This is a genomic window from Synechococcus sp. H55.7 (assembly GCF_047462395.1).
Taxonomy (GTDB): domain Bacteria; phylum Cyanobacteriota; class Cyanobacteriia; order Thermostichales; family Thermostichaceae; genus Thermostichus.
Genome location: NZ_JANSJD010000015.1, coordinates 1 through 55,324, shown reverse-complemented (window position 1 = coordinate 55,324; position 55,324 = coordinate 1). Strand labels below are relative to the sequence as shown.

The window sequence follows — 55,324 nt, the reverse complement described above, 5'->3', positions numbered from 1 at the left end:
GGGATCATCCTCTACCAGATGGCGTCCGGCCAGATGCCTCTCCAGCCCACCACGGAATCTTTCCCGGGCTGGTACCAGGCCCACCACAAGCAGCGCCCCCTGCCTCTGGAAGAGCTGGGACTGCCCGCTGGCCTCTCCGACCTCATCCTCAGTTGTTTGGCCAAAGATCCAGCCGCCCGTCCGCCCACGGTGGCCAATGTGTTGGCAGAGCTGGAGCGCATCCAAGCCGGGATCCAAAGTTCCGCCCCTGTTGCCTTTCCATCGCCAGGGATCCGTGGCGCCTCGCTTCGGGATCCTGCTCCTTTAGCCACAGCCGGCACGCTGCGTCTCAGGCCCGTGACAGGGGCCACTGCGGCGGAAAACAGGGGACCCCTGCGCCTGATCCCCTTCTTGGCGGGCGGGCTGCTGGGCTGGGCCCTCGTGAGTTGGGGGTCGGGGCGGTTTCTGCAGCGCCCTGCGCCTCCGGTGATCTCCGGCTCTCGCCCCTCGCCAGCTCCCACGGAGTTAGAGGATGAGCGCCCCGGAGCGGGTGCGCAGCCCGATACGGCCCCTGAACCTCTTGCTCTGGAGCGGGTCAACGGCGGTGCTGCCCAGGACGCCGGCAAGAGGGAGCGGGATCCGGCGCCGGAGCTAGAGCCCTACGCCAGCAGCGAGCCGGTGTTGCGCGCCTTCCCTCTCCAGACTTCCCGCGAGGTGGTGCGGGCCGCCCTGGGATCCCCCAGCCAGCAGGGGCGGGGCGCCTGGCCCAACACCGTGTACGACCTGTACCGCTTGGGCGGCATGAACTTGAGCCTCACCTACGACGAATCCAGCCTGGCGCTGCAACAAATCGAGGCCACCATCGCCGACGACGTGCCCGCCCCGCAGGCGGAAGGGCTGCTGGAAGACATGCTGCAGGCCCCCTTGCCCCCCCAGTTGCAGCGAGAACTGCAGGCGGTGCGGGAAAACCGTTCTGAGCGCGTCCAGTTCCGCTCCGGCTCTTGGTCTGGCCTCGTCGAGCGCACCCCCCAGGGCCACCTCTACCTGGCCGTTTGGGATCCCCCGCCCAGCCCTTCACCTTCCCCGCCCACCGTCCCCGTTGCCCAGCCCCGTCCGGCCCCTCGCTCCAGACCAGCCGCTGCCGGCCCTCGTCCCGGCCAGACCATGCAGGAGCTGCTGCGCCGTACGCGCGAACTGCGGGGAGATTGAGCCATGTCTGCTTCCGAAGACAAAAAGTCGCTGTTGAACACCGTTGTCCACTTCTTCAAAACCCTGGCAATGGGGCGGCCTTTCCCTGCTGGGCCCACTGCCCTCCTCAAGCCCCCCGACCCTCCCCCGCCCAAGCGCCCGGTGCGCCTGCGGATTACTTGGCCGGGAGAAGCTCCCCAGGTGTTTGTCCTGCAGGGATCCGACATTCTGGGTCGCAGCCAGACAGTGGCCACCATCCGCATCCCCGCCCCTGCGGTGAGCCATCTGCACGCCTGCGTTCGCCCGCGTCCGGGTTGGCGTCTGCCCGGCCTGGGGTGGCGGATCCCGTTGCCCCCGATTCTCTACTGGCTGGGGTGGAACGCCGGTCGCTACCAACTGGAAGATCAAGACTCCACCAACGGCGTCTTTCGCCTCAAGCCCTTTGGCGGCGCCGAGCGGGTGCGGCGGGTGATCCTGCGCCATGGCCAGCGACTCAGCCTTGGCCCGCCCCGGGATCCGGAGAGCGTGTTTATTCAAGTGTTGGATCCACCGCCGCCGCAGGTGTACGGGGTGCGCGGCTGCCTGATCCTGATGGCGCTCTTGGGGCTGGGGGCGAGGATTTGGATCGGCCACGAGTGGAGCAAGTTCTCAGTAGAACCGCCGCTCGCCGCCGATCGCAACCCCCTCATCGTCCTGGCCGGGGATCGGCAAACCGAACTGCGCCGCCACCAGGGGGATACCTACCGGGAGCTGCCCAACCTGGAGGCCTTCGGCCCGATTCTGCCCAAGGTGGTGGTGGCCGCCGAAGATCACCGCTTCTACTCCCACTTCGGGGTCGATCTGCTGGGCATTGGCCGCGCCTTTTGGGTCAACCTGCGCTCCGGGGAAGTGCAGCAGGGGGGCAGCTCCATCAGCCAGCAACTGGCCCGCACCGTGTTGCGCGACTACACCGGCTCAGGCAACACCTTTGGCCGCAAGCTGCGGGAGGCTGTTGCCGCCCTCAAGCTGGAGCGGCGCTACAGCAAAGACGAAATCCTCACCCTCTACCTCAACAACGTCTACCTGGGCAACGGCATCTACGGCTTTGAGACCGCCGCCCAGTTCTACTTCGGGATCCCCAGCCGCCAGCTCAGCCTTTCCGAAGCCGCCACCCTGGCCGCCATCCTGCCTGCTCCCAATGCCTTTAACCCCATCGCCAACTACGATGCCGCCGTGCGGGGCCGGGATCGGGTGTTGGATCGCCTCAGCGAGCTCCAAGTCTTCCCAGAAGAGGAGATTCGGCGGGCCCGGCGCAGCCGCCTCACCCTCAACCCCAATCTGCGCTCCCAGACCTCGACGGTTGCCCCTTACTTCTACAGCACCGTCTTCCAGGAGCTGCGGCAGCTTCTGGGCCAAGACCTCTCGGCAGAGGGCAACTTCATCATCGAGACCACACTGCATTTGCCCTACCAGCGGCTGGCGGAGCAGGCCCTGGCCCAAACGGTGCGCGAGGCGGGCTCCCGCCTGGGCTTCAGTCAGGGTGCCCTAGTCAGCCTCGACAGCCGCAACGGCGAGATCTTAGCTCTCGTGGGCGGGATCGACTACAACGCCAGCCCCTTCAACCGGGCTACCCAAGCCCAACGGCAGCCGGGATCCACCTTCAAAGTCTTCACCTACGCCGCCGCCCTCAGCCAGGGGATCCCGCTTTCGCAGGTGCTCTCCTGTGAGCCGCTTACTTGGGGCAACCTCACCTTTCAGGGCTGCCGCTCGGGAAGTGCCCCCATGGACTTGGCCCGCGGCTTGATCCTCTCCGAAAACGTAATCGCCCTGCGGTTGGCCCAACAGGTGGGGCTGGAGCAGGTGGTGGCCATGGCGCGGCAAATGGGGATCCAATCCCCCTTGCAGCCCTATCCTTCCCTGGTACTCGGCACGATGGAGGTGAACCTGCTGGAGCTGACCGCGGCCTTTGCTCCTTTGGCCAATCGCGGCCTTTGGTCCAGGCCCCACACCATCCGCCGCATCCTGGATAGCAGCGATTGCGCCAACCCCGACGACTTTCGCACCTGCCGCGAGATCTACCCAGGCCGCGAGGATCCCCGCTCGCAGCGGCTGGTTTTGTCGGCAAGCGTCGCCCAGCAGATGACCGCCGTATTGCAAGGCGTGATCCGCTCCGGCACCGGCACTGCCGCTCGCCTTGGGATCGGAGAAGCGGGCAAAACCGGCACCACCACCGCCAACAAGGATCTGCTCTTTATCGGCTACACACCCAACCCGCCTCTGGTAACCGGCATTTGGCTGGGCAATGATGACTCCAGCCCAACGCGAGGGAGTAGCGGCATCGCCGCTCAAACTTGGGGAAGTTACATGAGGCAAGTCATTCAATAGCTCGCCAAAGCCAATCAGACAACTCCACATCCCGACAACTCGACAAATAGACGCTTTGCCTCCCTCACCCCCAGCCCTCACCCCCGGCCCCTCTCCCAGAGGGAGAGGGGAGTTAGAGCGGCGCGTCCGCGACAGCGTTGCGGAGCGATAACGACGTAGAGAAACGTTTCATTGCTATTTGAAATGGCTATAAGCTGGAAAAGGCTGTAACCTAAGCCGATTAAGTCTTCGGGCTGTTGTCAGAACTGTCTCTGAAGTCCGAGTAACAGAAACGGGGAAGATCAGCAGGATTTGCGGAGAATGGTCGCGATCTGGATTAGGGCTTCTTGAAACACCTCTCGCTCTGGCTGACCTTGCTTGAGCTGGTATTCCAGTTGCAAAAGTTGCTGCATTGCCTTCAGCAGAGCTGCGCTTTCCAGGGATCCCACCTCTTTCTGTAAAAAGTAAACTCGGTTGGGGTTGGCGATCTCTGCTTTTTGGGCGATGACTTTGGGATCCCGTTCTCCCTCCTCCAGCAGCAGCCGTACCCACAGCCAGGTGCGGAATTGGCCCACCAACACTGCCAGGATCTTCAGGGCCGGCTCGTTGTGATCCAGCAGATGGGCCAGGATGGGCAGGGCCTGATCCAAGTTGCCCTGGCGCAGGGCGGCCGCCAGTTGAAAGCTGTTGTAGGCGCTGGCGGGAACCAAGGCCTCGATTTGCTCAGGGGAGATGGGATCCTCTTGAGCGGCTGTAAACAGAGCCAGCTTTTCCAATTCCATCGCCAAGCGGCGGGAGTCGTTGCCCACCGCCTCGGCCAACTTCTGGGCTGCCGCCGGGCTGAGCTTGAGATGCCGTTGCCGGGCTTCGCTGTATACCTGTCTAAGAATGCCCTCTTCATCCCAGGGAGGCAGTTGGGGAAACTCGCGGACGATGGCCACTTTCTTGAGGATTTTGGTGGATTTGAGGCGTCCGTCCGGCTTGCTGCTGCTGGTTAACAGCAAATGTGTCGTGGGGGGCAACTGGGCCAGGGTGCGCTCCACTGCTTCCCACAGCTCTTCCGGGCAATGTTGGGTGAGTGTCGTCTCCTCCAGCCAAACCAGGCGGGCGTTGGATCCCAGGGGCGGCGTCATGGCCTGGCTGAGGCCGACAAGCGTCGATTCCGGTGGCAGGCGATCGTAATTAAAAGCAGCCCAATCGGGATCCAGCACTTGATCCCGCAACTGCTGCACCGCCTGCATCAGCCGATAGGTGTCATCTCCCCAGTAAAGGTAGACGGGCATAATACCCTAGCCCCCTCATCAACGCTCTGGCTGGATCCCTGGCCAACCTGTTTGATTGAGGCGGCTGCAGATCCCAGCAAGTTGCTCAGCCTCCGCAGAGCCGCCACTGCAACTGGTCTCCAGCCCTTTTCCGTGGTTTCTCTAGGCGTTATTTTACGTAAATCAACGCGCATGCTCCCGCCCTTTGTCCGGGATCCCCCAGAAAAAACCGGGCCAGGTTCAAGCCTCTTCCCTCTCTCTGAAAAAAGGTGCCAGCTTTGCATGATCTTTGATTTGGCCCTAGCTTGGCAAATTCTGTGTTCCCACTGAAGAAAGATCATCAATCTTCTCCTAGATTGAGCTTAGGGATAGGCATCGGGAGGGGGTTGCGAACGATGGACACCATTGGCGAACTGGAGTTCAAGGTACAGGTTCTGGCTCGCTGCCTGGGATCTGCTTTGGGTTTAGGCCGTCCTACCCGTGTTCAGATTCATTATTGCGATCCTCAAACCTTGAATGCAGACAAATCGGGATCGGTGATTTCTCCTTTCGATTCCCCAAGAAGTTAAGGGATCTCAGTTTCGCCCGTTGGCCTCGGTTGCCTAAGTGATGTTTCGAGCTTGGTCTCGACAAGGCTATCAAAATCTCTGGATACCTCTCGGCCAAAAAGAGACGGGTGGGCAGTTTAATGGGGGGATAATTCCCCCCAAATTTGTTTCGTCTTGGGCTGCCTCTAAAACAACCAGTCCTGAAGCCAAGCCCAGGAAGAAAAGATTAGCCTTCTAGAAAGGGGATCCCTCTTGCCTTCCCGCCCTTGCTCCTGTCCGCTGGGGATATAAACTCGGAAGATGAGCTGAAGCCTAGGGTGTTGGAAGGAGTCATGCAACGAGCAACGCAAGCATGGCGCGGCCTGCTGCTGCGGGATTTCTCTATCGAGTCCTGGTGGCAGGGCAGCCTTTTGAGCCGAGTGTCGGGATCCCTGCGGCAGTGGGGCAAAAGCAGCCGGCTCGTCCAAACCTTGGATTGGATCGGTTTGGGCCTGGTGCTGCTCTACTGGTTTTTTTCGGCCCAAAGCTCCACCGGCATCCTAGGTCTGATTTTGCTGGCTATGGCGGCGCTTGTGGTCTTGGGCTGGCTGGTGGAAACCCCGAATTGGCTGCCCGTCCATCTGCCCCTAGGCCTGTTTTGGGGCATAGCCACCCTGGCCACAATCCTGTCGCCGGTTCCCTATGCAGCGCGGGACGGCTGGCTGAAGTTGACGCTCTACCTGGCCGGCTATCTGCTGCTGCAGCGTCTGCTTCGCCAACTGCAGTTCCGGGATTGGATCGTCGGATCCCTGCTCTTGGTCAGCTTGGGGATGGGGGTCTATGGCCTGCGGCAATACTTTTACGGGGCTGCCGAGCTAGCCACCTGGGTGGATCCGGAATCGGGCTTGGCAGGCCTGACGCGGGTGTACAGCTTTCTGCGCAACCCCAATTTGTATGGGGGCTACCTGGTTCCGCTCCTCCCTCTGGGGCTGGCTGCCACTTGCATCTGGCCGGGCTGGGGGATCAAGCTCTTGGTTGGGTTTACAACTGCCGTCAACTTCATCTGCCTGATGCTGACCTACAGCCGCGGCGCCTGGATTGGCGGCCTAGCAGCGCTGGGAATGATGGCGGTGCTGCTGGCGCAATGGCAAACCCCCCACTTGCCAGCCCGTTGGCGACGTTGGACGCTGCCGGCTCTGTTGGGAGGGGGGGCAGCCACGTTGTTGCTTGCGATCGTAACAGTACGCCCCCTGCGGCTGCGGGCTCAGAGCCTCTTTTGGGGACGGCTGGACACCAGCAACAATTTTCGCCTCAACGTCTGGGCCGCCGCGCTGGACATGATCCGCGACTTTCCCATCTTGGGGATCGGCCCCGGCAATGTCGCCTTCAACCGCGTCTATCCCCTCTACCAGCGGGGCAACTTCAGCGCCCTTGGGGCCTACTCGGTGCCGCTGCAACTCGCCGTGGAGACAGGCTTCATCGGATCCCTAGCTTTTGCCTGGTTTTTGCTGGTGCTCTGGGATCACGGCTGGAGAGGCTGGAACACTTTGCTCAGCTCCCGGGATCCCGAGGGCCTGTGGGTGGCAGCAGGCTTAGCGGCTTGCACCGGCATGATGGCCCACGGCCTAGTGGATACCATCTGGTACCGTCCCCAGGTACAAATGCTGTGGTGGCTGGCGGTGGCCCTCGTCACAGCCAGTCTGGGTTCTCCTCGATCCTCAACGGCCGCTGAAAGACCCAGCTCGTGAGATGCCGGCGCAGACTTCTTAGAGTGGCCCGGGCTTGGCCTTCTGGTCTTGACGAGAGCAAATCTAGAGTGGTAGGCATTCTCAGTAGAGGAACGAAAATGTATCTAGATTTACAATTTGCAGGTTTTAGTAGTGTTAGAAATTAGCGGAATTGCTGGGGATATGGGAGGCCAATGAAAAAGATCGAAGCTGTAATTCGGCCCTTCAAGCTAGATGAGGTGAAAATTGCCCTGGTCAACGCCGGCATCGTCGGCATGACGGTGAGCGAAGTGCGGGGTTTTGGTCGACAAAAGGGACAGACCGAGCGCTATCGGGGATCCGAGTACACGGTAGAGTTCCTGCAAAAACTGAAGGTGGAGATCGTGGTCGAAGATGACCTGGTGGATACGGTGGTCGAGAAGCTGATCGCGGCGGCTCGCACCGGCGAAATCGGGGACGGCAAGATTTTCATCAGCCCTGTCGAGAAAACCATTCGCATCCGCACCGGCGAACTCAACCAGGACGCCCTGTAGAGAAGGTGAAGGTCTTGGAGCCTGGGTAGCTCGACCCGAGTCCCAGGCTGGCTTGCAGTGGGCAAATGAGGGATTTTTGCCCTATCTACTAGTGCGTTGTGAAAAGTACCGTCACTTTAGGTAAGTCGAAAAGCATGTCTACAACGATGATCCAAAAGCATAAGAACCCGCTACCTCAGCGGCTTGGGCGACTGGCCAAGTGGAGTCTAACTGCTGCTCTGACGATTTCGCTGGTTTTCCTATTGGGCCAGGGGAGTGCCTTCGCCCAGGACGCGGAAGTCGTACAGGAACATGCTGACATTGTCTGGACGCTGGTGGGGGCAGCCTTGGTGTTCTTCATGCAGGCGGGGTTCGCCATGGTGGAGACGGGCTTTACCCGCGCCAAAAATGCCGCCAACATCATGATGAAAAACCTGATGGACTTTTGCATGGGCTGTTGCGCCTTTTGGTTCATCGGGTTTGGCCTGATGTTTGGAGAAAATACTGGCTTCTTTGGCAGGAGCTGGTTTGCTTTCAGTTGGCAGCAAGCCCACGAAGCAGGGGATTGGCCCTTCACCTTCTTTGTCTTCCAGATGGTGTTTGCCGCCACCGCTGCCACCATTGTTTCCGGGGCCATGGCGGAGCGCACCAAGTTCGTGGCCTACCTCATCTACTCTGTCGTCATCTCTGGGCTGATCTACCCCATCTCGGGGGGCTGGGCCTGGAATGGTCTCTTCGGCGACTACAACGGTGGCACTAGCGGCTGGCTGGAAAATCTGGGCTTCATCGACTTTGCCGGTTCGGGCGTAGTGCATTTGGTGGGGGGCGCTTCCGCCTTGGCCGGGGCCATGGTGCTTGGCCCTCGCATCGGCAAGTACGGCCCCAACGGCGAGCCGCGGGCGATTCCCGGCCACAACCTGCCCCTAGGGATGCTGGGAGTGTTTATCCTCACCTTGGGTTGGATTGGGTTCAACGCTGGCTCGACCACAGCCGCCAGCCCCGATATCGGCTGGATTGCCATGAACACGCTGCTAGCCGCTTCGGCAGGGGCCATTGGGGCGATGATCACCTGCTGGGCGCATTTTGGCAAGCCGGATATGACCTTTGCCGCCAACGGGGTGCTGGCCGGCTTGGTAGGGATCACCGCTCCTTGCAACACTGTCCACCCTCTGGGAGCTTTGATCATCGGTTCGGTGGCCGGGATCCTGGTGGTCATCTCGGCGGTGATTCTGGATACGGTGCTGAAGATTGACGACCCGGTGGGCGCCGTTTCGGTACACGGCACCTGCGGTATTTGGGGGGTGTTGGCAGCAGGGATCCCTTGGTTTGCCCACGCCGATTCAGGGGTGACCTGGGCGCAATTTGGGGTACAAGTTGTGGGCGCTCTAGCCTATTTCTTCTGGCCTTTCCTCACCTGCTTGATCCTGTTTTTGATCCTCAAGGCAACCGTTGGCCTGCGCACCAGTGCCGAAGAGGAGCTGGCCGGCTTGGATGTGGGCGAGCATGGTAACGTGGCCTACCCGGATTTTGTGATTGCTTCCGCCGAGTTGGACCAACCTTGAGGCGGCACCCCGGCTCTGAGGGGGATCCAGCGGCACCAATCGCCACTGTCAACGATGAGGAGGGCCAAGCCTGGCCCTCCCTGGCTGTAAACTGGGATGCGGTTGGATGCACTTTTGGATCCCATGCACCTGTTGATCCCGGCGGCCGGGAGTGGCAAGCGGATGGGGGCGGCGGTCAACAAGCTGTTGCTGCCGCTTTTGGGCCAGCCCATCTTGGCTTGGACGTTGCAGGCGGCGGATCGGGCCGGTTCTATTGAGTGGATCGGCATTCTCTCCCAGCCCGGCGATTGGCCGGCCATGGAGCAGATCCTGGCGTCCATCGAGCTGTCCACGCCGGTGCAGCTTCTGCAAGGAGGGGCGACGCGGCAGGAGTCGGTTTACAGGGGGGTGGAGTATCTCTATGGGTTGGGAACGGTGGAGCGGGTGCTGATCCACGATGGAGCCCGCTGCTTGGCCACCCCTGAATTGTTCGATCGCTGCAGCGCCGCTCTGGAGCAGGTGGACGGCTTGATTGCGGCGATCCCTGTCAAGGATACGATCAAAGTCACCGAGACCGGCCCCAAGGGGATCCAAATCCAATCGACACCGGAGCGCAGCCGGCTGTGGGCAGCTCAGACACCGCAGGGGTTTCGCCTGTCGCTCTTGTGGCAAGCCCATCGGGAGGCGCTGGCCCAGGGGTGGCAGGTAACCGATGACGCAGCCCTGTTCGAGAAGCTGGGTTGGCCGGTTTACATCGTGGAAGGGGAGGAGTCTAACCTGAAGTTAACCACCCCCTGGGATCTGGTGCTGGCCGAGCAAATTCTACAGCAGCGCCTTGAGCTGGCGCGTTAGCTTAATCCCTTACTCTCTGTCGCCCTCACCCCCAACCCCTCTCCCAAAAGGAGAGGGGAGTTTTGGGGGATCGGCTGCTGTTAGGATGCAGGCTGCTGGGGCGAGAGGAGAGCAGATGAGCGAGGAGACTTCGTCCTACTGGCCTGTGCACATTGTCGGCGCCGGCCCCGGGGATCCCGAGCTGATTACCCTGCGGGGCCAGAGAGTGCTCGCGGAAGCAGATGTAGTATTCTACACAGGCTCTTTGGTGCCGGAGGGGCTGCTGACCCATTGTCGCCCTGGGGTGGAGGCCATCGATACACGCGCTTTCACCTTGGAAACGCTGCTGCCCCAGATGGTGGAGCGGGTCAAGGCAGGGCGGCGGGTGGTGCGGCTGCAGGATGGGGATCCGTCTCTTTACGGCGCTCTGCACGAGTTGCTGATTCGGCTGGCGGAGGCCGGGATCCCGTTTGAGATCGTGCCGGGGGTGAGCGCCTTTCAACTGGCAGCCGCCCGTCTGCAGGTGGAGCTAACGGTGCCGGAGCTGGTGCAGACGATCATCCTCACCCGCGCCAGTGGCCGGACGCGTGTGCCGGCAGCGGAAGCCCTGGCCAGTCTGGCGGCCCACCGCGCCTCTTTGTGTCTGTATCTGAGCGCCCGCCATGTGGAACAGGCCCAGGCGGATCTAATGACCCACTATCCCGCCGATACCCCTGTGGCCATTTGCTACCGTCTGGGCTGGCCGGACGAGCGAATCTGGCTGGGATCCCTGGCGGAGATGGCGGCCCTCACCCGGCAAGCCAGCCTGGAACGCACCGTGCTCTACCTCATCAGTCCCGCCCTACGGGGCTTGGCAGGAGCCGGCTCGGCCCGCTCGCGGCTCTACAGCCCTGACCACGCCCACCTCTTCCGCCCCAAAATTGGCCGGCGGGCCCATTTGTAACAGACTCTTTCAGTATATTGACGGATGACGGCAGGCTGAACATAATGACGATGAGGCAGCAAGATGAGGTCAAATACTTTGGCTTCTGGCTGCAGAGCGCCCATCTTTGCCAAAAGAAGTGGATCCCTTTTGGGGTTGTTGCAAGACTTTTTTTCTCCCTCTTTCTAGCCTTATGCTTATGGATGACTCATCTGCTGCTCGCAGCGTGGAAACCTTGATCGCGGCTTTGCAGAAGGCCCTTGCTCCCCTGCCAAGCCGTTCGGCGCTGAAACAAGATGTCCTTTACCTGATGGTGGAGCTCCCACAGCAGGGACTGTTCAGCCGCTCTATGGTGTTGCAGCGGGTTGCCGACCAATTGGAAGGCGCGCCGGTGCAGGGAGTCAGCCAACTGGTGGTGTACGGTCGGCTGCAGGGAGAAACACAGCCGCAGTGGAAAAAAGTCTTCTATTTGTCTTCTGGGAAAAGCGGTGCCGACGCCACGCAGATTGTATTGCCGGACGCCAAGATTTCCGAGATCAAGGTGCTGGATGCCCAAAAACCTGTTGTGGATCCCGATGGCAGCTCTGATTTTCGCAAAGTTAAAACTCTAGAGGCGCCGGTTCCCAAAACCCAGAAAGAGCGACGCTCAGAGCCTGACCCAAGTCAGTCTCCTGCTGCTCATGGCTCTGCACAGGCCCAAGCTGGGATCCCGACCTCTCCGCCCACGACTGCCCCTGCTCGCCCCAGTTCTCCCATCAGCCTTCCGGTCAACGTTCAGGCGCTTGGCCAGCAGTTGCACCAACCTACCCTACGACCCTTCCTGGGGGGAGCCCTGGCTTTGTCTCTCCTGCTGGGGGCCGGGTTGGTGGTGCATTCTTTCCGGCAGCCCGACGTCCCTGCCCGGGCCAGATCGCTGGGAGTAGGGATCCCTCTGTTGCTCCTGGCTGCAGGGGGGGGCTGGCTGGGGTGGAAAGGCCGGCGTGCTGTCAACACCTTTAAGCGAGAGGGATCCTCTGATCCTTTGGCAGAAGGTTTGTCCTTTTTACAGGCCAATCAAGTTCCTGAGGCAGTGGAGCGGTTTCAGGAGGCCCTGTCCCTCACCCAGGGATCTGCTCAAGTTGAGATCCATAGCCTGCTCGGCCAAGCCTGGGCCGAGAAAGGCAACTGGGCAGAAGCCTTGGCCCAGCAACAAAAGGCCCTTGAGTTGGATCCCCACTTCAGCCAGGCCCACCTCCGTATTGCTCAAATTCGCCTCAAGTTGGGGCAATGGGACGAGGCGATCGATTCCTGTTGGTCTGCTTTGGAATTGAACGATCGCCTGGGCCTGGCCCACCACCTGATGGGGCAAGCGCTGATGCGCAAGGGCCAGTTGAAAGCGGCAATAGCAGCTTTTCAAACCGCCCTCAATCTCGATCTGGATCCCGAATTAGCCGCTGCTGTGCGGGTGGATCTGGGCTTGGCCATGGTTCATGCGGGGCGTCTGGCCCAGGCTGGCCAAGAGTTCAGCCAGGTGCTCCTCTCCGGCAGCTCCTCCAAGCTCCAGCAGGGCCGCGCCTACTACGGGCTGGGCTTGGTCTTAGCGGCCCAGGAGCAGCACAACGAAGCCATCAAGAGCTACCAGCGAGCTCTGGGGCTGGTGCCCAACTTGCCTGAGGCGGTTGCTGCCATCGGCTTGTCCTATTTGAGTCAAAAACACCGCGACGCCTCCGGGCGCAAGTTTGTCTGGCCCCAGCAGGTGCAAGAGGCTGTGCAACAGTTTGAACAAGCGTTAAGAGAAGACCCAGATTTGCCCGAAGCCCACTTTGGCTTGGGGGAAGTGGCCCGTATCAAGGGGGATCTGAGCTCGGCGGTGTCCAGCTATCAACGGGCGATGCGCAGCAACGGCAGCTACGGCATGGCCCACTATCGCGTGGGATCCGTCTTGGCCCGCCAAGGCAAGCTGGAGCAGGCCATCGATCACTTTCGCTCGGCTTTGGAAATTTCTCCCAACTTCCCCGAAGCCAGAGGGAGCCTGCAGCGGCTTCTCTCCAAGCAGATGGAAGAGGTGCATACCGACCTACTGCCCGTGTAAAGATGGGAGCTGATCGACGCTGAGGGATCCCGGTTGCCGCCCGACAAGGTGCGCGCCCGCCTGCGAGAGGTTGCCGCTCCAGCCATGAAGGGAGCCCTGCCCACAGTGGTCTTGGCCGGATGTGGCTATGGGGCCATCGACGCCTTGCGGGCCCTCAAAGGGCAAGCGCGGGTGATCGCCATCAATCCCCACCCCTACATCGTCAACTCGGGCATGTCCACGCGGCTGCTGAGCGGTCGGTTTTCCCTGGATCTGGTGCGGATCCCGCTGCTGGAGCACGTTCAAGCCAATGGTGCCCAGTTTCTGCCGGGACGAGTAACCCACATGCAGCCGCAGGCGCAAACCCTGACCCTGGAAGGCGCAGGCGGGATCCAAACCCTTGCCTACGATTACCTGTTGGTGAATGTGGGGCGGGAGCTGCGTCCCATCGACGGGATGCAACATGCCTTCGCCATTCGACCGGCGGAGCAACTGGTGGCCGCCCAAACCTGGATCCGGCAGTGCTGGCAGCGGGCGGCCCAGGGAGATCCGACGCCGGGCCTGCTGACCTTTGTGGTGGTGGGGGGAGGTTGCACCGGCACAGAGCTGATGGGAGAGCTGTACGACCTCTGCCGCGAGATGAGCGCAGCAACGGGGATCCCTTTGGCGCGGGCCCGCCTGCTCCTGATCCATGGCCAGGCCCATCTGGTCGAGGGCTTCTCAGAACGCTTCCGCCAGGAGGTGGAAAGGGAGATCCGCCGCTTGGGGGTAGAGATCTGGGCGGAGCGCCGGGTAAAAGCCTTCGGGCCACAGCAAGTTTGGCTAGAGGATGGCAGCGAGCTGGTGGCCCAGACCCGCCTATGGGCGGGTGGGTTGCAGGCGCCCGCCTGGCTGAGAAGCTGCGGCCTGCCGCTGGGGCCGACGGGATCCCTGCTGGTGGATGAGTGCCTGCGGGTGCAGGGGGCAGAGCGCATCTTGGCCTTAGGGGACTGCGCCGACTTTGTCTGGGGATCCCGGCTCTTGCCCAAGATCGGCGTGTACGCGGTGCGCCAGGGGCCGATTGCAGCACAAAACCTGCTGCGGCTCATCCGCGGCCAACCCCTGCTTCCCTACCGACCCCAGGCCACTGTGTTTGTCTGCGTTACGATGGGAAACCGGGTTGCCGTCGCCGAGAAGGGCAGGTGGGTCTGGCGCGGCTACCTGGCCACGCTGCTGAAAAACCTGTTCGATTGGCTCTACATGCGCCAACGCAAGCCCGTGCGCTGGCAGGCGTTTTTCTACTAAATCTCTACAGAGAACGGGGTTAAGATTAAGTTACAGATTGGCCGGAATGGGCTAGCTTCCTCGGCTTCTCGATCTCGACCCTATCGCCCTTCAACCCTCAAAAGCTCTTGACGCTCTCCGGCCCAAGCAGCGACCAAGCGGGAACAACAATGCCTCTCGATAACCTGCGCGGACTCTATCAGCAAGTCATTCTGGAGCGGTACAAAAAGCCCCGCAACTTCGGCAAAGTGGATCCGGTTCATCGCCACCAACGCGGCCACAACCCTTCCTGTGGCGACACCATCGACCTCACCTTGCAACTGGATCCGGATCAAGAGCGAATTGTCGATGTCAAGTTCGAGGGCGAAGGCTGCGCTATTGCCCTGGCCTCTGCCGATCTCATGGCTGACGCCGTGCGGGGGCGCACCATCCCCGAAGCGTTGCAGTTGGTGGATCACTTCCAAGCCATGATGCGCGGCGGCGCTGAGTTTCCGCGGGAGCAGCGGGCCTTGAACGCCATGAAGGGAGTTGCCCAATTTCCGGTGCGCATCAAGTGCGCCAACCTGGCCTGGCATGCCCTCAAACACGCGCTGGAATCGCCCGAACCCAGTGGATCCCCGGACAACCCAGGTTTTGTGAGCAACGAAAACACTGACTAGGTTTCGCCCTCTGGGGGCAACGTAGGGGATCCCTGTTATCCAGGAAACTTCGAGGATCAGGGATGCCAGGGTGCCTCTTTGGCTCGTCTGGGAGCCAATGGCCTCAGCAGCAAGCCCTTCAACGCCGCCACTCTGGCCGCCGCAATCGCGGCTCTGCTGAGCTGGGATCCCTGAACCTGCCCCCCCAGATCCGTAGGATCCCCGCCGCTATCCGCCAAATGGCGTAGAAAAATCCTATAAATCGCGTACGTAGATCCTCGGTGTTTTACGTTTTTTTACGGATATCCAGGCTATAATGGGAACGTGAACGTTGGAAATACGGAGGAAACGCAGATGCAAGCTGGTGTCGATCTAACGCTAGACTACCGTACTTACCGCATAGCGGCCCTGTTGAGCGAGAGCTTTTCTTTGGGAGCACTGCTGGGAGTATCCCTCAAGTGGCAGGGTGAGGCCTCTTCTGAGGACGAGCCGCGGGCCGGAGTTTCCCGCCTCTCGCTGGAGCAGATTAAGCAGCGCTATCTCGTTCCTCGGCGCAAGTGACTGTCCTCCCGTAAAACCAGCTTTTGAACGCTAACCCCTCAAACGGAAAAGGTCATGAACACCGGTCTTGATTTTCCTCCTGTTGCTTCCAGCATTCGAGAAATTGTGGAGCAGGTGCTCTGCAGCGGCTTCCTCAGCCTAGGACAAGAAAACCAGATCAACGAGCTGCTCTTTCAGCGGCGCTACTCCGAGGCCGACCTGGAAATGCTGGATCGCCTGACTTTGGCGTTGCTAAATCGGCAGATCGAAGTGGAAAAAAGTTTTGTAGCAAAAGCTGCCTGACCGCCAAAACGCATCAAGTTCCTCCAAAGCAACAGGGGATCCTCTGCGGATCCCCTTACCTGTCGATTGAGCTAGAGTCTCCTCAGCAAACGCCGAGGAGTTCTGGGCTGCAGCGGCCGGGTGTGAGGGCTAGACCGCGACGGTCTTCTTCACCTGAGCTGCCAAAGCGCCAGAAGCATACTTGGCTGCCATCTCATCCAAGGTAACCACCGGAACCTTGGTGCCATGGCCGGCACAGCCGAAGGCGATGTAGCGCTCAGCGCACACTTTTTGCATTTCCTTAATAGAAGGCTTGAGGAAAGAGCGGGGATCAAAGTCTTTCGGATTTTCGGCCAGGGCGCGGCGCACGGCAGCCGTGATGGCCAGGCGGTTGTCGGTGTCGATGTTGACTTTGCGCACCCCGTTTTGGATGCCCCGCTGAATTTCTTCCAGCGGCACGCCGTAGGTCTCGGGGATGGAGCCGCCGTACTGGTTGATGATGTCGATCAACTCCTTAGGCACCGAGGAGGAACCGTGCATCACCAGGTGGGTGTTAGGCAGGCGGCGGTGGATCTCGGCGATGCGCTCCATGTCGAGAATGTCGCCGGTGGGCTTGCGGGAGAACTTATAGGCGCCGTGGCTGGTGCCAATGGCTACAGCCAGCGCATCCACCTGAGTTCGCTCCACAAAGTCCACCGCTTGGTCGGGGTCGGTGAGCAGTTGGTCGTGGCTGAGGGCCCCTTCAGCACCGTGACCATCTTCTGCTTCGCCACGGCCTGTCTCCAGGGATCCCAGGCAGCCCAGTTCCCCTTCCACGCTCACCCCAATTGCGTGGGCCACTTTCACCACTTCGGAGGTAACGGCCACGTTGTACTCGTAGCTGGCCGGCGTTTTGGCATCTTCTTTGAGGGAGCCATCCATCATGACGCTGGTGAAGCCGTTGCGGATGGCAGAGTAGCAGGTGGCGGGGCTGTTGCCGTGGTCTTGGTGCATGGCGACGGGAATGTGGGGGTAGGTCTCCACCGCCGCCAGGATCAGGTGGCGCAAAAAGTGCTCGCCCGCATACTTGCGTGCCCCTCGAGAGGCTTGCAGGATGACCGGACTGTTGGTTTCATGGGCAGCTTGCATGATCGCTTGGATCTGCTCCATGTTGTTGACGTTGAAAGCCGGAATGCCGTAGCCGTGTTCGGCGGCATGATCCAGCAGCGTCCGCATTGCAACGAGAGCCATCGGTTACCTCCTGAGGTGCTGACCTAATGCGTATAAGGTTTGCTTACCGTTGATCTTAAGATACTTTTTACGTTTTGGCGGATAAGCCGCCGGCGATCTGCGTATCTTGCCGAGGGATCTTTGCAACCATTGGCCGTGAGGCTCGCGCTCAGACGCAACAGGCCCACCAACCTCTCCAGATACAGTAGGAAAGGGCCGGGAGGGCAGGACTTTTCCCATCGAGGAAGGCTCTGCCCCTGCCTGACCATGTGTTCATATCGTTTCTGCATTGGTTGTCCGGAGGAATGAGAAGGTGCATTGCAATCCGTGGCCGGTCTTGGGCGCCAACCGAGGGAAGGCTCTATCCTGTGGGGGTAAACAACTGCCCTTGTCTCAAGGGAGAGGACTCCGACCCGCTAAGGCGATTGGTTTGGCCATAGCCTGCTGGGCGGCAGCGGGTCTTCGCTTGGCCGCTTGGGGGATCCCTGGGCAATCTCCGGATCAGGTGGCCGCCTGGGTGAGGGAGAATCCCGTGCTGCGGCCCCGTCCGGGCGAAACCCTGAACATCAACCGCGTGGAGCCGGATGGATCCCGGTTTACCTTTTTGGCCTCGGTGGCTCCGCCAGGACGGATCATCAACCCGCTGGATCGGGAGACGATTCGCTCGGAGCGCATGACCTTCTTTCGCCCACAAGGGCTGACGGCGGAAGATCTCTTTCAGGCGATTCGCGAGGTCTATGGGCCAGAGATTGCCGCCGATTTGGATCGGGCGGTGGAGGTGATCCGCTACCCGTCCCCAGAGGCCCTGGCGAATACTCCCGGCTATACCCTGGCCTTGGCCATTCAAGGCGTGGTGCTGCGGGGAAACCAATTCGTCTATTGGCTGGAGCTGACGCAAAACCCCGATGGCCGCGTGCAGCAAGGCCAGGTGTGGGTGTTTCAAGAGGAATGGCTGCCCAAGGTAGAAGGGGAGTTGGCGGAGCGCTTCCCCCTGCAGGTGATGACCCGTTGAGAACAAAGAGCCTGGTGCTCCCAGTCCTGAAGAGAAGGAGCGCCTGTTCAGGGGCGGCGGGAGCTGTTGACATCCAAGGCCGGCCATTCCACCCGTTCCACCTGGGGCCGAAAGCCCAGCCAAGGAGTGGCCAAGCGGGCAAATCGCTCTGGATCCCCGCTCACGCAGAAACGGTAGGGTTCCTCCTGGGCGGCGGCCGAGGGGCGGCGCAAGCCCCATAAGCTCAGTTCGCGGGCCAGGGATCGCACCAGCGCCACGCCGGGATCCACCCGTTTGACGGCTGGGGGCAGCAGGGATTTCAAGAGGGGATCCAGCAGCGGGTAGTGGGTGCAGCCGTAGACGAGGGTATCGATCCCCTGTTGCAACAGGGGCTGCAGGTAGCGTTCGGCCGCTTGCCGCAGGGCGGGGCCGTCCAACTGGCCGGCTTCGATGAGGGGGACGAACTCCGGGCAGGCCTGCTCCCAGCACTGGACAGGTTGGGGAAAACGCCTGCGATCCAGGGCGCTGTACTCCTGAATGGCCCTGGAGTAGGCGCGGCTTTTAACGGTGGCCGCCGTGGCAATCACCCCAATGCGGGATCCCTGAGACAAGGCCGCCTGGGCGCCCGGCAGGATCAGCCCCAGAATGGGCAGGGCGAACTCCTGCCGCACGTGTTCTAGGGCCAAAGCTGAGCTGGTATTGCAGGCCATCACCACCAGCTTCACCGGCTGCGCCTGCATCCACGTCAGAATTTGCCGCACAAAGGTCAAGATCTCCTCTGGGGAGCGTTCCCCATAGGGCAGCCGCGCCGTATCGGCAAAGTAGAGGAGCCGTTCCTGGGGGAGGCGGCGGCGCAAGGCTCGCCAAACCGTCAGCCCGCCCAAGCCACTGTCAAACACCCCAATTGGCCAACCGGGATCCGGATCCCAACGCATGCTCCGTTCTCCTCAACACCTTGGCTAAGCTGCTGTATCCTACCCTGCCTCTGAGGCTGTCGGCATCGCTTTCTGGCCCTCTCCCTGGGATCGGCTGCAGGACCTTAGCGGCTGCGCAGAAAGGCCTCAATGCCCTCGGCAATGGCCCGCGCCAAAATAGCCTGGTATTCGGCAGTAGCCAATTTTCGCCCTTCGGTTGGGTTGGTTACATAGCCCAACTCCAGCAGCACGGAAGGCATACCCACGGGCGTTTCCCGCACCATGAAAAAGCGGGCCCGTCGCACCCCCCGGTCGGCAGCGCCGGTGGCCCTCACCAAGCTGCGGTGCAGGATGGTGGCCAGCTCGGCGCTATCGGGCCGCAGGTAGTAGGTCTCGATGCCGTGGATGCCGGAGCGATCCAGGGCGTTGGCATGGATGCTCACCAATAGGGTAGCGTTCGCCTGAACGGCCATATCCACCCGCGGCTGCAGCAGCACTTCCCGGTCGTCGGTGCGAGTCATCACCACTCCATAGCCCCGCTCTTGCAGCAGTTGTCGTACCTGGAGGGAAACGGAGAGGACGATGTCCTTCTCCTGGATCCCATCCACTCCGATGGCGCCGGGATCCCGTCCGCCGTGTCCCGGATCGACGGCGATGACCGTCCGGCCCTGGGGTGGAGGAGGGGAAGCTTGGGCAGACGGTTGCCGCTGAGGTGTTGGCGGCGGGGCGTTGAGAGGCCGCAGCTCCAAGGTAATGCGGCGGGATCCCTGGCCGGGGTGGGGCTCAAACACATTGAACTCTTCGGCAGGTTGCACCAGAATGCTGACCGTGCGGGCATCTTCTTGCACAAAGCGGATCCGCTCCACCGGCCCCCCAACCGGCAAGCCGGGATCTGGCAAAGACTGGGGCAGGCGAGCCGGCGCCACGTTGATGCGGTAGCCGCCGCTTTCCGGATCCCAGCCAGCCCGGTAAAACAGGAACCCATCGGCGCTGATGATGAGCTGATTGCCCTGCAGCTCCACCGAGCGCAAGGTAGCCAGCGGCCCTTGGGGATCGCCCTGGCTGACCTCCGGCAAAAGGCTGGCCTGGTCAGCGCCACCGGCGGGCTGGATCCAGATCCCGCCCTGCTGCGGGTCGTAGCGGGCTTCCCAATCGCCACTCGAAGGATCCACATCCAACACCACCCGAGCAATCGTGGGCTCAAACTGCCCGATGCGCAGCCGCAAAACCCCCAGACGGTTGACGATGTAGGCTCGTTGGGTGAGGGCGGGGCTGAGGGTGGTGTTGAGAAAATCCACCACCACCCGATCCGGATCGAGGATGCGCCGCACCGTGGTGGCGGGGCTGCCCTGGGTGCGGATGAAAAAACCCTCCGCCTGCGGGGATACCCCCAAGATCTGATGGTCGGCACGGGAGGGAGCGGGGCTGCGGGGAGGTGGCGTCCGCGAAGGAGGGGGCGCAGGATCGCGGGGGCCAGGGGGAAACAGCGGGGCGGCAGGCGAGGGTTGGCCGGCCTGGAGGAATTGAACAGCCCAGCGGGAGGGGCCGGCGGTGAGCAGTTGCAGTTGGTTGAGGCTGAGAGGCTGATCCGGCTGCAGATACAGCACAAAGCGGGTGATGGTCTCTGTGAGCTGGCTGATCTGCAGGGAGGCAACACGGCCTGGGAAAGTCTGGGTTTGGGGATCCCGTCCATAGCGGGTGTTGGGAAAATCCAGAACAACCCGCGGCGGATTCTGGAGCACAAACAGGAAAGGCCGCACCTCGCCCTGGGTGTTGACTTCCAGCCGTCCCTGCTGCGGATCGTAGTACCAACGGTCGATGTGAGATAGACCTGGAGCCGTGGTTGCCTGAGCCCGGACAGGTTGAGGGAGAAACACGCCTGCTCCGGTTAAGCTCAACAGCAGCATCGCCCCCCATATCTGCCTTGACCCTGGCTTGTCCAATTCGGGCATGACCCTCCATCCACTCCGCACACCTGCTGCCCTCAACTATACCAACCTCCCCCGGGAGCGGCCTGAGAGGGAGCGCAATTTCGCTCTTGCTGGCGGGGTTGGGGGATGATGGGTTCGCTCCTTATTTTTGATTTTTGGAGGTATCCTGGGATGCCCAGCCCACCGGATCCCCTCACCCTAGCGCGAGCTGGGGACAGCCAATCGATTGTGCGGGTTGTGCGGCTGGAGCTGCTGCGGCGACGCTGGCCCGGACGGGTGAACTTTGCCGATGAAACCCTGCACATCCACCTCACCGGATCCCTGCCCCAACAGCCATCTCTGCTCGTTGCCCAACTGTTTTTGATGGTGCAGCAACTGCGGATCCCGCGGCTGAAGCAAGTGGAAATTTGTGCTTACCGCGGCTCCCAATTGCTCTGGCAGCGCAGCCTCAAGTTGGGATCCCAGCAGCGTTGGGATCGCTTTTCTTTCGATAGCTGGGCGGTCAATATCTGGGCTTATCCGGTTGCATTTGCAGTGGCCCTGCTGGTAAACAACGTTGGCTTGTTGCAGGTGTTGCATTTGCCTTTACACATCTGGATTCACGAGTTTGGCCATGCCACCATTGCCTGGTGGAGCGGACATCCAGCTTTGCCCTTACCCTTTGGCTGGACCAGCATCAGCTCAAAAGAGGATCCCTTTGTATACTTTGGGATCCTTTTTTTGCTGGCTTTGCTGTTCCGGTCAGCCCGCAAGGAACGGATCCGATGGCTGCAGGCGTTGGCTATTTTTCTGGCCTTGTTGCAGTTTTATATGACTTGGCTGCTGCCCAATCGTACCAAAGAGCTGCTGATTACCTTTGGCGGCGTTGGCGGTGAGTTTTATCTCAGCACCTTTTTAATAGCCAGCTTTTATCTTCGCTTGCCGGATCGTTGGCGATGGGATTTTTGGCGATTCATAGTGTTGGGAATTGCAGCCAGCAGCCTATGGAAAAGCTTTTGGCAGTGGCACACTATCCAATTGGGCCTGAACCAGATCCCTTGGGGAACTCTGTTTGGCGGGCAAGGAGATGCCAGTGGGGATATGAACCGCCTAAACTACGAGTTTGGCTGGAGTACCGATCGAATTATCCAAACCTACACTTTTTTGGGAAATTTGTGTGCCTTAGTCGTATTGAGCCTCTATGTCATATTCCTATTGCGGGCAAACGATGAGATTTGGCTCTACCTGCGAGCAAGGCTCATCCTTTGGATGAATGGTTTGGGACACTTCGGCTCAGGCAAATGTCCTTAACAGCTTTTTCCAGCGTTATCTACTCCAGCCAAGGGAGCTACATCCCTCACCCCCAGCCCCTCTCCCAGAGGGAGAGGGGAGATCGACATAACGAGCCGTTTCATGGCTCTTGGAAATGGCCAGAACTTGATCGGATCCAGAAGGTGTTTTCAGACCGGCGATGGTCTGTCGAGCATTCGCTCTATGCTGAGGGATAGATGCACAGCAGCGGTGCCTTGCAATGTCAACCCCTTTCCCTTGGCCCTACCGCACCCCAGGGATCCCGGATTCTGCCTTTGAACGCATTCCAGGGATCCCGATGAGCCCTCGCGAGGTGCGCGTGTTGGTGCTGAGCCAGTTGCGCCTGGGAGAGAACCACTGCTTGTGGGATATTGGCGCCGGAACGGGCACGATTGCCATTGAAGCGGCTGTTCTGTGCCCCAAGGCTCGCGTGATCGCCATCGAGCGAGACGCAGAGGTGGTCAGCTTGATCGAGAGCAATTGTGAGAAATTTGGCCTCACCAACGTGCAAGTGATTCAAGGTACTGCCCCCGATTGTTTGCAACACCTTTCTCCTGCACCGGATCGCATCTGCATTGAGGGAGGCCATCCCCTACGGGAGATCCTGGAAGCCTGCTGGAGCCATCTCAATCCCAACGGACGGATCGTGGCGACAACCAACTCTTTGGATGGGCTCTACGGCCTCTCCGCCGGTCTGGCTGCTGTGCGGGCTCATCATGTGGAGGTCATTCAATCGGCGGTGAACCGTCTGGAACACCGCGGTCGGACTCAAATGTTGCTGCCGCTGGATCCCACTTTTGTTTTAAGCGGAGAAAAAATGAGCTAAGTTTTATATAACCTGTTTACATTTTTTGGTAAATCTTTTCTCAAAGCGACAGACAAAATTAGATAGGTTCATCTCAGCTATCCTGAACCAGTAAGAAGGATGGGCCCATTCCAAACCTTAAGCTATGCCAATATTTCTCGAACTCAAACTCAAATCTGCTCTTATACCAGATTAAGAGAGCTGGGAAACCCCAATGGCTATGGACCAATTCCAACACCCCTTTCAGGAGTCACGGGAAGTCAAGCTGCGGCAACTGTTGATTCGAGAGCGCTGGCCGGAAATGCTGAAGGGCTGCCGGGCTTGCATCCATTGGGACGACTTCAAGCGACCGGAATGCTGTGGTGACTGCGGCATTGGGGATCGGCGCAGACAAGAGATAGCCAGAGAGAGCCCGCCCAGCAAATCCTCAGGAACTTAGGGATCCCAGCCGCTGTTGTGGCTTGTAGTAACGAGCGCCTCTCCCAGGATAGCTATGTCGTGGATCCCTAGAAAGACCCTCTTGGCCCACCTCTCAGAAGCCCATCCCAGGCCACCTCAACAGCAGCACCGGGATCTCTGTAAAGCTTTATACCCAAAATTCAGCGACAGGGTCGGAGACAACCCTCAAACCCTGATTTTTCCGCTGACCTGGTCAATCTTTTGCTGGATCTCGGCGGTCGCTTCCCTGCGGGGAAGTGGAATTCATGGAAAGAACTAGGGCCGCCAGGGAAACTGGCGAAAGTTGGGAGGGCGCTTCTCCAAGAAGGCGCGTTTGCCCTCGGCAGCTTCCTCGGTCATGTAATACAGCAGCGTCGCGTCCCCGGCCAGCTCCTGCAGCCCCATCTGGCCGTCGCAATCGGCGTTGAAAGCTGCTTTGAGGCAGCGGATGGCCAAGGGGCTGTGCTGGAGGATCTCCCGCGCCCAGCGGATCCCTTCTGCCTCTAGTTCCTCCACGGGCACCACTGCATTGACCAGGCCCATCTCCAACGCCTGTGCGGCTGTGTACTGGCGGCAGAGAAACCAGATTTCGCGCGCTTTTTTTTGCCCCACCACCCGTGCCAGGTAGCTGGCCCCAAAGCCGCCGTCGAAGCTGCCCACCCGCGGCCCGGTCTGGCCAAAGATGGCGTTGTCGGCGGCAATGGTTAGATCGCAGACGAGATGCAAAACATGGCCCCCGCCAATGGCGTAGCCGGCCACCAGCGCAATCACCACTTTGGGCAAGGAGCGGATGATGCGCTGCAGATCCAGGACATTAAGACGCGGGATCCCGGCCTCGTCCAGGTAGCCGGCCTCCCCCCGCACGCTCTGATCCCCGCCGGCACAAAAGGCATATTTTCCATCCGTATGCGGCCCGGCGCCCGTCAAGAGCACGACTCCAATATTAGGATCCTCCCGCGCATCCAGAAAGGCGTCGATCATCTCGGCAACCGTCTTGGGGCGGAAGGCATTGCGTTTGTGGGGCCGGTTGAGGGTGATCTTGGCGATGCCGTCGGTTTTTTCGTAGAGGATGTCTTCGTAGAGCTTGGCCGTCTGCCACATGGTGTCTTGGGGGTTCCTTTTCTTTGCCAATCCCTGCCCATTATCCGCGCTAACCGTCTGCCTGAACGAGGGATCCCAACAGCCCTTCCAGGGTGTACTCCTGCGCCTCAACATCCACCCGCCCCAAGATCTGCTTGCAGGTTGCTGCCGTTTTGGGGCCGATGGCCGCAATCTGCACGGGCGGATCCCAGACTTCAGGGCCTAGCCCCGCCTGGCGCAGGAGATGGGCAAAATGCTGCACGGTTTTGGAGCTGGCAAAGGTGAGGATATCCACCTGGCGCTCTTTGAGGGCCTCGAGCACTTGGGGATCCGCTGCTGCCGGACAGGCCGACTGGTAGGCCGCCACCTCCACCACCTCGGCTCCGCGTTGCCGCAGCCCCTGCACCAGCTCCTCCCGTCCTCCGGATTCGACGCGGGGAAAGAGGATGCGCTGTCCCTGCACTGGCTCCGGCCAAATGGGCAGCAGGGCCTCGGCCACAAACTCAGAGGGCAGCAAATCTGGGCGGATGCCGTACTGGGCCAGTACCGCCGCCGTTTTGGATCCCACCACTGCCACCCGCACAGGGTGGAGCGCCCGGCTGTCTCGCCCCTGCTGCTGCAACCGCTCGAAAAAAGCCTGCACGCCGTTGGCCGAAGTCAGCAGCAGCCAATCGAATTTCTCCAGGTCGGCAATGGCTGCGTCCAAGGGATCCCAGCTTGTAGGCGGCTGGATGACCAGGGCGGGCATTTCCAGCACCCGCGCCCCCTGAGCCTGCAGCAGCTCGCGCCAAGCCGGCGACTGCCCCTCGGAACGGGTGACCAGCACCGTTTTGCCTGCCAAAGGAGCCGGTGGCGGTAACGGTGGGATCCCTGGCAAAAACTCCTGCCGCAGCCGCACCACCTCGCCCACCACCAGCAGGCCAGGCAGCTTTTCTGGCTCCAACCCTTCCCCCTGTTGCAGCTCTGCCAGGGTGCCCACCCAAACCTGCTGCTCCGCCTGCCCCGCCCCCCAGATCAAGGCTACGGCTCGCTCGGCTGGGATCCCGGCTGCCACCAACTGGGCCGCAATCTGCTGCCGCTGCCGGGATCCCATCAAGATCACCAACGTATCCAACTGGGCCAGAGCGCCCCAGGGCAGGGGCTCCAGCTCATGGGCGGTCAGCACGGCAAAGGCGCGGCTCAAGTGCTTATCGGTCAGAGGGATCCCTGCCCACAAAGGGCCGGCCAGGGCCGACGACAAGCCTGGCCAGATCTCAAACGGGCAGCCCGCCTCCCGCAGGGCCTGTACCTCCTCGCGGGCACGGCCAAAGATCAAGGGATCCCCCGCCTTGAGGTGAACCACCTGCTTCCCTTCCCGGCAGCGCTGGATGAGCCAGCGGATGCCCTCCTGCAAGCTCGCTGCTTCGGAACGTCGCCACGCCTGCGCCTGGGGGGGCAACTCCGCCAACAAGCGCTCGTCCACCAGCTCATCCACCCAAACGGCCTCAGCCCGCCGCAAGATCTCCAGCGCCCCTTGCGTCAGGCCGTCCCGCCCACCCAGCCCCGCCCCCACCAGATACACCTTGCCCATGCCGCACCCCTTCTCTTGCCCTCTACCTGTTGATCCTGCCGCAAAAGCGGGATCCCGCTCCCTTTGCAACTGTAGTCATTTCAAATAGCAACGAAGCGTTTCTCTACGTCGTCATTGACGTCGTTATTGCTCCGCAACGCTGTCGCGAACGCGCCGCTCTAACTCCCCTCTCCCTCTGGGAGAGGGGCCGGGGGTGAGGGATGGGAGAGGGGCCGGGGGTGAGGGATGGGAGAGGAGAGATACCGACATCCGGCTAGGGGCTATTTGGGCCAAGCTGAGGCAAAAACCACCTGCTTGCGAGATACTGAAAGCGTTGCAGTCTGAGGATCCCTGCCCATGGCTAGTGTGACCGCAGAGCTCTGGCCCCGACGGCGCTTTCTAGCCAGTGGAGCTGCTCTAGTGACAGCAGCAGCGGGATCCCGCCGCTCCAGATCCCGGCCCCTGCGCCTGGTGACCAACTGGTATGCTCAGGCGGAGCATGGCGGCTTCTACCAGGCCCTGGCCCTGGGTATCTACGCCGACTACGGCCTGCAGGTGGAAATCCGCATGGGGGGAACGGCAGTTAACGTGCTGCAACTGCTGGCTGGAGGAGCAGCGGACTTTGTCCTCGGCGGCAGCCCCGACGCCCTGGCGGCCTTGCAATCAGGGATCCCCGTGCTCACCGTGGCCGCCTTTTTCCAGAAGGATCCCCAGTGTCTTTTGGTCCATCCGGGCGTGGGCATCGAGCGCCTGGAAGACTTGCGGGGCAAGCCCATCTGGGTCTCTCCGGGAGCCAACCTCACCTACTGGCCTTTCTTGCGGGCCAAGTTCGGCTTCAGCGACGAGCAAAAGCGCCCCTACAACCTCAGCCTCGCCCCCTTCCTGCTGGACAAATCCTCTGCCCAGCAGGGCTATGTCACCTCCGAGCCCTTCCGCGTGCGCCAGGAGGGCGGCTTTGATCCTGTTGTCTTCCTGCTGGCCGACTACGGCTATTCCCCTTATGCCACCACGCTGGAGACCACCCGCCCCTTTGCCGAACAGCACCCGGAGGAGGTGCGAAAATTTGTGGCCGCCTCCATCGCGGGCTGGCAAAGCTACCTGGAGGATCCCCGCCCCGGCAACCGCCTCATCCGCCAAGACAACCCCAACATGAGCGAGGCCCTTCTGGCCTATGCCCACCAAGCCCTAAAAGACTACGGCCTCCTCACTGCCGGCGACGCGGCCACCCTGGGGATCGGCGCCATGACCCACCAGCGCTGGCAGACCTATTTTCAGGAAATGGTGGCCCTGGGAATCGTCGAAGCTGGCCTGAATGCCCGCCAAGCCTACAGCCTCGACTTTCTTCCCGCTCCCGCCGCCTGAGTTACATCACCGCCAAGCTCTGCAGCCGCGGGGATCCCTGCATCGCCAGCTCATGGCGCCGGTGCATCTGCTCCGTCAGCAGGTAGGCCAGAGGCGGGCAGCCGCTCAGCCGCTGCCGCGGGTGGGGCAGTTGGTCGTTGCCGAAGGTGTGGCGGTACTCCTCCGAGTCGATAAAGGCATTGACCATGGCTTGAAAGCCCTGGTGGAGCAAGATGCCGTGGTAGGCGGCCACCTCCTCCTTGCTGGCCGGGGCCCGCCCCAAAAAGTGCTTAAAACCCTGCTCCACGCAGCGGGTGTTGCAGCCGGCACTGAAAAAGAGCTGCCGGTAGAGCCGGGATCCCCCAATTTGGCGAACCAACCGCTTGATCCCAATCCGACCCCGCAGAAAGTCCTGCTCGATTTTTTCCAGCTCTCCCGCCTTCTCGTGCTGGTAGGGCTGGCGTTCCAAAAGCTGTTGGTAGGCAGCCCGCAACAGGTTTTGCAACGTTTGCGGATCCCGCTGGCGTAGTTCCATAGCGATAGCTCCCAAGCAACGCGACCGACAAAAAGCGAACAAAAACCGATTAGACAAGAGGTCAACTTAAAGAAACAATGAAGATAGGGTTGCTCGATACACTTTTACAGTCGGCATTAACCAGATCCGAAAATTGTCAATGCCAACCCAAAATCCAATCGAGCAAAAGCCCTACTCAAGATTTATCTTGTCGATAAGTTGAACTGGGGAAGCTTGCGATAAATGTTTACAAGAAGGCCCCCAGTTTTTTCGAGTTTATGTGATTCTACTTTCCAGCTTTCTACATGGAGAAAATTTCCGTATTTATTCGTAGTTAAAGATTATGACATTTTGATTCTCTCAGCCTGGCCAAAATCCAGAATACGAGTAGGAACTGATTTTTCGCTTGTATTGCTTTTGCGGCAGGGCGTATCTGCCGGCAGAGTTTTTGTCTGCCTTGAAGTTGGGGATCCCACCTATGGTGAAACAAATCCGGCTAGATCCTCTATCCCGTGTCTCGGAGGTGGATACCTACAGCAACCTGCTGTCGGCCATTTTGTCGGAGGAGCTCCATGTCTCAAAGGAATGTAACGGCCGCGGCCTCTGCGCCACCTGTCATGTCTACGTCAAGGAGGGGATGGAGAGCCTCACCCCCATCACCCCCCGCGAGGCCAAAACCCTGGAGACGATCACCAGCGCCCGCAGCAATTCCCGCTTGGCCTGTCAGGCACGGGTGGTGGCCGATGGGGTGGTGGTGGAGCTGCCGCCGGGGATGTACGTGAACTCGCTGAAGGATATCGAGGTGCTCATCGGTCGGCGGGCCGAACAAGACTTGCTGCACCCCCGAACAGGGCGCGTTTTGGTGGAGGAGGGCAAGATCATCACCCGTTCCACGATCAAGCAACTGGAAAACGAAGACTTCCGCATCATCGGCAGCACCCTTGCCCAGACCCGCGAGGCCTAAGGGATCCCAACACTCTGCTTGGGTTCCTGCTGCAGTGGATCACGGCTCAGTTTTGTTGAGGAGAAAGCCATGGCCAGCGTTACCACTCGACCGGATCCCCGTCCCGCAGTCACCATGCCGGTGGGCCGCGACAAGCACGCCCACTACAGCTACCGCGATTTCTTCCGCTTTAACCGAGAGCAAGGCACGATCATCGACTGGAACAACACCCAAAACCTGCTGCTCAGCGAAGACTTCATTGTCGGCCTGCAGGCGGGCCTAGAGCGGGAAGTGGGCGATGCCTCTGCGGCGGTGATGTACACCATCGGCAGAGACTGGGGCAGCCGCGATGCCCAGCATTTTTCCCAGTGGTATGAGCGGGAGTACGGAGTTGGGGTCAAGCAGTCCAACCTTCTGTTTTTGCTGGAGACCTGGTGGTGGCCTTTTACGGCGCAAGGGTGGGGCAAGTGGGAGGTGGAAACCGAGTCCAAACAAAAAGGGTTCCTATTCATCAACCTGTTTGACTCGCTGGTGGCCCGCACCTTGGGCGATGTGGGCAAGCCGGTTTGTCACCTCTATGCCGGGCTATTTGCCGGATTTTTCTCTGCTATGACTTCCCGCGAGCTGGCCTGCATCGAGATCCAGTGCTACGCCATGGGGGAGACCTATTGCAAGTTTTTGCTGGGCGGGCAAGAGCGCATCGATGCCGCCAATTTCTGGGTGAGCGAAGGGGCCAGCGCCCGCGAAATCGAGCAGCGTTTGCACCAACTGTGAGGTCTGCCTGTGGCTTTTGCAGTCCTTCCCCCGCCACTTTGGAGAAACGCCCATGGTCACCCTCAACCTAGACACCGATCTGGACTTAACCCAGCCGCTGGCGGTGTTTTTACAGGGGTTGAACTGGGATAACCGGCCCTTGGCCAAAGCTCCCTTCGCTCCAGAATCGCTGTCGGACTCCCCCCTGTTCTTGGCCCAGTCGGTAGGGCAGTTTTTTGCCGGCTGCAATTGGTCGGGCGTCCGCCCGCGCCCTGAGCCACCGCCGGAGCTGCCGCCAGAGGATCCCTTTACGCTTGAGGATTTTGCCGCTTTGTTTGGTGGAGCCTTGCTCTAGCCCTGCTTTGCCCCAACTTGGGTTTTGCTTCCTCGAGCCGCTCGATCTTTTGACTCGTTTTGAGACTGGTTTTGAATCGGGTTTTTTAAGGAGACCTCACCCATGAATGACCTTTACCCTTGGCCGGAGCGCATTGCCGATCGAGAAGGGGATTACCTGACGCCCGACGATCTGCAGGATCTCATCCGCTACGCTCTCTCCTTTCAAGAGCGGCTGCATCTCTACCAGGTTTTGCAACAGCAGGAGATGGCATGGATCGAGAAGGTTCTGCAACAGCACGGGTACAGCGGTGAGGCAGAATCCTCTCTCACCCCCACTCAGCGCCTCTTGGCCCGGCAACTGGCCTTCTGCTTGCGCTCCCTGAGCCTGAGCTTGTTGTTGGGGGATCCCTTGCCCCTGCAGCAATGGAGGTGTGGGGCGATGGAACGGTATCTGGGTTTGCCGGAAGCGCTCCAGCAGTTGCAGGCGGTGGTGCAGGGATCCCTGCCGGCGGATCAGCAGGGTTTGCTTGTCCCCTACTGGCAAGCGCTACAGGCTGTCTGCGCCCCTTCCCCAGAGCGGCTTGAGCCGGAATTTGCTCCTCAAACCGAGACTGCAGCTCCGTCGGAAGAAGCGCTCACCCTGATGCAAATGTTCGTCTAAACCAAGGGGGCTTCCTATGAATTCAATGGTCGCCGAGCTGATGCAACAAAGTGAGGGCCGCTATCTGCGCCCGGACGAGTTGAAAACCCTACACGCCTATGTGGAAGGGATCCCCAAACGAGTCCGCCTCTATCAAGTCCTGCAGGCCAAAGAGCAAGAGCTGCTGGAGCGGGTGATGGAGAAGTTCCAGCCGATGATGCCGAATTTGCCCCGCCAACATGGGCACCTGGCCTGGGAGCGTTGCCGCCGCGATCTAAGCATGGTGTGGCGCTACTGCTGCCTGGCCATGCTGCTCAACGATGAGGATTACCTGCGGGATAAGTTGCTCTACTGGCTGGAGACGATCCTGAAGTCCTTCAAGATGCGTGACCAGTGCCAGCCTGCCTATAAGTTGATGCTCGACTCCCTCAGCGCTGTCTTCGGCCCCGAAGAGAGCGAGGCCATCCGCCCCTACGTGCTCTTGGCCAAGTCGATGCTGGTCAACTGAAGTCAATGGGCTCTCGATCCATCCACCAATTACTGTATACAGCCCACTCCCTACTCATCCATTCCTTGCCCCTATGGCCAGATGAAGACACTCCCTACTATCCCAGTGCTCCGTGCTGCTTGCCCAAGCGCTCCGCGCCGCTCACGCGACCACCCCCAGCCCCTCTCCCCAGGGGAGCTCGCCCAAGCGCTCCGCGCCGCTCACGCGACCACCCCCAGCCCCTCTCCCCAGGGGAGCTCGCCCTCACCCCCAGCCCCTCTCCCTGAGGGAGAGGGGAGCTGGGATCCAGGCAACCAACTATTTTGTTGCTATTTGAAATGACCGTGAAAGCCTCAGTTGCAGCCGCCCTCAAGTCCGTCCATCTCCCTGAGAGGAAAGCCATGATCACCCTGCAAGAGATCCTGCCCGGCCACTGCTTTAGCCCTGCCTACTACATCCGTCCCGACATCCACAGCGGCCTGCTCTACAGCCGGGGAGGATACCGCCTGGCAGCCTTTCCCATGCCTCTCCTGGAAGCCATCTACGCCGGCTTGCGCTACGAGACCGGGCAAGCCACCCGTGTCATCCTCTACAACTGTGGCCGCGAGTGGGGAGAAGCATTTTTCCGCCGCATCGAAGACGAACTCTCCCGCTACTACCAGCAACCGCTGCAGGAATTGCCGCTGGGGATCTTCCTGGATGCCCTCAGCGATCTCTGGGCCACCCACGGCTGGGGCCGCCTGGAGCTGGATTTTTCCGCTGCTGACCGCGGCCTGGTGGAGGCTAGGATCCGCAACTCCGGCTTTGCCCTGGCTGCTCGTGCCAGCCTCAGCCCAGAGGAGCTGTCTGCGCAGCGGGAGCCTGCCGGCTATCTAGAGGCAGGAATGCTGGCCGGCCTCTTCTCGTTGCTCTCGGGCCGGGATCTGGTCTGTGTGCAAACCACCTGTGAATCCCTGGGAGCCGACTGCAACCGCTTCCTCATCGGCACGGCTCAGCGGCTGCACAATTGCGAAGAATGGGTGCGCAGGGGCCTCTCCCACGAGGAGATTTGGGATCGGCTGGCCGCCGGTTCCTAGCCCTGGCCAGCAGGGTTTTCAAAAGCTGGCTAGGGCAGGTAGGGTTGGAAATCTTGGGTGACCGTCAGGGTCAAGTTGGCGTTGGGATCGATCACCGCCACCTCCGGCGCCGTCACATTGCCGATCACGGCCCCCGCTGCCGCTCCACCTAGCACCTTCTCCGTCGAGATCACCCGGTCGCCAAACAGGCCGCCCAAGATCGCCCCTGCCGCCGCCCCGATCAGGGCATCCTGCACAACTGCCTCTGCAGAAGTGTGGCGGGGATCCTTGCGCAGCGGGATTACCTGGCTTTGGGCGTAGAGAGGATAGGATTGGCCGTTGAAGATCAAGGCCCGCGAGACAAACTGGGTGCCGCCGCTCACCGGCTGGAATTGGCCTTCTAGGATAGCTCCCGCCGGCACGACCATGTTGCCGTAGATATCCCGCAGGGGAGTCTCCAGGCTAAGGCTGACGGCGCGGGTTTCGCCAGGGGCAATCAAGAGGGCTTCCGGAGAGCGATGCACGGCTTGGATGAGATCCCCAGAGCGCAACAGCAAGGTGGTTTGCAGTTGAAAGGGCTGGCTTGGCTCATCAGGGGGAAGGGGGTTCACCGGGCGCCATCCCTGGCCGGGGGGCGGTGGCGGCAAGGGATCCCTTTGCGCCAAAACCGGGGTGGCTGCCGGTAGCCAGAGAAAACCGGCGAGTAGAGGAGCCAACAGACGACGGGCTGGGTTGGTCATGGTCTTACCCCCGATCTACCACTTCTACGTTAGCTGTAAGCCGGCCAAAGCTGGGGACAACAGCCCTGTCTGGCCTTCTATCCCCATCAAAGCCAGTTGGATATGGGGTGGCTACTCCAGGCAAGCAGATTCTGCTGCTCTTCAACCCAGATGGAAGTACGGAAAAGCGCCGCGGCTGCCGCCTTGGGATCCCTGCTGTCCATGCTAGATTAGGCCCTAGGTTTCGCAGGGGGCCAAGGTATTTCTGCGCTCCCAGCTCTTCTCTTCCTTGACTCAGGTAGCTATGAAGCGCAGCACATCCATGCCGGGCCAACCTTCTCCCAGTTCAGAAGCTTCTGCTCAACCTGCCCGTTTGCATCAGCAGGACGGAGTTCGTTCCTTTTTTGAGCCTTTGGCCGTTCTTAAGTCTCTTCTCTCGCCGCTGCTGCTGGTGCTCTTGGGCATTGGGCTAGGAGCAGCTCTCATGGGAAGCAACGGAGTATCTGCGCAAACGACGGCAACCCCGCCCCAACTGAACCTGAATTTTATCGCCGAGGTGGCGCAAAAGGTGGGGCCGGCGGTGGTGCGCATCGACTCCGAGCGGACGGTGCGTGTTCCGGGCGCTTTTCCAGAGGAGTTCTTTAGCGATCCCTTCTTCCGGGATTTCTTTGGCCAAGCGATCCCTTCCATCCCCCGCCAACGGCGGCAACAGGGCACTGGCTCCGGCTTTATCATCAGCCCGGACGGCCAGATCATCACCAACGCCCATGTGGTCGAGGGATCCGACAAGGTGACGGTGACGCTCAAGGATACCCGCAGCTTTGACGGCAAAGTAATTGGCACCGACCCGGTGACGGACATTGCGGTGGTGAAGATCGAGGCCCAGAACCTGCCGACGGTGAAGCTGGGCCGCTCCGAACTGCTGGAGCCGGGCCAGTGGGCCATTGCCATCGGCAACCCCCTGGGGCTGGACAACACCGTAACCGCTGGGATCATCAGCGCTTTGGGCCGCTCCAGCGGCGAGATCCGCGTGCCCGACAAGCGGGTGTCTTTTATCCAGACGGATGCGGCCATCAACCCCGGCAACTCAGGCGGCCCCCTGCTCAATGCTCAAGGGGAGGTGATCGGGGTGAACACGGCTATCATCCAAGGGGCGCAAGGGCTGGGCTTTGCCATTCCCATCGAGACAGCTCAGCGGGTGGCCAACCAGTTGATCGCCCGCGGCAAGGTGGATCACCCCTACCTGGGCATCCGTATGCTCACCCTCACCCCCGACCTGAAGGAACGTCTCAACCAGGATCCCAACAGCCGCATTTTCGTGACGGTGGATCAGGGGGTGCTCATCGGCGAGGTGATCCAGGGATCCCCGGCAGAGCGGGCGGGCCTGCGCGCCGGAGACATCATTCTTGCCATCAATGGCCGCGCCGTCACCACCGCCGACCAAGTGCAACAGGAGGTGGAGCGCACCGAGGTGGGCAGCACCCTGGAGCTGGAGATCGAGCGAGCTGGGCGGCGGCAGAAGATCCGGGCCGTCACCGGATCGTTCCCGGCCCCCGGCAGAGGCTAATGGGATGGGGTTGAGGCTCTGGGGCGGGGCAATGCCGGTAGTGCCGCTGTCGCTCTTGCAGTTACGGATCGGGGACAATAATGGTTTAATGGTGGCTTAGCAGTCGCAACTTCCTGGCCCAGGCCGGAACACTCTCGGCAGGGCCGCTTGTCTCGAGTTGGGGATCCCTTTTGCCATGCTCAAAACCACTCGTCGCCTGGCTCTGCTGGCCCTCTCGGGGCTGGCCGCCCTTGTTCTTGCCCCTCAAGCGGGCCTTGCCAAACCGATTGTGGTCGGCTCTAAGGACTTCACCGAGCAGTTTATCTTGGGGGAAATGTACGCCTTGGCTCTGGAGGCGGCGGGGTTGGCGGTGGAGCGCAAGCTCAACCTGGGGGGAACGCCGGTGGCCCATGCCGGCCTGCTGAGCGGCGAGATCGATCTCTACCCGGAGTACACCGGCACCGGCCTGCTGACGGTGCTCAAGCTGCCCAGCAGCAGCGACCCGGCCCAGGTATACGCGACGGTGGCCCGCGAGTACGAGCGCCAGTTCCAATTGGTTTGGCTGGATCCGGCCCCCATGAACAACACCCAGGCCCTGGCCATGACCCGCGCCAGAGCGGCGGAGCTGGGCATCACTACCCTCTCAGACATGGTGGCCAGAGCAGGCGAGCTGGTGATGATCGGGCCGCCGGAGTTTCAAGCCCGCGAAGACGGCCTGCCGGGACTGCGAGCGGTCTACGGCAACTTTCGCCTCAAAGCCTACAAGGCGGTGGATCCCGGCCTGCGCTACCAGGGCTTGGTCAATGGGGAGGCGGATGTGGCGGTGGCCTTTGGCACTGACGGGGAAATTGCCGCCTTTGACCTGGTGGTGCTCAAGGACGACAAGCAGCTTTTCCCCCCTTACCAGGTGGCGCCGGTGGTGCGCAAAGATACCCTGGAGGCCAACCCCGGCATCGCCACTGCTTTGAACGCCCTTGCTCCGTTGCTGACGGACGAGGTGATGCAGCGGCTGAACTACGAGGTGAGCGGCAAGCGCAAGGAGCCGGCAGAGGTGGCGAGATCCTTCTTGGTGGAGGCCGGTATTTTGAAGAAATAGCCGTTGCCTGAGGCCCCGGCGTGAGCACCCTTGAATTCGAGCGGGTATCGCTGCGCTTCCCCCACAGTTCCCGTCCGGCTGTGGAGGAGTGCAGTTTTTCTGTGGCCTCAGGCCAGTTGGTGGTCATCCTCGGCCCTTCCGGCTGCGGCAAAACCACCCTTCTGAAGATGGTGAACCGGCTGCTGGAGCCCGCCCAAGGACAGATTCGCCTGGATGGGCAGGATATCCGCCACTTTCCGGTGACGGCGCTGCGCCAGCGCATCGGCTATGTCATCCAGCAGGTGGGGTTGTTTCCCCACATGACGGTGGCCCAGAATGTGGCGGTGGTGCCGCGACTTTTGGGCTGGCCAAGGGAGCGCATCCGCGAGCGAGTGGACGAGCTGCTCAGCTTGGTCAACTTGCCCCCCCAAGAATACCGACGTCGCTACCCGGCTCAACTCTCAGGCGGCCAACAGCAGCGGGTGGGGCTGGCGCGGGCGCTGGCCGGGGATCCGGATCTGCTGCTGATGGACGAACCCTTTGGGGCCCTCGACGCCATCACCCGTAGCAAGCTACAAGATGAGATCCTGCGCCTGCAGCGGCGACTGAGAAAGACCATCCTCTTCGTCTCCCACGACGTGGAAGAGGCGCTGCGCCTGGCAGATCGCATCTTGGTGATGCAGCAGGGGCGAGTGGTGCAGTTCGATACTCCCTTTCGACTGCTCACCCAGCCGGCCACCCCCTTTGTCAGAGAGCTATTGGGGGCAGACGACATGGTGCGGCAACTGAGCGTGCTGCGGGTGGAAACGGCGATGGAGCGGATCCCGCACAACCACCAGATCCAGGAGGGGGCGGTGGTAAAGCCCCACGAAACCCTACGGCGGGCCTTGTCGCTGCTGCTGCGCACAGGGGCGGCGGCTCTCACGGTGTGGGAAGACGGGCGGGCTATCGGCATCGTTACCCTGGATCACATCCGCCATCTGGCCATGCTGGAGGGGGGATCCGCATGAGCTACCTTCTCCGCCATCCCGGCTTGGTGTGGCAGCTTACCCAAGAGCACCTAGCAATGGTGGCGACGGCCTTGGGGATTGCGCTGGTGCTGGCGCTGCCGTTGGCTTTGCTGGTTCACCACGTGCGCTGGCTAGCTCTACCGCTGATGGGGATCCTCAGCATCCTGTACACGGTGCCCAGCCTGGCTCTAATCATTTTGTTGATCCCTTGGTTCGGGCTCAATGCCCGCTCGGTGGTGGTGGCGATGGTGCTCTACTCGCAGGTGATCTTGGTGCGCCACCTGTACGTGGGTTTGCAATCAGTGGAGCCGGCTCTTCTGGAGGCAGCCAAGGGTCTGGGGATGAACCTCTGGCAGCGGTGGTGGCAGGTGCAGCTACCCCTGATGCTGCCGGTTGCCCTGGCCGGCTTGCGGCTGGCGGCAATTGTGGCCATTGCCATTGCCACGGTGGGGGCCAAGTTTGGGGCAGGGGGGCTGGGCACCCTGCTTTTTGAGGGCATTGCCCAGGCCGGTCGCTACGACAAAATCTGGGCTGGATCTCTAGCGGTGGGATCCCTGGCCTTGCTGGTGAACACGGCTCTGCTGGGGCTGGAGTGGGCGGCTCGCCGCGGCTGAGGGGATAGGCTTTCATCAGGTCTATCTTCGTTTCTGTGGGACGACGCTGGGTGTAGCATGGCTGAGCAACCAAGGACTCCGTCTCCCTGGCGCGAGCGGGTGAGGGATTGGCCATCCCGCAGCGATGTGGAGCTGATGGAAGCGCTCACAGCAGGGCATTCTGTTGCCCTGGCTGTACTCTACGATCGCTATGCCGGCTTGATCTGTGGGCTGGCCCTTAAGATCCTGGGCCATGCGGCCGAGGCGGAAGATCTGACTCAGGCGGTGTTTGTCGAACTGTGGCACAAGCCCGACTATGATCCGCGGCAGGGATCCGTGAGCAGTTTTTTGTGTGCGTTGACCCGTTCGCGAGCCATTGAGCGTCTGCGCTCCCAGGATAGCCATCAACGTTTTTTGAAACACTGGCAACCCCTGCTCGCCGCCGATGGCAGTGCTCCGATCCCTTTTGAGCAGCTCTCCCTCGAGGAGCGACGGCAAGCGGTGCAGGAGGCCCTCAGCCAACTGCCGGAAAGCCAACGGCAGGTTCTCGAGCTGCTCTACTACCAGGGGTTGAGCCAGGCGGACATTGCCCAACACTGGGGGATCCCGCTGGAGGCGGTTAAAGCCCGCACTCGCCAGGCCCTCTGCAAGTTGCGGGAATCGCTCTCCTTGGAGTTAAGTTCTGGGTCTGAAGCCGCCTCGCCCCCTTCATCAGAAGCACAGGAAGAACTGGCCGGCTATCTGCTGGGGGACTTGTCTCCTGAACAGGCAAGCGCCCTGGAGGCACGCCTAACCCAAGACCCGCGGTTGCTGGCAGAGTTGCAGGCCCTGCAAGAAACCCTGCATCTGCTGCCCTATGGGTTGCCAGGGGTGATTCCGCCGGCCAGCTTGCGGGGCAAGGTGATGGCAGAGGCGGGCATTGAGGAGGCGCTGACCCCTCTTCAGCCGGCACTGTCCTCTCTGGGGTTCGGTCGCCTCACGGCTGAGTGGCGCTGGGTAGGGGGCTTGGCGGCAGGGGCCTTGGCTTTGCTGGTTTTCGACAACTGGCGACTGCGGCAGGCGCTGCAACTGGCCCGGCTAGAATCGGTGCAGACATTGTCCCATCTCTTGCAACAGCCGGGATCCCGTCTGGTGAACTTGCAGGGAGAGGTGGGGTCGGCCAACCTGCTGTTGCGCCCAGGAGAGTGGCAGGAGGTGGTCTTGGCGGCAAGGGATCTGCCCCAACCGGCCCCTGGAGAGCGTTACCACCTCTGGCTCAAGCTGGACGACGGCGAGATCCTCCACTGCGGCACCTTTCAGGTGGATGCCCAGGGATCCGCGCTTGTGGCCTTGCGCCCGCCACACCCGCTGCCAGAGGGCGCCCGCCCCCAAGAGGTGCTGGTTACGGCCCAAGCCGCTGCCGTCCCTCGCCAACCCCAGGGTGAGGTTCTCTTGAAAGCCAAGGTGTCTTGGGAAAAGTGAAAGGGAAGATGCGGGGATTGGCTTTGTCGGTGGGGTTGGCCCTGCTGGCTCTGTGGTGGACGGATCCCACCCCAACCACCCTGAGCCGATACACCACTTCCTTGCAGGAGCGCACTCCCTCGCAGCTCCACAACATTCGCCAGGCTGCCCAAAGCCTGGATGGGGTTTACATTCAGCCAAGGGCAGTTTTTTCTTTCAACCAGGTGGTAGGGCCGCGCACCCTCGAGCGGGGCTATCTGCCTGCGCCGGTATTCATGGTGGCCGAAACCCTGGATTCGGTTGGGGGCGGGATCTGTCAAGTCTCCTCCAGCCTATACAACGCTGCTCTGCTGGCGGGGCTGGAAGTGGTGGAAAGGCACCCCCATTACCGCCCCGTGGAGTCGGTGCCCCCCGGCCTGGATGCCACCGTTTGGTACGGCTTGGCCGACCTCAAGCTGCGCAACCCCTTCCCTTGGCCGGTGCGCCTGCGCCTTCAGATCCGCGGCCAAAATCTCATCGTGTCGGTGCTGGGACGGGGATCCCGCCACGCCCTCCAGATCTCCCCCATCCGCGTGGAGCAGCAGCGGCTGGATCCCCAGCATTTGCAGGTGAGCGTCTATCGCGGCAACAAGCTCCTCTCCCAGGATCGCTATGTCCTGGATCCCTAGAAAGACCGTCTTAGCCCACCCCTCAGGAGCCCATCCCAGGCCACCTCAACAGCAGCACCGGGATCCTTGTAAAGCTTTATACCCAAAATTCAGCGACAGGGTCGGCGACAACCCTCAAACCCTGATTCTTCCGTTGATCCGGTCGATCCCTTGCTGGGCAAGGGTTTCAGGCCCCTCGGCGACAAAAAGTGAGGGGAAATTGCAGCCCAAAACGAGACCCTGTCGATCTGGGCCCCTGGATTGGGTAAGGGCTATAGTCGGGGAGAGTTGCTTCCTTTCGGGGAAGTGGAATTAATGGAAACAAAACAAATGTGATCCTCTTTCACTTCTAGCCAGCTCCCACCTGGATAGTCGGGGCTGCGGCTGCCGCGGCCTGCTTTTAAGAGCTGGATCCCGGCTTCCACCTGATCAAAGGTGGGGTGGTGGGGCAGCACCAGGGACAAAAATCGGAACATCACCTGTCGCTGCAGGGCTAAGGGGGCGGCCCGCAAGGGATCCCGTCGCAGCCCTGGCAAAGTGGGCTCATACACCTGCGCCCAGAGCTGATCTGCCTGGGCTACCACCAGCTCGTGTTCTGCTTGTAGCAGCGTGACAGCTCGGTTCAGAGCCACTTCCAGTTGGGGGTTAAAGTGTTGCTTCAGGTAGGGCATCACCTCTAGGCGGAGGCGGTTGCGGCCATGGGCCAGATCTTGGTTGCTGCGATCCGGCCAGACCGGCAACTGGTGCTGCCGGCAAAATTGCTCGGTTTCCCAACGAAAAAGGCCCAGCAGGGGGCGCACCAACCGGGCAGAGGTGGGATCCCGCTCGTCCAGGCGGCGCTGCCAATCTAGGCTGCTCAGCCCGGCGGCTCCTGTCCCCCGCAGCAAATTCCACAACAACGTCTCTGCGCGATCGCTGGCCGTATGCCCCATCACCACGGCGCTGCACTCCCAAATGCGGGCCCATTTGTCCAACTGTTGGTAGCGCCAAGCCCTGGCCCCTGCCTCATCTCGGCGGATGGGATCCGCAGTTGCAACGGCATGGATTAGCCCCTGCTGCTGCAGCCATCGCTGCAAAAAGCGGGCACACTCCGTTTCGTCCGCCGACCAACGGTGATCACAATGCAGGACAAACAGCTTCCAGTCCCAGCGAGGCTGCAGATCCCGCAGGATCTGGAGCAGGCAAAAGGAATCTTGACCGCCGGAAAAAGCCACCAGCAAGCGCTCGCCGGGGTGAAGAAGCTGCCGCTGCCGGATGGCGTGTTGTACCCGCAGGTGAAAAGAAGAGAGCCTGGTCACAGCTTGCTATTGCTCGGGTGCAGCCCAGACCCTGCCCCCCTAAGCAAGAGACCGAGTCAGGTGAGAGGCCACCGCCTGCACAGCCGCAATGCTGCGCTCGTAGGCCATTCGGGTCGGCCCCAGCAAGGTGACAGTACCCAGAGGAGCCGAGCGGCGGTGGTAAGTGGCAGCGATAACCGTACAGTGGTGCAAAGACTCCAGCGGGTTCTCGCTGCCGATGTAGATGATCACCGGGATATTGCGGTCGGGCTGTCCTGAATCGTTCCCCCTTGAGCCCCCATCGGTCAAATGGAGCCCAATCATTCCCTGGAGTTGCTCCGCCCCTTCCTCGATCAACTGCATCACCGCCTGCACCTGCCGGGCTTGGGAAAACTCCGGTTGACGCATCAGCTCTGTCATGCCGGCACTGAACACCTGCCCGAGAGATGGCCGCAGATAGCGTTGTACCACCGAGCGCAGCAGTTGCTGCAGCCAATGGCTGTAGGCGCGAAACTCTTCATCCAGCTTCAGCCAGCTCAAATCCTGCAACTCGGCAAAAGTCTTGCCCCGCAGCTTCAGGGTGAGGAAGTTGCTGAGCAATCGCAATTCATCTTCCAGATCCTCTTGGCAGTCGCTGGGCCACTCGGGTGGGCTGACCAAGGCCGAATGGGTTTGATAAGAATCGGTAACCACCAACACCATCACCCGCCCTGGCGCCACCGACACCAACTGCACGTGGTGAATGGCCACCACCGGCCCCTGGGGTGGGGTGATCAGAGCAATGCAGCCGCTCAGATGGGCCAAAAGCTGGGCCACCCTCTGGAGAAGACTGTCCAGGTCGTCGCCCAGCTCGCGGCCAAGCTGATCCAGCAACTGCTGCAGAGCAGGATGGGGATCCGGCTGAGGAGCATCGCAGGGGATCCCATCCATGTTGGCAGAGGTCAACAGATCGTTCACATAGACCCGATAGCCAAAGTCGGAAGGAACCCGCCCGGCGGAGGTGTGGGGCTGAAACAGTAACCCAACCTGCTCAAGGGTGGCCAAGTCGTTACGAATGGTGGCCGTGCTCACCCCAAAGTTATAGGACTGAGCCAAGGTTTTGGAACCGACAGGTTCAGCCGTCGCAATGTAGCTGCGCACCGTCGCCCAGAGAATCTTGCGCTGTCTGGGAGTCAGTTCGAGTTTCATAGCTCATCAAAAGAACCTAGTCAATCCATATCAAAGGAAACTGCTAAACAAAGCCGGTAAATTGCTCCAAGATAAATCAACTCAGGGCCGAGATACAAATCTAAACAAACCTTGACGACTACTACACCTATTTATCTATTGTTACTCTTTCAGGAGAGGCTGCCCAGGAAGGAAGATGCAACATCGGGTACCGAGACCGTCAGTGCTGGAGAAGGGCGGGTGGTTCCTCATACAACTTGGGAGCCTCTTGTTGGCCCAGAGGTGGTATAAGTTAAATCAACTCTAGGCTAACGTGGCGCCCTGCCGTCTCTTCTGTATCGTTTTGTATCTTTGAGGTGACCTCATGTACCTGTCTCCCCAGGAGAAAGACAAGTTGTTGATCTACCTGGCGGCCCAGTTGGCTCGGGATCGGCGGCAGCGAGGCCTCAAACTCAACTACCCCGAGGCGGTGGCCTACCTGAGCGCAGCCGTTTTGGAGGGGGCACGGGAAGGGAAAACGGTTGCCCAGTTGATGAGCGAGGGGCTAACCTGGCTGAGCCGAGAGGACGTGATGCCTGGGATCCCGGAGATGATCCCGGAAATTCAAGTGGAGGCCACCTTCCCCGACGGAACCAAGCTGGTGACCCTGCACCACCCCATTCGCTAGCTGCTTTCTAAGGATCCCCCAACGACTCACAGACTTCAGGAGGTTGCCACCATGGCTCGCCAACCCAAAACCCCGCCTGCTGCGGACCCTGCACCGGTTCTGATCCCGGGGGAGCTGCTGCTGGCAGAGGATCCCATCCAAGCCAATGTCGGACGGGCCAGCGTGACCCTGGAGGTGACCAACCGAGGGGATCGGCCCATTCAGGTGGGATCCCATTTTCACTTTTTCGAGGTGAACCGGGCTCTGGTGTTCGATCGCGCCGCCAGCTTTGGCATGCGCCTCAACATTCCTTCCGGCCAAGCGGTGCGCTTTGAGCCGGGGCAAACCCATCGGGTGACGCTGGTGGCTTTGGGAGGCAAGGGGCTGGTGCACGGCTTCAATCGGCTCACAGAAGGTACGGTAAGCTCTGCTGCCCAAAAGCGGCTGGCTCTGGCGCGGTTGCAGGCGTGGCTGGGCTAGGCCTGGACATAACGCCCCCCGAAGTATGCAGCTTTGGGCATCTGGGCTGAGGCTTGGCCATATCCCCACCTCGCCTCAGATCCAGGAGAGTAGGGCTATCCAATTCTTCCGTTTCTAGGAGCCGGCCAATGTCGGAGCGCGAGACCGTCTGGTGGATGTGGGTGCAAGGCTTGGGGCTCAATCTTTCGGGGTTGGCGCTGCTGGCTGCAGCAGGCGCTGCCTTTGGCCCTCTCAGTTGGACAAGTATGACGGTGGCGGTGATGTTGAAGCTCATCGGGGATAGCCAACTGCTGCGGGGCTACTGGCTTTGGCAAAGCCGGCGGCAACAGGTGGGATCCCAGCCCGTCGGCTCGGCAGCAGCGCTCCAAAGTCAAGTTTGAACGGTTACCAAACAGCCTGGTCGTGGATCTTCAGCTCCCCTCTCCCCCTGAGGGAGAGGGGGCGGGGAGCGCTTGGGCCAGCGGCAAAGTGTCTTAACCTTGTTGGAAACGACCGTAAGTGAGTTTGAAACAGCCCAACCCTCACCGCAAGTGGGCCACGGTCGCGCCGGTGCCGCCGTCTTGGGGATCCGCTGGGGCAAACCTCTGGACGCGGGGGTGATTTTGTAAGTAAGCTTGTACGCCGGCCCGCAAGCGCCCGGTGCCGTGGCCGTGGATGATCCAGACAGGGCCGGGGGGAGCTTGGGCAAAGTGCTGTTCCAGAATGGCCTCGGCATCGGCCACGGTTTTCCCCCGCAGATCGAGGGTGTTCTGGCTGCTGCGCAGGTTGAGGGGAGCGGTGGCTGCTGGGGCGGGAGGTGGGGCCTTGGGGCGTTGGCGCTGCTGGGCCTGCTGCTCGTCAATGGGATCCAACTGCTCCCGCGGCACCGTGAATTTGAGGATGCCGCTGCGCACCACATACACATCCCCTGTGACGGCGATCACCTCTCCCGTCTGCCCCAGGCCTCTCAGCCGCACCCGATCCCCCACCTCTGGCACAAACTCCCTATCCGCAGGCGGCGGCGAGGGAGAGTAGCGCTGCTGGATTTGCGCCAGCTCGGCCGTGATGCGCTGGGGATCCTCTCCCTGCTGCAATTTGCGGATGGCGGCGGCCACTTCCTGACGGGCGGCAGCCAACAGGGCTTGCAGACCTTGGTTTTGCTTGTGCTCCAGTTGGGCTTCCCGCTCGGCCATTTGGCGGCTGCGCTGCTGCATTTGCTGATATAAGCTCTCCAGCTCTCGATGCAGGGCTCCCACCTGGGCTGCCCGCGCTTCCAATTGGGCCCGCTGCGCTTCCAGCCCGGCAATCACCTGATCCACCTGGCTTTCTCCCTGCAGGTGCTGCTGGGCCCGTTGCAGGATCTCGGGATCCAGGTGCAGCCGTCGGGCGATGGCCAAGGCATTGGAGCGACCGGGGATCCCCCACAACAGGCGATAGGTGGGGGCCAGGGTGGTCTCGTCAAACTCCACCGAAGCATTTTCAAAGCCGGGATGTTGGTACTTCAGGGCCTTCAGCTCGCCGTAGTGGGTGGTGGCCAAGGTGAGCAACGCCTTTTCCGAGAGATACTCCAACAGCCCAGCCGCCAGGGCGGCGCCTTCTGTGGGATCCGTGCCCGCCCCCACCTCATCCAGCAGGACAAGGGCCGGCGCCGGGTCGGACTGCAGAACCCGCACCATGCGGCTGATGCGGTGGATGTGCCCCGAAAAGGTGGAGAGATTTTGTTGCAGGGATTGCTCGTCGCCGATGTCGGCATAAACGCCATCGAACCAGGGCAGTTGGGGCGGATCCTGAGCCGGCAGGAAGATCCCCGCCTTGGCCATCAGCGCCAACAGCCCCAAGGTTTTCAAGGCAACGGTTTTGCCGCCGGTGTTGGGGCCGGTGATAACCACGACACGAATGGACTCCGAGAGGGTGAAGTCGATGGGGATCACCTCCGCGCCCTGGCCTTCTGCGCGGCACTGCCACAACAGCAGAGGGTGGCGGGCCTGCCGCAGGCGCAGTCCTGCCGAGACAAACTGGGGGCGATGGCCGTCCAGCCAGAGACTGTAGCGGCCACGGGCCAAGGCCACATCCAGCCCCACCATCACCGCCTGCAGATGCTCCAAATCCTCGGCAACAGATCCCACCTGGGCCGAGAGGGCGGCCAAGATCCGCTCTTCCTCTGCCTGAATCTGAGCTTGGGTTTCCCGCAAGCGGTTGCCCAGTTCCACCACCGCATAGGGCTCCACATAGAGGGTGGCCCCGCTGGCAGAGCTGTCGTGCACAATGCCGCGGATGAGATCCCGCTGGGCGGCCTTCACCATCAGCACAAACCGCCCCTGCCGCTGGCCGATCAGGGTATCCTGTAGCGCCTGGGGGTACTGGCTCATCAACTGTTGCAGGCGCTCTTGGATCTGGCTGCGTTGCTGCCGTTGCTGCCGGCGCAGATCGGCAAGGACGGGGCTGGCACTGTCCCGCACCTCCCCCTGCTCCTCCAGACAGCGAAAGATCTCCTGCTCCAGTTCCGGGTAGGTGCGTAGGTCACTCACCCAAGCCTGCAGGCGGGGCAGACAGTCCTGGTCATCGATCAAACGGCGGATGCGGCGGGCGGATCCTAGAGTTGTAGCAACCTGCACCAGCTCTTCCCCGCTCAGGATCCCTCCCCGTTCGGCTCGTTCCAAGGCCGGCAGCAAGTTGTGGATCCCTGCCATGGAAACTCCGCCCGCCTGCGAGCGATCGAGGCGGATCGCCTCTTCAGTCTGCTCAAGATAGGCTTCGCTGTCGGCGCGACTCTGCCAGGGATCCAGCTCCAAGCAGGCGCGGCGGCCCAGCGGCGTGGCGGCAAAGGTGGCCAAGTGCTGACAGAGGCGGGGCCACTCCAGCAGTTCCAAAGTTTCTTGGCGGAGGGAGGAATCAGGCTGAGAAGAGACCGGAAGAGGGCACAAAGGGTTGGCCGTAGGCATTACTGAACCCATTGGCGATTCCAGATCAACGATTCCGGGAAGAACGGAGCTGCAATCGCTTCATCTCTTGCAAAAACTGCCGCTGATAGTTGAGGAAAGCAGTGTGCCACTCGCGGAAGCGACGCTCGCCATCACGCACCAACATCTGCCGATAGTGCTCGGAGTTGAGGCAGGGCTGGGCCGAGTTCATGGGGATCAACAAAAACGCTCTGATCCCATTGTGACAGGCTGCGGGACGCCCTTCACAGCTTCCGTGGGATCCCGCCTCCCTGCTTCTGCCCATGCAGGACGGGAGGATGCCGCCAGCAGCCTGCCATACTGGAAGAGTCACGGCACCTCAGATACTCAGGCCAAACTCGTGCGCAAACGAGTCACCCTAATCTTTCCCCGCCATTTGGTGAATGTCCCCGTCACCTATCGATTGGCCAAAGATTTTGATGTGGCCGCCAATATTGTGCGCGCCAGGGTAGCCCCCAACGAAGTGGGAACCTTGGTGGTGGAGCTCTCAGGGGACATCGACCAGGTGGAGGCTGGATTGGAGTGGGTACAGTCTCTGGGCATTGAGGTGGCCGAACGGGCCGAGGCAATTCAGATCGACCCCGATTTGTGTGTGGACTGCGGCTTGTGTACCGGAGTCTGCCCCACGGAGGCCCTCAGGATTTCCGCTCCCGACTGGAAACTGGAGTTCTCCCGCAACCGCTGTGTCATGTGCGAACAATGCGTTCCCACCTGCCCTGTTGGGGCGATCAGCGCGAGCCTGTGATCAGTTGGCCGAGTTGCCGACTCCCGCAAGCCGACAAATCCCTTTACAATGCTGTTAGATTTGTTTGACACGGTCAAATAGCTGCGGGACGTACTCGACATGGCTTCTACCCCATCGTTGATTTGGGCAACTTATGCCGGTTTGGCAATACTCTATCTGCTGGTGTTGCCGCTGTTGTCTTTGCTGTATGTGGACAAACGCTGGACTTCGGCTGGCGCTTGGGAAAAGGTGCTGATGTTTTTCTTAGTCTTGTTTTTCTTTCCCGGCATGGTGCTGGTGGCTCCCTTCATGACATTTCGACCCAAGCCTCGGTCGCTGTGAGGCCGGCCATTTGTCGATTACCGGGTCATGCGCAGATTGGATGTTCTTGGCGTCGGCCTAGGCCTGCTGTTGGGGGGCGGCGGCCTCTACGGCCTGCTGCTTTGGGCGGGCTTAGACACGGGGGCTGCGCAGCAGATATCCAGCGTGGTGCTTTTGCTGGCGTGCTTGGGCTGGACTTTGGGCTACCTGAGGCGGGTGCTGCGTGGGGAAATGACCTTGAAGGCTCAGTGGGCCAGCTTCGAAACCCAGCAAATCCAAGAGAAGCTCCATTCGCTCTCTGCGGAAGAGTGGCAGGCCCTACAAGCTGAATTGGCAGCCGAGCCAGAAGGGATCCCTGATGGGGTTGAGCGAGACAAAAATTGAGGCCACCGGACAGGCCGCGCCCAAAAGTTCGCTGGTGGGGCTCCGGGGTGGGCGCCCAGAAGGTTGGGTTTCCACAGCAGCACTTGTATATCCGGTTACTATTTGCTCCTCTTGAGAATGCTACATTACGCTCCGTGCGCGATTCTGACGTATGACGGATCAGCGGGTAGAGCAAGCCTTTAACTTTCCTTCTACATTTTCATCCCCTATGAGCAAAGCCATACTGCTGGCTCAGGGCCAAGCCTCACAAGTTCATCTCTGGAAGTTGGGACTGGAGTCGCAGAGACACTCTGTGGTGCTGGTTTCCCCCTGTGAAGCGTTGCTGGAGGTGGCAACCAGTCAGCCTCTGGATCTGGATCTGATGGTGGTGGACATGACGACGGGGCTGTTTAACCCCTATGCCTTTTGCCGAGAGTGCCAAAGCAAGCTGCCCAATATCCCTGTGATCCTGACTCATTATCCCGGTCGCCACATCGAGCCGGCAGAGCGACGCTGGGCAATTTATCAGGGGGCAGCGGATGTAATCCCTGGCTTGGCCGAGGCCGGGGATATTCTCCACTCCCTCGAGCGAGTTTACGAGGCTGCCAGATGGTTCTGGCCTATTGACACGGAGGCACTCTACAGGGCTCTGGAGCAAGCGGGTTTGTGGCCTGGCAAGGTCAGCCGTACATCCTCTTCCTCCACCCAGGCGCATCCTCCCACTGCCTCTTTACAACCCATCACAGCAGAAGAAAAACCAGGGCAAAAAGACTCGACCCCACAGATGAAGTACCGATTGATGTATCGGGGCCGCCCTGTTGGTGGGGCCTTAACTCAGCACCAGGGCTAGGGTGGCGCCCTGGGATCCCGTCTCGATCAACCGCAAGTCACCCCCGTGGGCTTGCAGGATGCGCTTGGCAATGTACAGTCCCAGACCTCCCGATCCGGTTGGGTAGCGCTGGCCGGCGATGTGGATGGGCTGGGCGATGTAGGGCTGGGCCAGCTCTTCCAGGGGAGCCGGCAGGCCAGGGCCATCATCCCGCACCTGGATCTGGCGAGGGCTGACGGTCAGCACCACCGCATGGCGGGCGTAGCGCAAGGCGTTGTCCACGAGATTCACCAGCGCCCGTTCCAGCTCGGCCTCATCGGCGTTGCCCCAGCCCTCTCCTTCCACGCGCAGGTCGATCCCCCGTTCTTGGGCCAGGGATCCCATGCGTTCGGCCACTCTTCTGGCCAAGGATCCCAGATCGCAAAGACGAGGGTGCAGCTCGATCTCGCCCCGCTCCAGGCGGTGGGCCTCCACCATTTTTTGCACCAGCGCCAGGTTGTGTTGGTTCTCCTCCAGGATGCGATCCAGCAGGGCAAGCCGTTCCCGGGGATCCAACTGCTGCTCCTGCTTGAAGGCGCTCAGCAGATGTCCAAAGGCGATGAGGGGAGTTTTCAAGTCATGCACCAAGGTGGCGATGAAGGCCTCCCGCCGCAACTGGTCGATCTGGATCTGGCGCAGCAAATGGGCAAAAGCCTGCCGCAGGATTAGGGCCTCTTGGGGATCCTGGGTACGAAGCAGCAAATTCCAACGGGCCGGCTGGTTGATCAAGGTTTCTAGGTGGGCCAACTCGCGGGCCAGCAAGGTGAGGGGGCGCAGGATCAAAGAAGACAGGACATAGCCCACCACCGCCGATAGTACCGCCAGCAACGGGATCCACAGCAGCAGCAGAATGATCCCTTCGGCACTAAATTGCGTGTCGGGCCAGATCCACTGCACCGACAGGATGAACACCAAGTTGGGGACAAAGGAAAGGCTGGCAATCACCAGCGCCACCTGCGTGCGCAAGCTGTGGGGAAAGCGGCGACGCCAAAACTCAAGGAGGCGGTGTCTCAAGGGGGAATGGAAGAGAGGCTTAACTTGAATTAGGCCAGAGACCAGCAGAGGGGTCAAGAGGGCCAGCGAAAAACAGGGGCACTCCCAACTGAACTGGGATCCCTGACACCCGATCCCTGCCGGGCAAAGAGTTGCGCCAGGCGCTCTGTCCCAGCCTGAATTCAAATCCAGAGCTGATTGGGACGCCTGGAGTGCTGAGAGAAGTCTTCCAGCCCCTAGGGTTATAGTCGTTTCAAACAGGATTGAGACACTTTGTCGCCAACCCAAGCGCTCCGCGCCGCTACCCTCACCCCCAACCCCTCTCCCAGAGGCGCCCAAGCGCTCCGCGCCGCTCACGCGACCACCCCCAACCCCTCTCCCAGAGGCCCTCACCCCCAACCCCTCTCCCAGAGGGAGAGGGGAGTTAGAACAGCGTTGTGTAGCAACAACGACGTAGAGAAACGTTGCATTGCCATTTGAAATGACTATAAAACCCAGCGGGCCTGGGCATGGGCGCGGCGTCCCCGTCGGGATTGGGATCGCGTGAATAGGCCATGAAAAAACCTCTGGGAGTCTGTCCGTGTTTCGACCCCAGAGGCTTCTTCTCTTCACTCCTCACCACTATTGAGCGTAGCTGCCCGCCGAAAGGTTGTCAAGCATTTTCCCATTGCGGTTGGCGCATGGGAAAGTGCGCCAGGGTGGCGCTGCCGTACAGAACCATCTGCCGGGGCTGTAGGTTCACCCGATCTACCCGCAGCTCCGTACCCCGCAAGGCCAACTGATCCAAGTCCAGAAGCCCATTCAGGTGATCGACCAAGGCCCGGCTCAACGCCAGCTCCGCCTCTGTATCACCCACAAACATCGGATCTGTAAAGCGGATGCGACGCTGCTCCACCACCTCAACCTGGGCGGAAAAACCAACGCGGAGAGACCTGGCCTCTGCTTGCTGTACGTTTGCCTGCAATTCCAGTCGACGCGCCGGAGTGATGGCGATACGAACGTGGTGGAAGGATAGGGATTTGCCATCCTGCCCTACCAAGGCCAGCCTGTTCAGCACAAAAGGCGTGTTGAAGGATTGGGCCAGATCGGCTTCGCTCAGCACCACCCGCATCGTGGCCTGTACCGGCTGGCGCAGCTTGATCTTCCCCTGCCAGATTTGGCTGAAATCAATGGCCACAGCATTGCAAAACAGCTCTAGGGCCGAAAGCCTCAGGCCGTTGTACATCTGCAGGTGCTGGCCCAACAGCTCAAAGCTGTCGATGCGTCCTTGCAACAGCTTGGCGACAGGCTCGACTCGCACACGCGCCTCCAGCCGCTCTACCTGCTTGAAGAGAGCGCGAATGGCTGCGCTCACGCCCCGACTGACCCAGTCAACAGCCATAGGATTCTCAAGGAGCAGTTCCGGCAGGAGTCCTGTAGTCATAGGGCAAGGTGAAGAGCGCCTACAGAGATCATAACCAACCATTAAGAAAAGTTACAAACACCGCCGCGGCTGCTCCTTCAGAGAGAAGTGCGTCCTTCTTGAATGGCCGAGCGGGCCACGGCTGCAATTCCCTGGTCGGTGGCGCGGGGCAGATGAAAGTACCGCCCGCCCGCCAGTTCCGCCAGCTCGGCGCCAAAGCCGGTGGTTACAAAGCGGCTCTGCGAGTCGATGAAAAGCAGCTTCAATCCCAGGGCACGGATGCGCAGGGCGATCTCCCGCAGCTCCTGCTTCAGGTCGATGGGATCGCCTTCGCTGCGTCCCAGGGAGCGGCTGAGGGGGATGTTGCCCCGGCCATCGGTGAGGGCCACCAGCATCACCTGACCCACGTCGCCGCTGGCGCGGGCGTTGACCCCTAGGCGCACCGCTTGGGTGAGGGCATGGGCCAGTGGGGATCCCCCGCCACAGGGCAGGGATTCCAGGCGGCGGCGGGCCAGCTCGATGGAGCGGGTGGGGGGCAGCAGCACTTCGGCAGCCTCGCCACGAAAGGCGATGAGGGCAACCTTGTCGCGGTTTTGGTAGGCCTCGGTCAGCAGGCGCAGGGCGGCGCCTTTGGCCGCTTGCATGCGGTTGAGGGCCATGGAGCCGGAGGCATCCACCACAAAGATCACCAAGGCTCCAGCTTTGCGGGCCAGCTTTTTGGCGCGGATGTCGCCGGGCTCGACGATGACGGCCCGCCCCGGCTGCCGCAGGCGGCGACTTTTCTGGTAGGGGGCAGCAGCCCGCAGGGTGGCATCGACGGCGATGCGGGGGTTGACGCCCTGGGGCAGAATGGGCTTGATGTAACGGCCCCGGTCGGCGCTGAACACCAGGCTGCGGGATCCCGTTTTTCCCTGCTGGTTCAGAGATTGGGCGAAGGCCAAGAGGCGCGGGTCGAGGGCCACCTGCTCAGGATCGAAGAAAAACTCCTGCGGCAGGCTGAGATTTTCCGGCTGGGGATCCGTTTCCTCCTTGTCCTCACCGGCGTTGTCGGGGTCTGGCGGCGGGGGATCCGGCTGTTGCGATTGGGGTGGCGGCGGGGGTTGCTCGGGGTCGTAGCGGGCGCGGGGCAGCAGCACCAGTTGTACCGCCTGTTGTAGATCTTCGGCTACCAGGCGATCCCGTCCCTCCAGCGCGGCCAGGGCACAGGCGGCCCGCAGGGCAAACTGCTCCCCTCGATGGCCTTGGACGTTGCCGCGGATGGCCTCTTGCACCAGGTAGTGGATCTGTTCCCGCCGCGGTTTGACCTGGGGCAGCCACTCCCGCGCCAGGATAATCTGGGTGCGGATTTCCTCCAGTTCCGCCCGGTGTTCCGCCAGAAAAGGGTCGGGGGCATCGCCGAATTGGTTGGCCCGCTGGGCGATCTCCCGCCGTTCCTCCAGGCTCAGCTCCCGCTCCAGCGGCACCACCATGGCCAGGCGATCCAGCAGGTGGGGGCGCAGGGATCCCTCTTCGGGGTTGTAGGTGGCCACCAAGAGAGGCCGGCAGGGGTGCTGCAGGCTTAGCCCTTCCCGTTCCAGGCGGTTTACCCCCTCCCCTACCACCGTCAGCAGCAGGTTGACGATGGCGTCGTCTAAGAGGTTGATGTCGTCCACATAGAGCACGCCCCGGTGGGCGGCGGCCAAGAGCCCCGGTTGGAAAACCGTTTCCCCCTGCCTCACCGAGGCCTCCACATCCACGGATCCCAAGAGCCGATCCTCCGTCACCCCCAAGGGAATCTGGACAAAGGGAGGGGCCATCACCCGGGTGGGGGGCGTTGTTCCCTGGGGGTAGCGGGCCTTGGCCCAGTCTGACCAGGTCTCGGGCCGCACCGGGTCGTCGTTGCAATAGGAGCCGGCAATCACCTCGATAGGAGGCAGCAGGGCGTGGATCCCTCGGGCTAAAACCGACTTGGCCGTGCCCCGTGGCCCCACCAGCACCACCCCTCCCAAGCCGGGATCCACCGCCGCCAACAATAGAGCCAGCTTGGCGGTTTGCTGTCCGACCACGGCGGTAAGAGGGAAGGTGCGGGGAGGGGCCAGGGTTGCAGATCCCGAAGGGGACTTAGGGAGGTGGGTCATCGACGGTTAGATCTTGGCGATCTTTTGAGAATCTTCCCAGATCCAGGGCAGATTGAGAGCTGTACACCCCAGTCTATCGTTTTCAAGCGACGCACCGCTTGCGCGACCGAGATTTCTAGGGACGTTCCCAGACCGCTCTGCTCCCTCACCCCCAGCCCCTCTCCCAGCCCTCACCCCCAGCCCCTCTCCCAAAGGGAGAGGGGAGATTGAGATAGCGCTCCGCGCTGCCGGGGCGAACGAGGCAGCAAAGGGTTTCCGGAAAACTGGAGATGTCCCTGTTGAACTGCTGCTGTTTCGTTTTATGGCTGCTCAGGATGGTCGTAGCTTCAGGGGGTGGCGATCATCACATGCTTGGTAATCTGATAGTCGCGCACCGCCTCGGCGGAAAGATCTTTGCCAAATCCCGATTGTTTGAAGCCGCCATGGGGAGCCTCAGAGGCAATGGGAATGTGGTCGTTGATCCAGACGGTGCCCACCTCCAGCTCAGCGGCTAGTTTCATGGCTCGTCCGATGTCTTGAGTCCACACAGAAGCCGCCAACCCGTATAGGACGTCATTGCCCAGGCGTAGCGCCTCCGCTTCTTCGCGGAACGAGCCGAGCGTGAGAACCGGCCCAAAAACCTCACTCTGCACGATCTCCGCTTTTTGATCGACATTGGCAATCACTGTGGGTTCGTAGTAGTAGCCCCGGTCAAACTGGGAAGGGATCCGCCCGCCGGTCAGCACTTTGGCCCCTTCGGCTTTGGCCCGCTCCACAAATCCCATCACCCGCTCCCGCTGGGCTGCCGAGACCAAAGGACCCATCTCCACCCCCGCCTCAAAAGGGGATCCCAGTGTCACTTTGCGCATCGCCTCCACAATGGCCTCCTGCACCTGCGCCAGCTTGCTCTCGTGCACATAGACGCGGGTGGCTGCCGTACAGTCCTGGCCGGTGTTGAACGTGGCGGCGAAGGCGGCCTTGGCGGCCACGCTTTCCACGTCAGCATCTGCAAAAACCAGGAAGGGCGCTTTCCCCCCCAACTCCAAATGCACCCGCTTCAGGGTATTGGCGGCGGTGCGCATCACCTGCTTGCCGGTGGCGGTAGAGCCGGTAAGGCTGACCATGCGCACCTGCGGGTGCTCCACCAAAGCTTGGCCGGTGGCATTGCCCCCGGTAACAATGTTCACAACCCCCGGCGGGATCCCGGCTTCAGCGATCAGTTCCCCCAACATCAGAGTGGTCAGAGGGGTGGTGGGAGCAGGCTTGAGCACCACCGTACAGCCAGCAGCCAGAGCAGGGCCGATCTTCCAGACGGCCATCAGCAGCGGGTAGTTCCAGGGGGTAATTTGCGCGCACACCCCCACCGGCTCTTTGCGAAATAGCGAGGTGTAACCCTTGGCGTATTCTCCGGCGCTGAAGCCATGGATGTCGCGGGCGGCGGCAGCGAAGAAACGCAGATTGTCGACCGCAAACGGCAAATCTCCCCCCAAGCTCACCAGCTCGTAGGGCTTGCCGGTGTTTTCCGACTCTACACGTGCCAATTCGGCGGCGCGAGCTTCGATGAGATCCGCCAATTTCCAGAGGGCCAGGGAGCGCTCGCCAGGCGTGAGTTTCGACCAACGGCCATCGTAAAAGGCCGTCTGGGCAGCCTGCACCGCCCGATCCACATCGGCCGGGCTGGCATCCACCACCTCTGCTAGTTCCTCGCCAGTAGCCGGGTTCTCGATGGTCATCAAGCCCCCCCCTTGGCTATCGACCCATTGGCCGTCGATCCAGAGTTTGTAGGCCATAGCGATGTCCTCAACTGCTTGGTAAGGGTGAAATGGCTTTCCCCATTGTGCCGAATCTTCTTGAGTTGACCAGAAAAAAGGCAGCGCAAGCCCCAGCATTTGCGCCAAATGCTTTAGATGCTCCGCACCGCTTAGGCGGCTGAGAAGTCGCCTTCAAGATTTAGCGAGGGAAAACCACCTGGGCCCGCAACTCGCCGGGAGGGTTGGCCTGCGTATGGATGTTGATGTAGTAGGCCCCGGCCAAGAAGCTGGAGACCTGCTCAGGGGTGAGTTGGGCCTCTAGCGGGAAGTTCCCCGATTGATTGTCGGGATTGGGCAACATGTTCAGGACAAAGACGACCGGGCCTGTGGCCTGGGCGAAAGATTGTCCCGGCTGGGGCTGGGCCAGGTGAATGTGGCCGGGGCCAAAATTGGCGATCGGCAAAAGTGGGGTCGTGAGATTCGTAAAACTCCCCTGGACAGATAGAGTACGGGCGGTCTGGTTTAAAGTGACAACAGCACTGCCGCTGGCGGAGCTGGGCACCGCTACCGGCGGTACTTCGGCAGCAGGAGATAGGGTCAAGGTAGCCGTAGAGACTACAGCTCCCGGCGCAGGGGTTACCGAGCTGCCGCTCCCGCAGCCGCTGAGAAACAAGGCAGCAGCCAGGCAAACACCCCAAAAAGCTGTGCAGACAAAACGAAGCCGAAAGGCTGAATCCAGCAAAAACGTCAACAACATGGAAAAAGCTCCTCGGTCGGAGAACAAGCCATCTCAAATACGGAGCAGGCCCAGCTTCGGATTCACCCTTGGAGAACAAGATCACGATCGCCTGAGGAGTTACCCCTGTTTCTCAAGCCGTCTTCCTCTCGAGGGGCTTCCCAAGAGGTTGAAGCAGCCTAGCTGCTGAGGGGCGGAGGGCCGAAGATGGCCAAGCTCCAAGGCTCTCCCTCGCCAAACTTTCCCAGGCCAGGTTCGCTGATCTGTGTGTTTAAAGGGTTCCCAACCCCTTGACAGGAGGCCAAAACTTACATTGCAAGCATAGCGGGCACAGCCAAACAACTGGGCTAAGTTTGGCCTCTATTGGTCTGTAGGGTAAAGACTGTACTTGCACCGGGCTTTCATGAGCTCAAGTTAAGTTGGCATGTCTATGCCAGCCCATAGAACTAAGGGAAGAACGCAGCAGTATTTCCAGCTTACAGGCGCATTTGGTGTTTGTTACTACAGCCCTACAACAAAGCTACTTTGTGGAGTCCAAGCTACAGCCTGTTAATTTAAAATAGGGTACAGGTATTCAAGAGGAAGGAGAGAAGGGAATGCCAACCCATTCTTTGGATCTAAGGCAAAGAGTTGTAGCAGCTTATCAGGCA

The 55,324-nt window shown here is 61.0% G+C and carries 53 protein-coding genes (1 of these 53 cut by a window edge); 36 read left to right on the top strand and 17 right to left on the bottom strand.

The genetic code is table 11. From position 1 onward, the window contains the following. Positions 1–1,188, top strand: partial view of a protein kinase domain-containing protein gene (locus NW851_RS08910; RefSeq protein WP_414337888.1) — the 3' portion only. It extends 651 nt beyond the left edge of the window; only the last 1,188 of its 1,839 coding nucleotides appear in the window; its start codon lies off the left edge, out of view; its stop codon occupies positions 1,186–1,188. Between the two features lie 3 nt (positions 1,189–1,191). Further along, the gene (locus tag NW851_RS08905; protein ID WP_414337885.1) at positions 1,192–3,531 is read left to right on the top strand and encodes a transglycosylase domain-containing protein; all 2,340 of its coding nucleotides are present in this window, start codon (positions 1,192–1,194) and stop codon (positions 3,529–3,531) included. A 281-nt stretch (positions 3,532–3,812) separates the two neighbouring features. Here the strand turns inward: NW851_RS08905 and holA are convergent, their stop codons facing one another. Beyond that, on the bottom strand, positions 3,813–4,793 hold the full coding sequence (gene holA / locus NW851_RS08900; protein ID WP_414332399.1) for a DNA polymerase III subunit delta: 981 nt from the start codon (positions 4,791–4,793) through the stop codon (positions 3,813–3,815). A gap of 859 nt (positions 4,794–5,652) precedes the next feature. Here holA and NW851_RS08895 point away from each other — a divergent pair. The 10 genes from NW851_RS08895 (at position 5,653) to NW851_RS08850 (ending at position 15,626) form a co-directional block, all read left to right on the top strand. Next, positions 5,653–7,047 (top strand): IctB family putative bicarbonate transporter, encoded by a 1,395-nt coding sequence (locus NW851_RS08895; protein WP_414337882.1) that lies wholly within the window; start codon positions 5,653–5,655, stop codon positions 7,045–7,047. A 173-nt stretch (positions 7,048–7,220) separates the two neighbouring features. Further along, on the top strand, positions 7,221–7,559 hold the full coding sequence (locus NW851_RS08890; protein ID WP_011430352.1) for a P-II family nitrogen regulator: 339 nt from the start codon (positions 7,221–7,223) through the stop codon (positions 7,557–7,559). 134 nt (positions 7,560–7,693) lie between these two features. Further along, a complete protein-coding gene (locus NW851_RS08885; RefSeq protein WP_414332404.1) occupies positions 7,694–9,100 on the top strand; it encodes an ammonium transporter in 1,407 nt (468 codons plus the stop codon). A 123-nt stretch (positions 9,101–9,223) separates the two neighbouring features. Continuing rightward, positions 9,224–9,931 carry a 2-C-methyl-D-erythritol 4-phosphate cytidylyltransferase gene (gene ispD / locus NW851_RS08880; RefSeq protein ID WP_414337911.1) on the top strand — a complete coding sequence of 236 codons (708 nt, stop codon included), beginning with the start codon at positions 9,224–9,226 and terminating at the stop codon, positions 9,929–9,931. Positions 9,932–10,046: 115 nt separating this feature from the next. After that, the gene (gene cobM / locus NW851_RS08875) at positions 10,047–10,853 is read left to right on the top strand and encodes a precorrin-4 C(11)-methyltransferase (protein WP_414337879.1); all 807 of its coding nucleotides are present in this window, start codon (positions 10,047–10,049) and stop codon (positions 10,851–10,853) included. Between the two features lie 178 nt (positions 10,854–11,031). After that, on the top strand, positions 11,032–12,903 hold the full coding sequence (locus NW851_RS08870; protein WP_414337878.1) for a tetratricopeptide repeat protein: 1,872 nt from the start codon (positions 11,032–11,034) through the stop codon (positions 12,901–12,903). Between the two features lie 33 nt (positions 12,904–12,936). Next, on the top strand, positions 12,937–14,166 hold the full coding sequence (locus NW851_RS08865; protein WP_414337877.1) for an NAD(P)/FAD-dependent oxidoreductase: 1,230 nt from the start codon (positions 12,937–12,939) through the stop codon (positions 14,164–14,166). 149 nt (positions 14,167–14,315) lie between these two features. Further along, on the top strand, positions 14,316–14,804 hold the full coding sequence (gene sufU / locus NW851_RS08860; RefSeq protein ID WP_414337875.1) for a Fe-S cluster assembly sulfur transfer protein SufU: 489 nt from the start codon (positions 14,316–14,318) through the stop codon (positions 14,802–14,804). A gap of 333 nt (positions 14,805–15,137) precedes the next feature. Further along, positions 15,138–15,344 carry a hypothetical protein gene (locus tag NW851_RS08855; protein WP_414332414.1) on the top strand — a complete coding sequence of 69 codons (207 nt, stop codon included), beginning with the start codon at positions 15,138–15,140 and terminating at the stop codon, positions 15,342–15,344. A 54-nt stretch (positions 15,345–15,398) separates the two neighbouring features. Next, the gene (locus NW851_RS08850; protein ID WP_414332416.1) at positions 15,399–15,626 is read left to right on the top strand and encodes a hypothetical protein; all 228 of its coding nucleotides are present in this window, start codon (positions 15,399–15,401) and stop codon (positions 15,624–15,626) included. A gap of 129 nt (positions 15,627–15,755) precedes the next feature. On the opposite strand, the gene fba is transcribed toward NW851_RS08850, so the two are convergent. Beyond that, positions 15,756–16,835, bottom strand: coding sequence for a class II fructose-bisphosphate aldolase (gene fba / locus NW851_RS08845; RefSeq protein WP_414332418.1), 1,080 nt, complete (start codon positions 16,833–16,835; stop codon positions 15,756–15,758). A gap of 409 nt (positions 16,836–17,244) precedes the next feature. On the opposite strand from fba, the gene NW851_RS08840 reads away from it, so the two are divergent. After that, a complete protein-coding gene (locus tag NW851_RS08840) occupies positions 17,245–17,826 on the top strand; it encodes a hypothetical protein (RefSeq protein WP_414332420.1) in 582 nt (193 codons plus the stop codon). A gap of 47 nt (positions 17,827–17,873) precedes the next feature. Here NW851_RS08840 and murI read toward each other — a convergent pair whose 3' ends face one another. Both murI and NW851_RS08830 read right to left on the bottom strand, forming a co-directional pair. Beyond that, positions 17,874–18,740 carry a glutamate racemase gene (gene murI, locus NW851_RS08835; RefSeq protein WP_414332422.1) on the bottom strand — a complete coding sequence of 289 codons (867 nt, stop codon included), beginning with the start codon at positions 18,738–18,740 and terminating at the stop codon, positions 17,874–17,876. 104 nt (positions 18,741–18,844) lie between these two features. Then, positions 18,845–20,671: an N-acetylmuramoyl-L-alanine amidase gene (locus NW851_RS08830; protein ID WP_414332424.1), complete on the bottom strand. Its 1,827-nt coding sequence runs from the start codon at positions 20,669–20,671 to the stop codon at positions 18,845–18,847. Between the two features lie 150 nt (positions 20,672–20,821). Between NW851_RS08830 and NW851_RS08825 the strand changes: the two genes are divergently transcribed. The 3 genes from NW851_RS08825 (at position 20,822) to NW851_RS08815 (ending at position 23,184) form a co-directional block, all read left to right on the top strand. Then, a complete protein-coding gene (locus NW851_RS08825; protein ID WP_414332426.1) occupies positions 20,822–21,940 on the top strand; it encodes a hypothetical protein in 1,119 nt (372 codons plus the stop codon). Positions 21,941–22,160: 220 nt separating this feature from the next. Further along, complete coding sequence (gene cbiT, locus NW851_RS08820) at positions 22,161–22,766, top strand: precorrin-6Y C5,15-methyltransferase subunit CbiT (RefSeq protein WP_414332428.1); 606 nt, start codon at positions 22,161–22,163, stop codon at positions 22,764–22,766. A 199-nt stretch (positions 22,767–22,965) separates the two neighbouring features. Continuing rightward, positions 22,966–23,184 (top strand): hypothetical protein, encoded by a 219-nt coding sequence (locus tag NW851_RS08815; RefSeq protein ID WP_414337870.1) that lies wholly within the window; start codon positions 22,966–22,968, stop codon positions 23,182–23,184. Positions 23,185–23,459: 275 nt separating this feature from the next. Here the strand turns inward: NW851_RS08815 and menB are convergent, their stop codons facing one another. Next, on the bottom strand, positions 23,460–24,284 hold the full coding sequence (menB, locus tag NW851_RS08810; protein ID WP_414332432.1) for a 1,4-dihydroxy-2-naphthoyl-CoA synthase: 825 nt from the start codon (positions 24,282–24,284) through the stop codon (positions 23,460–23,462). A gap of 49 nt (positions 24,285–24,333) precedes the next feature. After that, positions 24,334–25,833 (bottom strand): uroporphyrinogen-III C-methyltransferase, encoded by a 1,500-nt coding sequence (gene cobA / locus NW851_RS08805; protein WP_414337869.1) that lies wholly within the window; start codon positions 25,831–25,833, stop codon positions 24,334–24,336. 336 nt (positions 25,834–26,169) lie between these two features. Between cobA and NW851_RS08800 the strand changes: the two genes are divergently transcribed. After that, positions 26,170–27,174, top strand: coding sequence for an ABC transporter substrate-binding protein (locus NW851_RS08800; RefSeq protein WP_414332436.1), 1,005 nt, complete (start codon positions 26,170–26,172; stop codon positions 27,172–27,174). 1 nt (position 27,175) lies between these two features. On the opposite strand, the gene NW851_RS08795 is transcribed toward NW851_RS08800, so the two are convergent. Next, positions 27,176–27,688, bottom strand: coding sequence for a phycobilisome rod-core linker polypeptide (locus NW851_RS08795; RefSeq protein WP_414337867.1), 513 nt, complete (start codon positions 27,686–27,688; stop codon positions 27,176–27,178). Between the two features lie 457 nt (positions 27,689–28,145). Between NW851_RS08795 and NW851_RS08790 the strand changes: the two genes are divergently transcribed. The 6 genes from NW851_RS08790 (at position 28,146) to NW851_RS08765 (ending at position 31,902) form a co-directional block, all read left to right on the top strand. Continuing rightward, complete coding sequence (locus NW851_RS08790; RefSeq protein ID WP_414332440.1) at positions 28,146–28,631, top strand: 2Fe-2S iron-sulfur cluster-binding protein; 486 nt, start codon at positions 28,146–28,148, stop codon at positions 28,629–28,631. A 69-nt stretch (positions 28,632–28,700) separates the two neighbouring features. Continuing rightward, positions 28,701–29,384, top strand: a complete 684-nt coding sequence (locus NW851_RS08785) for a V4R domain-containing protein (RefSeq protein ID WP_414332442.1) — start codon at positions 28,701–28,703, stop codon at positions 29,382–29,384. A gap of 52 nt (positions 29,385–29,436) precedes the next feature. Continuing rightward, positions 29,437–29,718: a hypothetical protein gene (locus NW851_RS08780; RefSeq protein ID WP_414332444.1), complete on the top strand. Its 282-nt coding sequence runs from the start codon at positions 29,437–29,439 to the stop codon at positions 29,716–29,718. 102 nt (positions 29,719–29,820) lie between these two features. Then, complete coding sequence (locus NW851_RS08775) at positions 29,821–30,360, top strand: hypothetical protein (protein ID WP_414337864.1); 540 nt, start codon at positions 29,821–29,823, stop codon at positions 30,358–30,360. Between the two features lie 16 nt (positions 30,361–30,376). Next, positions 30,377–30,847 (top strand): phycobilisome protein, encoded by a 471-nt coding sequence (locus NW851_RS08770; RefSeq protein WP_414337862.1) that lies wholly within the window; start codon positions 30,377–30,379, stop codon positions 30,845–30,847. 380 nt (positions 30,848–31,227) lie between these two features. Further along, positions 31,228–31,902, top strand: a complete 675-nt coding sequence (locus NW851_RS08765) for a V4R domain-containing protein (protein WP_414334370.1) — start codon at positions 31,228–31,230, stop codon at positions 31,900–31,902. Positions 31,903–31,931: 29 nt separating this feature from the next. Here the strand turns inward: NW851_RS08765 and NW851_RS08760 are convergent, their stop codons facing one another. Continuing rightward, on the bottom strand, positions 31,932–32,621 hold the full coding sequence (locus NW851_RS08760) for a hypothetical protein (RefSeq protein ID WP_414337860.1): 690 nt from the start codon (positions 32,619–32,621) through the stop codon (positions 31,932–31,934). A 301-nt stretch (positions 32,622–32,922) separates the two neighbouring features. Here NW851_RS08760 and NW851_RS08755 point away from each other — a divergent pair, with 301 nt between their 5' ends. The 6 genes from NW851_RS08755 to NW851_RS08730 all read left to right on the top strand — a co-directional run bounded on the left by NW851_RS08755 (position 32,923) and on the right by NW851_RS08730 (position 38,932). Further along, a complete protein-coding gene (locus NW851_RS08755; protein ID WP_414334376.1) occupies positions 32,923–34,167 on the top strand; it encodes an HhoA/HhoB/HtrA family serine endopeptidase in 1,245 nt (414 codons plus the stop codon). Positions 34,168–34,342: 175 nt separating this feature from the next. Beyond that, positions 34,343–35,242 (top strand): glycine betaine ABC transporter substrate-binding protein, encoded by a 900-nt coding sequence (locus NW851_RS08750; RefSeq protein WP_414337858.1) that lies wholly within the window; start codon positions 34,343–34,345, stop codon positions 35,240–35,242. A gap of 20 nt (positions 35,243–35,262) precedes the next feature. After that, entirely contained in the window at positions 35,263–36,231 is a 969-nt protein-coding gene (locus NW851_RS08745; protein WP_414337856.1) for an ABC transporter ATP-binding protein, read from the top strand. Further along, positions 36,228–36,845 carry an ABC transporter permease gene (locus tag NW851_RS08740; RefSeq protein ID WP_414334363.1) on the top strand — a complete coding sequence of 206 codons (618 nt, stop codon included), beginning with the start codon at positions 36,228–36,230 and terminating at the stop codon, positions 36,843–36,845. The genes NW851_RS08745 and NW851_RS08740 overlap by 4 nt, the downstream gene beginning before the upstream one ends. Before the next feature lie 57 nt (positions 36,846–36,902). Beyond that, positions 36,903–38,285, top strand: coding sequence for a sigma-70 family RNA polymerase sigma factor (locus NW851_RS08735; protein ID WP_414334361.1), 1,383 nt, complete (start codon positions 36,903–36,905; stop codon positions 38,283–38,285). An 8-nt stretch (positions 38,286–38,293) separates the two neighbouring features. Continuing rightward, positions 38,294–38,932, top strand: coding sequence for a VanW family protein (locus NW851_RS08730; RefSeq protein ID WP_414334359.1), 639 nt, complete (start codon positions 38,294–38,296; stop codon positions 38,930–38,932). A 251-nt stretch (positions 38,933–39,183) separates the two neighbouring features. Here the strand turns inward: NW851_RS08730 and tilS are convergent, their stop codons facing one another. After that, on the bottom strand, positions 39,184–40,209 hold the full coding sequence (gene tilS / locus NW851_RS08725; RefSeq protein ID WP_414337850.1) for a tRNA lysidine(34) synthetase TilS: 1,026 nt from the start codon (positions 40,207–40,209) through the stop codon (positions 39,184–39,186). Positions 40,210–40,248: 39 nt separating this feature from the next. Continuing rightward, entirely contained in the window at positions 40,249–41,376 is a 1,128-nt protein-coding gene (gene hrcA / locus NW851_RS08720) for a heat-inducible transcriptional repressor HrcA (RefSeq protein ID WP_414334355.1), read from the bottom strand. Positions 41,377–41,719: 343 nt separating this feature from the next. On the opposite strand from hrcA, the gene NW851_RS08715 reads away from it, so the two are divergent. From NW851_RS08715 to NW851_RS08705, 3 genes are all read left to right on the top strand, one after another. Beyond that, a complete protein-coding gene (locus tag NW851_RS08715; RefSeq protein WP_414334353.1) occupies positions 41,720–42,022 on the top strand; it encodes an urease subunit gamma in 303 nt (100 codons plus the stop codon). 99 nt (positions 42,023–42,121) lie between these two features. Further along, a complete protein-coding gene (locus NW851_RS08710; RefSeq protein WP_414334374.1) occupies positions 42,122–42,481 on the top strand; it encodes an urease subunit beta in 360 nt (119 codons plus the stop codon). 128 nt (positions 42,482–42,609) lie between these two features. Then, the gene (locus NW851_RS08705) at positions 42,610–42,861 is read left to right on the top strand and encodes a hypothetical protein (protein WP_414334351.1); all 252 of its coding nucleotides are present in this window, start codon (positions 42,610–42,612) and stop codon (positions 42,859–42,861) included. Positions 42,862–43,002: 141 nt separating this feature from the next. On the opposite strand, the gene NW851_RS08700 is transcribed toward NW851_RS08705, so the two are convergent. Further along, the gene (locus NW851_RS08700; RefSeq protein ID WP_414337845.1) at positions 43,003–45,402 is read right to left on the bottom strand and encodes an endonuclease MutS2; all 2,400 of its coding nucleotides are present in this window, start codon (positions 45,400–45,402) and stop codon (positions 43,003–43,005) included. 25 nt (positions 45,403–45,427) lie between these two features. After that, on the bottom strand, positions 45,428–45,592 hold the full coding sequence (locus tag NW851_RS08695) for a hypothetical protein (RefSeq protein ID WP_414334347.1): 165 nt from the start codon (positions 45,590–45,592) through the stop codon (positions 45,428–45,430). Positions 45,593–45,760: 168 nt separating this feature from the next. Between NW851_RS08695 and NW851_RS08690 the strand changes: the two genes are divergently transcribed. The 4 genes from NW851_RS08690 to NW851_RS08675 all read left to right on the top strand — a co-directional run bounded on the left by NW851_RS08690 (position 45,761) and on the right by NW851_RS08675 (position 47,678). After that, a complete protein-coding gene (locus NW851_RS08690) occupies positions 45,761–46,165 on the top strand; it encodes an NIL domain-containing protein (protein WP_414334372.1) in 405 nt (134 codons plus the stop codon). Between the two features lie 99 nt (positions 46,166–46,264). Beyond that, the gene (gene ndhL, locus NW851_RS08685; RefSeq protein ID WP_414334345.1) at positions 46,265–46,486 is read left to right on the top strand and encodes an NAD(P)H-quinone oxidoreductase subunit L; all 222 of its coding nucleotides are present in this window, start codon (positions 46,265–46,267) and stop codon (positions 46,484–46,486) included. Between the two features lie 27 nt (positions 46,487–46,513). After that, the gene (locus tag NW851_RS08680; protein ID WP_414334343.1) at positions 46,514–46,849 is read left to right on the top strand and encodes a DUF3007 family protein; all 336 of its coding nucleotides are present in this window, start codon (positions 46,514–46,516) and stop codon (positions 46,847–46,849) included. A 208-nt stretch (positions 46,850–47,057) separates the two neighbouring features. After that, positions 47,058–47,678: a response regulator gene (locus NW851_RS08675; RefSeq protein ID WP_414337841.1), complete on the top strand. Its 621-nt coding sequence runs from the start codon at positions 47,058–47,060 to the stop codon at positions 47,676–47,678. On the opposite strand, the gene NW851_RS08670 is transcribed toward NW851_RS08675, so the two are convergent. From NW851_RS08670 to NW851_RS08650, 5 genes are all read right to left on the bottom strand, one after another. Next, positions 47,658–48,710, bottom strand: coding sequence for a sensor histidine kinase (locus NW851_RS08670; protein WP_414334339.1), 1,053 nt, complete (start codon positions 48,708–48,710; stop codon positions 47,658–47,660). The two genes, NW851_RS08675 and NW851_RS08670, sit on opposite strands and share 21 nt — an antisense overlap. A gap of 631 nt (positions 48,711–49,341) precedes the next feature. Further along, positions 49,342–50,070, bottom strand: a complete 729-nt coding sequence (locus tag NW851_RS08665) for a DUF2993 domain-containing protein (RefSeq protein ID WP_414334337.1) — start codon at positions 50,068–50,070, stop codon at positions 49,342–49,344. A 119-nt stretch (positions 50,071–50,189) separates the two neighbouring features. After that, entirely contained in the window at positions 50,190–52,208 is a 2,019-nt protein-coding gene (gene bchD / locus NW851_RS08660) for a magnesium chelatase ATPase subunit D (protein WP_414337836.1), read from the bottom strand. A gap of 326 nt (positions 52,209–52,534) precedes the next feature. Beyond that, positions 52,535–53,977 carry a gamma-aminobutyraldehyde dehydrogenase gene (locus tag NW851_RS08655; RefSeq protein WP_414336129.1) on the bottom strand — a complete coding sequence of 481 codons (1,443 nt, stop codon included), beginning with the start codon at positions 53,975–53,977 and terminating at the stop codon, positions 52,535–52,537. A gap of 160 nt (positions 53,978–54,137) precedes the next feature. Then, complete coding sequence (locus tag NW851_RS08650; RefSeq protein ID WP_414337833.1) at positions 54,138–54,695, bottom strand: CHRD domain-containing protein; 558 nt, start codon at positions 54,693–54,695, stop codon at positions 54,138–54,140. Between the last annotated feature and the right edge of the window lie 629 nt (positions 54,696–55,324).

What these genes read in the sequence shown, in the direction of transcription:
- NW851_RS08905 (WP_414337885.1), top strand. Translation starts at nt 1,192, where the DNA reads ATGTCTGCTTCCGAAGACAAAAAGTCGCTGTTGAACACCGTTGTCCAC.
- holA (WP_414332399.1), bottom strand. Translation starts at nt 4,793, where the DNA reads ATGCCCGTCTACCTTTACTGGGGAGATGACACCTATCGGCTGATGCAG.
- NW851_RS08895 (WP_414337882.1), top strand. Translation starts at nt 5,653, where the DNA reads ATGCAACGAGCAACGCAAGCATGGCGCGGCCTGCTGCTGCGGGATTTC.
- NW851_RS08890 (WP_011430352.1), top strand. Translation starts at nt 7,221, where the DNA reads ATGAAAAAGATCGAAGCTGTAATTCGGCCCTTCAAGCTAGATGAGGTG.
- NW851_RS08885 (WP_414332404.1), top strand. Translation starts at nt 7,694, where the DNA reads ATGTCTACAACGATGATCCAAAAGCATAAGAACCCGCTACCTCAGCGG.
- ispD (WP_414337911.1), top strand. Translation starts at nt 9,224, where the DNA reads ATGCACCTGTTGATCCCGGCGGCCGGGAGTGGCAAGCGGATGGGGGCG.
- cobM (WP_414337879.1), top strand. Translation starts at nt 10,047, where the DNA reads ATGAGCGAGGAGACTTCGTCCTACTGGCCTGTGCACATTGTCGGCGCC.
- NW851_RS08870 (WP_414337878.1), top strand. Translation starts at nt 11,032, where the DNA reads ATGGATGACTCATCTGCTGCTCGCAGCGTGGAAACCTTGATCGCGGCT.
- sufU (WP_414337875.1), top strand. Translation starts at nt 14,316, where the DNA reads ATGCCTCTCGATAACCTGCGCGGACTCTATCAGCAAGTCATTCTGGAG.
- NW851_RS08855 (WP_414332414.1), top strand. Translation starts at nt 15,138, where the DNA reads ATGCAAGCTGGTGTCGATCTAACGCTAGACTACCGTACTTACCGCATA.
- NW851_RS08850 (WP_414332416.1), top strand. Translation starts at nt 15,399, where the DNA reads ATGAACACCGGTCTTGATTTTCCTCCTGTTGCTTCCAGCATTCGAGAA.
- fba (WP_414332418.1), bottom strand. Translation starts at nt 16,835, where the DNA reads ATGGCTCTCGTTGCAATGCGGACGCTGCTGGATCATGCCGCCGAACAC.
- murI (WP_414332422.1), bottom strand. Translation starts at nt 18,740, where the DNA reads ATGCGTTGGGATCCGGATCCCGGTTGGCCAATTGGGGTGTTTGACAGT.
- NW851_RS08830 (WP_414332424.1), bottom strand. Translation starts at nt 20,671, where the DNA reads ATGCCCGAATTGGACAAGCCAGGGTCAAGGCAGATATGGGGGGCGATG.
- NW851_RS08825 (WP_414332426.1), top strand. Translation starts at nt 20,822, where the DNA reads ATGCCCAGCCCACCGGATCCCCTCACCCTAGCGCGAGCTGGGGACAGC.
- cbiT (WP_414332428.1), top strand. Translation starts at nt 22,161, where the DNA reads ATGTCAACCCCTTTCCCTTGGCCCTACCGCACCCCAGGGATCCCGGAT.
- NW851_RS08815 (WP_414337870.1), top strand. Translation starts at nt 22,966, where the DNA reads ATGGACCAATTCCAACACCCCTTTCAGGAGTCACGGGAAGTCAAGCTG.
- menB (WP_414332432.1), bottom strand. Translation starts at nt 24,284, where the DNA reads ATGTGGCAGACGGCCAAGCTCTACGAAGACATCCTCTACGAAAAAACC.
- cobA (WP_414337869.1), bottom strand. Translation starts at nt 25,833, where the DNA reads ATGGGCAAGGTGTATCTGGTGGGGGCGGGGCTGGGTGGGCGGGACGGC.
- NW851_RS08800 (WP_414332436.1), top strand. Translation starts at nt 26,170, where the DNA reads ATGGCTAGTGTGACCGCAGAGCTCTGGCCCCGACGGCGCTTTCTAGCC.
- NW851_RS08795 (WP_414337867.1), bottom strand. Translation starts at nt 27,688, where the DNA reads ATGGAACTACGCCAGCGGGATCCGCAAACGTTGCAAAACCTGTTGCGG.
- NW851_RS08790 (WP_414332440.1), top strand. Translation starts at nt 28,146, where the DNA reads ATGGTGAAACAAATCCGGCTAGATCCTCTATCCCGTGTCTCGGAGGTG.
- NW851_RS08785 (WP_414332442.1), top strand. Translation starts at nt 28,701, where the DNA reads ATGGCCAGCGTTACCACTCGACCGGATCCCCGTCCCGCAGTCACCATG.
- NW851_RS08780 (WP_414332444.1), top strand. Translation starts at nt 29,437, where the DNA reads ATGGTCACCCTCAACCTAGACACCGATCTGGACTTAACCCAGCCGCTG.
- NW851_RS08775 (WP_414337864.1), top strand. Translation starts at nt 29,821, where the DNA reads ATGAATGACCTTTACCCTTGGCCGGAGCGCATTGCCGATCGAGAAGGG.
- NW851_RS08770 (WP_414337862.1), top strand. Translation starts at nt 30,377, where the DNA reads ATGAATTCAATGGTCGCCGAGCTGATGCAACAAAGTGAGGGCCGCTAT.
- NW851_RS08765 (WP_414334370.1), top strand. Translation starts at nt 31,228, where the DNA reads ATGATCACCCTGCAAGAGATCCTGCCCGGCCACTGCTTTAGCCCTGCC.
- NW851_RS08760 (WP_414337860.1), bottom strand. Translation starts at nt 32,621, where the DNA reads ATGACCAACCCAGCCCGTCGTCTGTTGGCTCCTCTACTCGCCGGTTTT.
- NW851_RS08755 (WP_414334376.1), top strand. Translation starts at nt 32,923, where the DNA reads ATGCCGGGCCAACCTTCTCCCAGTTCAGAAGCTTCTGCTCAACCTGCC.
- NW851_RS08750 (WP_414337858.1), top strand. Translation starts at nt 34,343, where the DNA reads ATGCTCAAAACCACTCGTCGCCTGGCTCTGCTGGCCCTCTCGGGGCTG.
- NW851_RS08740 (WP_414334363.1), top strand. Translation starts at nt 36,228, where the DNA reads ATGAGCTACCTTCTCCGCCATCCCGGCTTGGTGTGGCAGCTTACCCAA.
- NW851_RS08735 (WP_414334361.1), top strand. Translation starts at nt 36,903, where the DNA reads ATGGCTGAGCAACCAAGGACTCCGTCTCCCTGGCGCGAGCGGGTGAGG.
- NW851_RS08730 (WP_414334359.1), top strand. Translation starts at nt 38,294, where the DNA reads ATGCGGGGATTGGCTTTGTCGGTGGGGTTGGCCCTGCTGGCTCTGTGG.
- hrcA (WP_414334355.1), bottom strand. Translation starts at nt 41,376, where the DNA reads ATGAAACTCGAACTGACTCCCAGACAGCGCAAGATTCTCTGGGCGACG.
- NW851_RS08715 (WP_414334353.1), top strand. Translation starts at nt 41,720, where the DNA reads ATGTACCTGTCTCCCCAGGAGAAAGACAAGTTGTTGATCTACCTGGCG.
- NW851_RS08705 (WP_414334351.1), top strand. Translation starts at nt 42,610, where the DNA reads ATGTCGGAGCGCGAGACCGTCTGGTGGATGTGGGTGCAAGGCTTGGGG.
- NW851_RS08700 (WP_414337845.1), bottom strand. Translation starts at nt 45,402, where the DNA reads ATGCCTACGGCCAACCCTTTGTGCCCTCTTCCGGTCTCTTCTCAGCCT.
- NW851_RS08695 (WP_414334347.1), bottom strand. Translation starts at nt 45,592, where the DNA reads ATGAACTCGGCCCAGCCCTGCCTCAACTCCGAGCACTATCGGCAGATG.
- ndhL (WP_414334345.1), top strand. Translation starts at nt 46,265, where the DNA reads ATGGCTTCTACCCCATCGTTGATTTGGGCAACTTATGCCGGTTTGGCA.
- NW851_RS08680 (WP_414334343.1), top strand. Translation starts at nt 46,514, where the DNA reads ATGCGCAGATTGGATGTTCTTGGCGTCGGCCTAGGCCTGCTGTTGGGG.
- NW851_RS08675 (WP_414337841.1), top strand. Translation starts at nt 47,058, where the DNA reads ATGAGCAAAGCCATACTGCTGGCTCAGGGCCAAGCCTCACAAGTTCAT.
- NW851_RS08665 (WP_414334337.1), bottom strand. Translation starts at nt 50,070, where the DNA reads ATGGCTGTTGACTGGGTCAGTCGGGGCGTGAGCGCAGCCATTCGCGCT.
- bchD (WP_414337836.1), bottom strand. Translation starts at nt 52,208, where the DNA reads ATGACCCACCTCCCTAAGTCCCCTTCGGGATCTGCAACCCTGGCCCCT.
- NW851_RS08655 (WP_414336129.1), bottom strand. Translation starts at nt 53,977, where the DNA reads ATGGCCTACAAACTCTGGATCGACGGCCAATGGGTCGATAGCCAAGGG.
- NW851_RS08650 (WP_414337833.1), bottom strand. Translation starts at nt 54,695, where the DNA reads ATGTTGTTGACGTTTTTGCTGGATTCAGCCTTTCGGCTTCGTTTTGTC.